This is a genomic window from Variovorax sp. Soil_C_33, assembly GCF_057656935.1.
This window is the reverse complement of sequence record NZ_JBDGJK010000003.1, coordinates 1-54,619: the sequence shown is the minus strand read 5'-3', so window position 1 is coordinate 54,619 and position 54,619 is coordinate 1. Positions and strand designations below refer to the sequence as shown.

At 68.5% G+C, this 54,619-nt stretch carries 53 protein-coding genes and 2 pseudogenes (1 of these 55 cut by a window edge); 40 read left to right on the top strand and 15 right to left on the bottom strand.

Annotation, left to right across the window (positions count from 1 at the left end; translation table 11 throughout):
• Positions 1-237: the 3' portion of a hypothetical protein gene (locus tag AC3A6B_RS05600; protein WP_487835773.1), read on the top strand. 3,576 nt of this gene lie to the left of the window's left edge; 237 of the gene's 3,813 nt are visible here — the last part of the coding sequence; the start codon falls outside the window, past its left edge; its stop codon occupies positions 235-237.
• A gap of 1 nt (position 238) precedes the next feature.
• Here AC3A6B_RS05600 and AC3A6B_RS05595 read toward each other — a convergent pair whose 3' ends face one another.
• Positions 239-1,138, bottom strand: a complete 900-nt coding sequence (locus tag AC3A6B_RS05595) for a helix-turn-helix domain-containing protein (RefSeq protein ID WP_487835772.1) — start codon at positions 1,136-1,138, stop codon at positions 239-241.
• A gap of 224 nt (positions 1,139-1,362) precedes the next feature.
• Between AC3A6B_RS05595 and AC3A6B_RS05590 the strand changes: the two genes are divergently transcribed.
• Positions 1,363-2,310 carry a helix-turn-helix transcriptional regulator gene (locus AC3A6B_RS05590; protein ID WP_487835771.1) on the top strand — a complete coding sequence of 316 codons (948 nt, stop codon included), beginning with the start codon at positions 1,363-1,365 and terminating at the stop codon, positions 2,308-2,310.
• Between the two features lie 16 nt (positions 2,311-2,326).
• Here the strand turns inward: AC3A6B_RS05590 and AC3A6B_RS05585 are convergent, their stop codons facing one another.
• Together AC3A6B_RS05585 and AC3A6B_RS05580 are read right to left on the bottom strand one after the other, a co-directional pair.
• Positions 2,327-3,358 (bottom strand): aldo/keto reductase, encoded by a 1,032-nt coding sequence (locus tag AC3A6B_RS05585; RefSeq protein ID WP_487835770.1) that lies wholly within the window; start codon positions 3,356-3,358, stop codon positions 2,327-2,329.
• Between the two features lie 29 nt (positions 3,359-3,387).
• Positions 3,388-4,575: an MFS transporter gene (locus AC3A6B_RS05580; protein ID WP_487835769.1), complete on the bottom strand. Its 1,188-nt coding sequence runs from the start codon at positions 4,573-4,575 to the stop codon at positions 3,388-3,390.
• Between the two features lie 79 nt (positions 4,576-4,654).
• On the opposite strand from AC3A6B_RS05580, the gene AC3A6B_RS05575 reads away from it, so the two are divergent.
• The 10 genes from AC3A6B_RS05575 to AC3A6B_RS05530 all read left to right on the top strand — a co-directional run bounded on the left by AC3A6B_RS05575 (position 4,655) and on the right by AC3A6B_RS05530 (position 14,578).
• Positions 4,655-5,575 (top strand): LysR family transcriptional regulator, encoded by a 921-nt coding sequence (locus AC3A6B_RS05575; RefSeq protein WP_487835768.1) that lies wholly within the window; start codon positions 4,655-4,657, stop codon positions 5,573-5,575.
• Positions 5,572-6,195, top strand: coding sequence for a paraquat-inducible protein A (locus AC3A6B_RS05570; RefSeq protein ID WP_487835767.1), 624 nt, complete (start codon positions 5,572-5,574; stop codon positions 6,193-6,195). The genes AC3A6B_RS05575 and AC3A6B_RS05570 overlap by 4 nt, the downstream gene beginning before the upstream one ends.
• Complete coding sequence (locus tag AC3A6B_RS05565; protein WP_487835766.1) at positions 6,192-6,869, top strand: paraquat-inducible protein A; 678 nt, start codon at positions 6,192-6,194, stop codon at positions 6,867-6,869. Before AC3A6B_RS05570 ends, AC3A6B_RS05565 begins: the two co-directional genes overlap by 4 nt.
• The gene (locus AC3A6B_RS05560) at positions 6,866-8,491 is read left to right on the top strand and encodes a PqiB family protein (RefSeq protein ID WP_487835765.1); all 1,626 of its coding nucleotides are present in this window, start codon (positions 6,866-6,868) and stop codon (positions 8,489-8,491) included. The genes AC3A6B_RS05565 and AC3A6B_RS05560 overlap by 4 nt, the downstream gene beginning before the upstream one ends.
• Positions 8,488-9,090: a PqiC family protein gene (locus AC3A6B_RS05555; protein WP_487835764.1), complete on the top strand. Its 603-nt coding sequence runs from the start codon at positions 8,488-8,490 to the stop codon at positions 9,088-9,090. Before AC3A6B_RS05560 ends, AC3A6B_RS05555 begins: the two co-directional genes overlap by 4 nt.
• A gap of 1 nt (position 9,091) precedes the next feature.
• The gene (locus tag AC3A6B_RS05550) at positions 9,092-9,634 is read left to right on the top strand and encodes a methylated-DNA--[protein]-cysteine S-methyltransferase (protein WP_487835763.1); all 543 of its coding nucleotides are present in this window, start codon (positions 9,092-9,094) and stop codon (positions 9,632-9,634) included.
• 141 nt (positions 9,635-9,775) lie between these two features.
• Positions 9,776-10,942 (top strand): DegT/DnrJ/EryC1/StrS family aminotransferase, encoded by a 1,167-nt coding sequence (locus tag AC3A6B_RS05545; RefSeq protein WP_487835762.1) that lies wholly within the window; start codon positions 9,776-9,778, stop codon positions 10,940-10,942.
• Entirely contained in the window at positions 10,936-11,886 is a 951-nt protein-coding gene (locus AC3A6B_RS05540) for a glycosyltransferase family 2 protein (protein ID WP_487835761.1), read from the top strand. Before AC3A6B_RS05545 ends, AC3A6B_RS05540 begins: the two co-directional genes overlap by 7 nt.
• A 66-nt stretch (positions 11,887-11,952) precedes the next feature.
• Positions 11,953-13,158 (top strand): multidrug effflux MFS transporter, encoded by a 1,206-nt coding sequence (locus AC3A6B_RS05535; RefSeq protein ID WP_487835760.1) that lies wholly within the window; start codon positions 11,953-11,955, stop codon positions 13,156-13,158.
• A 4-nt stretch (positions 13,159-13,162) separates the two neighbouring features.
• Positions 13,163-14,578 carry an MFS transporter gene (locus AC3A6B_RS05530; protein ID WP_487835759.1) on the top strand — a complete coding sequence of 472 codons (1,416 nt, stop codon included), beginning with the start codon at positions 13,163-13,165 and terminating at the stop codon, positions 14,576-14,578.
• A gap of 178 nt (positions 14,579-14,756) precedes the next feature.
• On the opposite strand, the pseudogene AC3A6B_RS05525 reads toward AC3A6B_RS05530, so the two are convergent.
• A pseudogene (locus AC3A6B_RS05525) lies at positions 14,757-15,161 on the bottom strand (aminotransferase class I/II-fold pyridoxal phosphate-dependent enzyme); the annotation flags it as partial.
• A 71-nt stretch (positions 15,162-15,232) separates the two neighbouring features.
• On the opposite strand from AC3A6B_RS05525, the gene AC3A6B_RS05520 reads away from it, so the two are divergent.
• The 8 genes from AC3A6B_RS05520 (at position 15,233) to AC3A6B_RS05485 (ending at position 27,252) form a co-directional block, all read left to right on the top strand.
• Positions 15,233-16,621 (top strand): FAD-containing oxidoreductase, encoded by a 1,389-nt coding sequence (locus tag AC3A6B_RS05520; RefSeq protein ID WP_487835758.1) that lies wholly within the window; start codon positions 15,233-15,235, stop codon positions 16,619-16,621.
• Positions 16,618-18,222 carry an MFS transporter gene (locus tag AC3A6B_RS05515; RefSeq protein WP_487835757.1) on the top strand — a complete coding sequence of 535 codons (1,605 nt, stop codon included), beginning with the start codon at positions 16,618-16,620 and terminating at the stop codon, positions 18,220-18,222. Before AC3A6B_RS05520 ends, AC3A6B_RS05515 begins: the two co-directional genes overlap by 4 nt.
• 147 nt (positions 18,223-18,369) lie before the next feature.
• The gene (locus tag AC3A6B_RS05510) at positions 18,370-20,895 is read left to right on the top strand and encodes a hypothetical protein (protein ID WP_487835756.1); all 2,526 of its coding nucleotides are present in this window, start codon (positions 18,370-18,372) and stop codon (positions 20,893-20,895) included.
• Between the two features lie 20 nt (positions 20,896-20,915).
• A complete protein-coding gene (locus AC3A6B_RS05505; RefSeq protein ID WP_487835755.1) occupies positions 20,916-22,787 on the top strand; it encodes a GMC family oxidoreductase in 1,872 nt (623 codons plus the stop codon).
• 62 nt (positions 22,788-22,849) lie between these two features.
• Positions 22,850-23,281 (top strand): hypothetical protein, encoded by a 432-nt coding sequence (locus AC3A6B_RS05500; protein WP_487835754.1) that lies wholly within the window; start codon positions 22,850-22,852, stop codon positions 23,279-23,281.
• 103 nt (positions 23,282-23,384) lie between these two features.
• Positions 23,385-24,602: a hypothetical protein gene (locus AC3A6B_RS05495; protein WP_487835753.1), complete on the top strand. Its 1,218-nt coding sequence runs from the start codon at positions 23,385-23,387 to the stop codon at positions 24,600-24,602.
• Positions 24,584-26,029 carry a Dyp-type peroxidase gene (locus AC3A6B_RS05490; protein WP_487835752.1) on the top strand — a complete coding sequence of 482 codons (1,446 nt, stop codon included), beginning with the start codon at positions 24,584-24,586 and terminating at the stop codon, positions 26,027-26,029. Before AC3A6B_RS05495 ends, AC3A6B_RS05490 begins: the two co-directional genes overlap by 19 nt.
• Positions 26,026-27,252 (top strand): catalase family protein, encoded by a 1,227-nt coding sequence (locus AC3A6B_RS05485; protein WP_487835751.1) that lies wholly within the window; start codon positions 26,026-26,028, stop codon positions 27,250-27,252. The genes AC3A6B_RS05490 and AC3A6B_RS05485 overlap by 4 nt, the downstream gene beginning before the upstream one ends.
• Here AC3A6B_RS05485 and AC3A6B_RS05480 read toward each other — a convergent pair.
• From AC3A6B_RS05480 to AC3A6B_RS05465, 4 genes are all read right to left on the bottom strand, one after another.
• Entirely contained in the window at positions 27,219-27,938 is a 720-nt protein-coding gene (locus AC3A6B_RS05480; RefSeq protein WP_487835750.1) for a glutathione S-transferase, read from the bottom strand. The genes AC3A6B_RS05485 and AC3A6B_RS05480 overlap by 34 nt on opposite strands.
• A complete protein-coding gene (locus AC3A6B_RS05475; protein ID WP_487836129.1) occupies positions 27,905-29,251 on the bottom strand; it encodes an MATE family efflux transporter in 1,347 nt (448 codons plus the stop codon). The genes AC3A6B_RS05480 and AC3A6B_RS05475 overlap by 34 nt, the downstream gene beginning before the upstream one ends.
• Before the next feature lie 74 nt (positions 29,252-29,325).
• Positions 29,326-29,886, bottom strand: a complete 561-nt coding sequence (locus AC3A6B_RS05470; protein ID WP_487835749.1) for a DUF2239 family protein — start codon at positions 29,884-29,886, stop codon at positions 29,326-29,328.
• Positions 29,887-29,918: 32 nt separating this feature from the next.
• Positions 29,919-30,440 carry a hypothetical protein gene (locus AC3A6B_RS05465; protein WP_487835748.1) on the bottom strand — a complete coding sequence of 174 codons (522 nt, stop codon included), beginning with the start codon at positions 30,438-30,440 and terminating at the stop codon, positions 29,919-29,921.
• A gap of 109 nt (positions 30,441-30,549) precedes the next feature.
• Between AC3A6B_RS05465 and AC3A6B_RS05460 the strand changes: the two genes are divergently transcribed.
• From AC3A6B_RS05460 to AC3A6B_RS05445, 4 genes are read left to right on the top strand one after another with little or no spacing between them, the layout of a single operon-like run.
• The gene (locus tag AC3A6B_RS05460; RefSeq protein WP_487835747.1) at positions 30,550-32,907 is read left to right on the top strand and encodes a Tex family protein; all 2,358 of its coding nucleotides are present in this window, start codon (positions 30,550-30,552) and stop codon (positions 32,905-32,907) included.
• Between the two features lie 26 nt (positions 32,908-32,933).
• Positions 32,934-33,944, top strand: coding sequence for an acyltransferase (locus AC3A6B_RS05455; RefSeq protein ID WP_487835746.1), 1,011 nt, complete (start codon positions 32,934-32,936; stop codon positions 33,942-33,944).
• Complete coding sequence (locus AC3A6B_RS05450) at positions 33,941-35,011, top strand: patatin-like phospholipase domain-containing protein (RefSeq protein WP_487835745.1); 1,071 nt, start codon at positions 33,941-33,943, stop codon at positions 35,009-35,011. Before AC3A6B_RS05455 ends, AC3A6B_RS05450 begins: the two co-directional genes overlap by 4 nt.
• Positions 35,012-35,052: 41 nt before the next feature.
• Positions 35,053-35,274 (top strand): hypothetical protein, encoded by a 222-nt coding sequence (locus AC3A6B_RS05445; RefSeq protein WP_126835295.1) that lies wholly within the window; start codon positions 35,053-35,055, stop codon positions 35,272-35,274.
• A 4-nt stretch (positions 35,275-35,278) separates the two neighbouring features.
• On the opposite strand, the gene AC3A6B_RS05440 is transcribed toward AC3A6B_RS05445, so the two are convergent.
• The 3 genes from AC3A6B_RS05440 to nthA are packed head-to-tail and all read right to left on the bottom strand — an operon-like array spanning position 35,279 to position 36,917.
• Entirely contained in the window at positions 35,279-35,611 is a 333-nt protein-coding gene (locus tag AC3A6B_RS05440; protein WP_487836128.1) for a nitrile hydratase accessory protein, read from the bottom strand.
• 29 nt (positions 35,612-35,640) lie between these two features.
• Positions 35,641-36,303, bottom strand: a complete 663-nt coding sequence (gene nthB, locus AC3A6B_RS05435) for a nitrile hydratase subunit beta (RefSeq protein ID WP_487835744.1) — start codon at positions 36,301-36,303, stop codon at positions 35,641-35,643.
• Positions 36,300-36,917, bottom strand: coding sequence for a nitrile hydratase subunit alpha (nthA, locus tag AC3A6B_RS05430; RefSeq protein ID WP_487835743.1), 618 nt, complete (start codon positions 36,915-36,917; stop codon positions 36,300-36,302). Before nthA ends, nthB begins: the two co-directional genes overlap by 4 nt.
• Positions 36,918-37,002: 85 nt before the next feature.
• Here nthA and AC3A6B_RS05425 point away from each other — a divergent pair, with 85 nt between their 5' ends.
• Complete coding sequence (locus AC3A6B_RS05425) at positions 37,003-37,989, top strand: tripartite tricarboxylate transporter substrate binding protein (protein WP_487835742.1); 987 nt, start codon at positions 37,003-37,005, stop codon at positions 37,987-37,989.
• On the opposite strand, the gene bla is transcribed toward AC3A6B_RS05425, so the two are convergent.
• Positions 37,990-38,859 carry a class A beta-lactamase gene (gene bla / locus AC3A6B_RS05420; RefSeq protein ID WP_487835741.1) on the bottom strand — a complete coding sequence of 290 codons (870 nt, stop codon included), beginning with the start codon at positions 38,857-38,859 and terminating at the stop codon, positions 37,990-37,992.
• 86 nt (positions 38,860-38,945) lie between these two features.
• Here bla and AC3A6B_RS05415 point away from each other — a divergent pair, with 86 nt between their 5' ends.
• Complete coding sequence (locus AC3A6B_RS05415) at positions 38,946-39,839, top strand: LysR family transcriptional regulator (protein WP_487835740.1); 894 nt, start codon at positions 38,946-38,948, stop codon at positions 39,837-39,839.
• On the opposite strand, the gene AC3A6B_RS05410 is transcribed toward AC3A6B_RS05415, so the two are convergent.
• On the bottom strand, positions 39,809-40,945 hold the full coding sequence (locus AC3A6B_RS05410; protein WP_487835739.1) for an iron-containing alcohol dehydrogenase: 1,137 nt from the start codon (positions 40,943-40,945) through the stop codon (positions 39,809-39,811). The two genes, AC3A6B_RS05415 and AC3A6B_RS05410, sit on opposite strands and share 31 nt — an antisense overlap.
• 58 nt (positions 40,946-41,003) lie before the next feature.
• Here AC3A6B_RS05410 and AC3A6B_RS05405 point away from each other — a divergent pair, with 58 nt between their 5' ends.
• The 6 genes from AC3A6B_RS05405 to AC3A6B_RS05380 all read left to right on the top strand — a co-directional run bounded on the left by AC3A6B_RS05405 (position 41,004) and on the right by AC3A6B_RS05380 (position 47,246).
• Positions 41,004-41,954, top strand: a complete 951-nt coding sequence (locus tag AC3A6B_RS05405; protein ID WP_487835738.1) for an alpha/beta hydrolase — start codon at positions 41,004-41,006, stop codon at positions 41,952-41,954.
• Positions 41,951-42,826: a YbgC/FadM family acyl-CoA thioesterase gene (locus AC3A6B_RS05400; RefSeq protein ID WP_487835737.1), complete on the top strand. Its 876-nt coding sequence runs from the start codon at positions 41,951-41,953 to the stop codon at positions 42,824-42,826. Before AC3A6B_RS05405 ends, AC3A6B_RS05400 begins: the two co-directional genes overlap by 4 nt.
• Positions 42,827-42,838: 12 nt before the next feature.
• Positions 42,839-44,200: a cache domain-containing protein gene (locus tag AC3A6B_RS05395; RefSeq protein ID WP_487835736.1), complete on the top strand. Its 1,362-nt coding sequence runs from the start codon at positions 42,839-42,841 to the stop codon at positions 44,198-44,200.
• Complete coding sequence (locus tag AC3A6B_RS05390) at positions 44,197-44,844, top strand: response regulator transcription factor (RefSeq protein WP_487835735.1); 648 nt, start codon at positions 44,197-44,199, stop codon at positions 44,842-44,844. Before AC3A6B_RS05395 ends, AC3A6B_RS05390 begins: the two co-directional genes overlap by 4 nt.
• Positions 44,845-44,967: 123 nt before the next feature.
• Complete coding sequence (locus tag AC3A6B_RS05385; protein ID WP_487835734.1) at positions 44,968-47,034, top strand: carbon starvation CstA family protein; 2,067 nt, start codon at positions 44,968-44,970, stop codon at positions 47,032-47,034.
• Positions 47,031-47,246 (top strand): YbdD/YjiX family protein, encoded by a 216-nt coding sequence (locus tag AC3A6B_RS05380; protein ID WP_214694015.1) that lies wholly within the window; start codon positions 47,031-47,033, stop codon positions 47,244-47,246. Before AC3A6B_RS05385 ends, AC3A6B_RS05380 begins: the two co-directional genes overlap by 4 nt.
• Before the next feature lie 13 nt (positions 47,247-47,259).
• Here the strand turns inward: AC3A6B_RS05380 and ygfZ are convergent, their stop codons facing one another.
• Positions 47,260-48,183 (bottom strand): CAF17-like 4Fe-4S cluster assembly/insertion protein YgfZ, encoded by a 924-nt coding sequence (gene ygfZ / locus AC3A6B_RS05375; RefSeq protein ID WP_487835733.1) that lies wholly within the window; start codon positions 48,181-48,183, stop codon positions 47,260-47,262.
• An 84-nt stretch (positions 48,184-48,267) separates the two neighbouring features.
• Between ygfZ and mltG the strand changes: the two genes are divergently transcribed.
• The 8 genes from mltG to AC3A6B_RS05335 all read left to right on the top strand — a co-directional run bounded on the left by mltG (position 48,268) and on the right by AC3A6B_RS05335 (position 54,224).
• Positions 48,268-49,266: an endolytic transglycosylase MltG gene (gene mltG / locus AC3A6B_RS05370; protein ID WP_487836127.1), complete on the top strand. Its 999-nt coding sequence runs from the start codon at positions 48,268-48,270 to the stop codon at positions 49,264-49,266.
• Complete coding sequence (tmk, locus tag AC3A6B_RS05365) at positions 49,263-49,904, top strand: dTMP kinase (protein ID WP_487835732.1); 642 nt, start codon at positions 49,263-49,265, stop codon at positions 49,902-49,904. The genes mltG and tmk overlap by 4 nt, the downstream gene beginning before the upstream one ends.
• Positions 49,901-50,920, top strand: a complete 1,020-nt coding sequence (locus AC3A6B_RS05360) for a DNA polymerase III subunit delta' (RefSeq protein WP_487835731.1) — start codon at positions 49,901-49,903, stop codon at positions 50,918-50,920. The genes tmk and AC3A6B_RS05360 overlap by 4 nt, the downstream gene beginning before the upstream one ends.
• Positions 50,917-51,291 carry a PilZ domain-containing protein gene (locus AC3A6B_RS05355; protein WP_487835730.1) on the top strand — a complete coding sequence of 125 codons (375 nt, stop codon included), beginning with the start codon at positions 50,917-50,919 and terminating at the stop codon, positions 51,289-51,291. Before AC3A6B_RS05360 ends, AC3A6B_RS05355 begins: the two co-directional genes overlap by 4 nt.
• Positions 51,292-51,355: 64 nt before the next feature.
• Positions 51,356-52,162: a TatD family hydrolase gene (locus AC3A6B_RS05350; RefSeq protein WP_487835729.1), complete on the top strand. Its 807-nt coding sequence runs from the start codon at positions 51,356-51,358 to the stop codon at positions 52,160-52,162.
• Positions 52,159-52,821: an ankyrin repeat domain-containing protein gene (locus AC3A6B_RS05345; RefSeq protein ID WP_487835728.1), complete on the top strand. Its 663-nt coding sequence runs from the start codon at positions 52,159-52,161 to the stop codon at positions 52,819-52,821. Before AC3A6B_RS05350 ends, AC3A6B_RS05345 begins: the two co-directional genes overlap by 4 nt.
• A 135-nt stretch (positions 52,822-52,956) precedes the next feature.
• Positions 52,957-53,643, top strand: a complete 687-nt coding sequence (locus AC3A6B_RS05340) for a retropepsin-like aspartic protease family protein (protein WP_487835727.1) — start codon at positions 52,957-52,959, stop codon at positions 53,641-53,643.
• Between the two features lie 110 nt (positions 53,644-53,753).
• Entirely contained in the window at positions 53,754-54,224 is a 471-nt protein-coding gene (locus AC3A6B_RS05335) for a DM13 domain-containing protein (RefSeq protein WP_487835726.1), read from the top strand.
• A 59-nt stretch (positions 54,225-54,283) separates the two neighbouring features.
• Here the strand turns inward: AC3A6B_RS05335 and AC3A6B_RS05330 are convergent.
• Positions 54,284-54,619: pseudogene (locus tag AC3A6B_RS05330) on the bottom strand (methyl-accepting chemotaxis protein); the annotation flags it as partial.

The window sequence follows — 54,619 nt, the reverse complement described above, 5'->3', positions numbered from 1 at the left end:
GTGGCCGGCTTCGTGATCTACGAGCTGTCCAAGCCCTCGGAGATCGAACAGAACACCAAGTCGCTGCAGGACTACTTCCGCAATCTCGAGGACGCCGGCCCAGGCGTTCTCGAAGGCGACTGGGAGAAGCAGGTCAAGGAATGGTCCGACGCCAACCAGACCGGCAGCCCGCGCATCCTCGCTCCCGGGCCGCTGGACGGCCGCCAGCGAGAACCTGCCAACACCGGCGTGGCCTGATTCATTCGACGATGCCGTTGCGCGCCGACGGCGGCTGCAGCGCATCGAACACCGAGAGCCTGCGGTATTCGCCGGGCAGCACCGCGTAGGTGCTGAGGAAGGTCTTGTGCAGATGGCTCTGATCGGTGAAGCCGGCGGCATGCGCAGCGTAGGTCACGCGTGCGCCGCCGGCGATGAGGTCGCGCGCATATTCGACGCGGTGGCCCACGAGCAGCTCGTGCGGCGTGAATCCCAAGGCGCTTTTGAAGCGGCGCTGGAGATGCACTGGGTGCCAGCCCACCGCATCGGCCAGCGCAGCCAGCGTGAGCCGCTGGCGAAAGCCCTTGGCGATCAGCTCATAGAGGCGATTCACGCGATCGTCGCCGCTGTCGATCGTGGTCGCGTAATCGCGCGTTTGCGTCCGAACCGCGACGGCCTGCGGCGGAATCCATTGCGCCAGCCGCTGGCGCAGCAGGGAACGGCCGGCCGCACCGATTTCCTCGTTGCCGGAGCGTGCCGCTTCGTACAGCAGTCGATGGCATTCGATGAACTCGCGCGCGGAGGTGGGGTCCGTGAAGATCGATACCGCTGCATCGTCTTCCTCCCGCTGCGTTCGCACGATGTCGTCCGAGGGGTTCACGCAGCGCGCAACCGCGAAGCTGCAGTACAGCGCATCCTCGCGCCAGGGTGCGGTGCGAGCCTGCACCGAATGCCACACATGCGGCGCGATGCGCAGCAGCGCGCCCGGCTGCACGACCACGATGCCGGCGATGGTCCGCACGCGCAACTCCGTGTCGGACACCGAGAGCGAGAAGCCGCCGTGCCTGTGCGGCCGGATCTCGCGCTGCAGGAATCGGTTGGCGGTGAATTGAAGACCTGCCAGGTCGACGTCTCGCCAATAGGAGGAAGCAAGGAGGTCCATCGAAGGCCATGAATTTACCGCATGGGTCGATGCGCACGTTAAGAATCTACAAGGCGATGCAGGTGCCCTTTGGTAACTTGGCACTCGAACGCGGCGCTGCCGAACCACCGACGTGAGCTGCACGACGGCAAAGAGAACTGTTTTCTTATTGCCGGGCGCCCCGAGGTGTCGACTGATGCTTATGGCGTATCAATCCGGCCTCTCAAATTCATTGGATTCCCAGCATGATGCTGTCTTCATTGTTGCAACGAGCCGCGGCCACGTCGCTGTCGGACGCGCAGGTCTTCGCATCGGCGCCGACGTTGAATGACGGCGACCTGAACGGCGGCCCGCCGCCGCAGCTCTATTCGGAGGCCCAGCTGTCCATGCCGGAAACGACGGGTCGCCGTGGCGAAGCGTCGGGCATCGTCGGCGATCTGCTCGGCGCCGGCAGCATCGAGGCGCGCGGCCGCCTGGTGCGCGGCATGCTGCATGCCATCGGCTTCGAGTGGCTGAGCTACGGCACGGTCTCCTACCTGCGCGGGCAGTCGTGGCCCTTGAGTTTCTTCACGAGCTATGCGCATCAGGAGTGGGTGCAGCGTTATTTTTCGCAGCGCCACTACGAAGTGGACACGCGGCACCAGGACGCGCCGGCTTCGAGCCTGCCGCTGCTGTGGGACGTGAGCCGGCTGGAAGCTTCGGCTGCGGGCCCGGACCCGACAGGACGGCGTCGCCGCTTTCTCGACGATTTCCGCGCCAGCGGGATCCGAAGCGGTCTCTTCTTCCGCCTGGCTTCACCCACGCATGTGAACGAGCACACGGTGATCAGCCTCCAATCCAGCGCGCCGAGCTGCGGCTGGATCACCGACAGCGTGGTCGGCCAGTCGCTGATGCTGAGCCTCAGCGTGCATGAGTACCTGTCGCGCCATGCGCGCGTGCCGGCCGCGCCGGCGGCAGCGCGCGCCGAGATGTCGGGCATGTCGGCCACGCAGCAGTACATCCTCGAGCACCTGCTGCAGGGCCGCAGCGACAAGGAGATTGCCTACCGCCTGCATTTGTCGGCCCACACCGTGGACTACCACATGCGGCAGCTGCGGCGCCGCTTCGCCGCGCGCAACCGGGTGCAGCTGGTGAACGCGGCAACGCAGTCGCAGTTCGGCGAGAGCAACTTCGGCGTCGTCGATCAGACCTAGGGCCTGTTAACAGGCCCTAGACCGGCGCCGGGCTGCGCTCCGCGAACTGCCCGTTCCAGTACGGGTAGTAGGGGTAGGGCGGCGTCACCGCGCTGGCGGCATCGAGCTTCGCGACCTGCTCGCGCGTGAGCTGCCAGCCGAGCGCGCCGAGGTTCTGCTTCAACTGCTCCTCGTCGCGTGCGCCGATCAGCACGCTCGCGACGGTAGGGCGCTGCAGAAGCCAGTTGAGCGCGATCTGCGGCAGGGTCCTGCCGGTCTCTTCCGCCACCTGGTCCATCGCATCGATCACGCGGTACAGGCGCTCCTCGTCCACCGGCGGCGCGAAGCCGGCCGTGTCGCGCAGCCGGCTGCCCGCGGGCAGCGGCCGGCCGCGCCGGATCTTGCCGGTCAGGCGGCCCCAACCCAGCGGGCTCCAGACGATCGCGCCCACGCCCTGGTCGATGGCGAGCGGCATCAGCTCCCATTCGTAGTCGCGTCCTGCCAGCGAGTAGTAGGTCTGGTTCGCGACGTAGCGCGAGAGGCCCAAGCGGTCCGATGCGGCCAGCGACTTCATCAGCTGCCAGCCCGAGAAATTGGAGACGCCGATGTAGCGCACCTTGCCGGCGCGCACCAGGTCGTCGAGCGTGCGCAGCACCTGCTCGACCGGCGTCATGGCATCGAAGGCATGCAGCTGCAGCAGGTCGATGTAGTCGGTGCCCAGCCGCTCGAGCGCCGCGTCGGTGCCGGCGATCAGGTGATGGCGCGAGGAGCCGACGTCGTTCGGCCCGTCGCCCGCGCGCAGCGAGAGCTTGGTCGAGAGGATCACCTTGTCGCGCCGGCCCTTGACCGCGGCGCCGAGAATCGATTCGGAGGCGCCGCTCGAATACACGTCGGCGCTGTCGAAGAGGTTGACGCCGGCCTCGAGGCAGATGTCGACGATGCGGCGCGCGCCGGCGACGTCGGTGTTGCCCCAGGCGCTGAAGAGCGGGCCCTGGCCGCCGAAGGTGCCGGCGCCGAAGCCGAGGGCCGGCACCTTGAAGCCGGAGCTGCCGAGATAGCGATGTTCCATGACGAGTCCTTGGAGTTGGAATGAATGATTCAGCTGCGCGCGGGCGCGCAGGCCAGCGGCAGCTCGCGCCGGTCGAGCGCACGGCTCCAGAGCGCGATCGCGAGGCCAGCCAGCGTGAGCAGCGCGGCGACCCAGCCGAGCGCGCCGAGGCCCGGGCCGCGGTCGATCACCACGCCGCCGACCCAGGCGCCGAGCGCATTGCCCAGATTGAAGGCCGCGATGTTGAGGCTGGATGCCAGGTTCTGCCCGGCGCCGGATGCTTTGTCGAGCACGCGCAGCTGCAGCGGCGCGACGGTCGCGAAGGCCGCGATGCCGAGCAGGCCGACGAACAGCGCCGCCGTCACGCCCGAGTGGAGCGCCGGCTCCATCACGGCCAGCACCACGGCGAGCGCCGCCAGGGTGCCCAGGACGGCCGGCATCAGCGCGCGGTCGGCCAGCTTGCCGCCCAGGATGTTGCCCACCGCGAGGCCGCCGCCGAAGAGCAGCAGGATCGGCGACACCGCGGCTTCGGACAAGCCGGTGATGCGGGTCAGGAGCGGCTGGATGTAGGTGAACACCGCGAACACGCCGGCAAAGCCGAGCACCGTCATCGCGAGCCCGAGCAGCACCTGCGGCCGGGCCAGAACCGCGAGCTCATCGGCGAGCGAGGCCGGGGCCTGCTTGTCGGCGGCCCGATCGCGCGGCACGAAGACCGCGAGCACCGCGAGGGCGAAGACGCCGATCAGCGCCACGGCCCAGAAAGTCGAGCGCCAGCCGAACTGCAGGCCCAGCCAGGCGCCGGCCGGCACGCCGAGCATGGTGGCGGCCGTGAGGCCGGTGAACATGACCGCGATCGCCGAGGCGCGCTTCTCCGGTGCCACCAGGCCCGTGGCCACCACCGAGCCGACGCCGAAGAAGGTGCCGTGTGCGAGCGAGGTGATGACGCGCGCGGCCATCAGCATCTCGTAGTTGGGCGCCAGCGCACAGGCGATGTTGCCGAGCGTGAAGATCGCCATCAGCGCGAGCAGCACGGTCTTGCGCGGCACGCGCCGCGTGGCGATGGTGAGCAGCGGCGCGCCGACCGCGACCCCGAGGGCGTAGCCCGAGGTCAAGAGGCCGGCGGCCGCGATGGAGACATGAAGATCCGCCGAGACCTGCAGCAGCAGGCCCATGATGACGAATTCGGTGGTGCCTATACCGAAGGCACCGGCGGTGAGGGCGAGGAGGGCGATGGGCATGATGCCTCGTACTGTGCGGGCGATGGGCTTGCGTGACTAGAATGCCGCTCGGACACACAACTGTGAGTTCAATTCACATATGGCGCGCATCGAAGTAAACCGCTCCGGCGAGATGGAAGCCTTCGTCCAAGTGGTCGACCGCGGCAGCTTCTCGGCAGGCGCGCGGGTGCTAGGCATGACGCCTTCGGCCGTCAGCAAGCTGGTCGCGCGGCTGGAGGCGCGGCTGGCCACGCAACTGGTGCACCGCTCGACGCGCAAGCTGCAGCTCACGCCCGAGGGCCAGAACTTCTACGAGCGCAGCGTGCGCGTGCTGGCCGACATGGACGAGGCTGAGCGCTGCGCCGCGGCCGGCGCCGCGCCGCGCGGGCGCGTGCGCATCAACGCCAGCATCTCCTTCGGCCATCGCCTGTTGATGCCGCTGGTGCCGCGCTTTCTCGAACTGCATCCGCAGGTGACGCTGGACATCGTGCTGACCGACCGCGTGGTCGACCTGATGGACGAGCGCACCGACATCGCGATCCGCTGGGGTCCGCTGCCGCCCTCCGACCTGGTGGCGCGCCATCTCTTCGATACGGGCCAGGCCATCGTCGCTTCGCCCGCCTACCTGGAACGCTACGGCACGCCGCGCACGCCGCAGGAACTGGAGGCGCACAACCGCATCGGCTCCAGCTACCACCGCAGCGCGCCCGACTGGCCGCTCCTGGTCGACGGGCGCTCGATCGACATGCCGGTGGTGGGCTCGGTGCGTGCCGGCGACGGGGAAACACTGCGCCGGCTGGTGATGGAAGGCGTCGGGCTGGGACGGCTGTCGCTCTATCACATCCAGCCCGACATCGAGGCCGGCCGGCTGGTGCCGGTGCTGGAGGAATTCAATCCGCGCGACATGACGCCCGTGCATGCCGTCTACCTGGGCAAGCCCGGCCGCCTGCCGGCGCGGGTGCGCGCCGTGCTCGACCACCTGTCGGCGCAGCTCGCCGACAATAGCTGGTCACGACCATGAAGGAAGTTCCCGACGCCATCGTCTGCGAGGGCTGCGACGCTGTCTATCGCCGCACGCCGCTGCGCCCGCGCGAGGTCTCGCACTGCGCCCGCTGCGGCACCGAGCTCGACCGGCATGCCGGCGACCAGGGTGCGCGCGTGCTGCCGCTCACGGTGGCGAGCCTGATCCTGTTCGCGATCGCCAACCTGTTTCCGATCGTCGAGATCGAATTGCGCGGCCTCGGCAGCGAGACGACGCTGGCCGGCGCTGTGATCGTGCTCAGCGCCGAGGGCATGTCGGTGGTGGCGCTGCTGGTGCTGGCCACCACCATCCTCTTTCCCTTGCTGCAGCTGTGCATCCTGTTCTACCTGCTGGTGCCGATGGCGCGCGAGCGGCGGCCGGCCGGCTTCGGCGTGCTGGTGCGGATCCTGCAGTCTCTCAGGCCGTGGGGAATGATCGAGGTCTTTCTGCTCGGCGTGCTGGTGGCCATCGTCAAGCTCTCGAGCCTGGCGCAGGTGGTGGCCGGGCCCGCGCTGTGGGCCTTCATGGGCCTCACGGTGCTGCTGACGGCGGTGCTGTCCTTCAACCCCCGCACCTTCTGGGAAATGGCCTTCGAGCCGCGGCCGGGACAGAAGGCATGACGGCAGCGGCGCCGATCAGGACGGCGGCGCAGCTCGGGCTCCTGAGTTGCCACCACTGCGGCACCGTCTGGCAGCGCGCCGCGGAGGGTGAGGCCTGCGGGCGCTGCGGCACGCACCTGCATCGCCGCAAGCCTCACAGCATCCAGCGCACCTGGGCCTTGCTGATCGCGGCCTGCATCATGTACGTGCCGGCCAACCTGCTGCCGGTGATGGTCACCAAGAGCCTGCTGGGCACGCAGTACGACACCATCCTCTCCGGCGTGATCTACTTCTGGGTCTCGGGCGCCTACGGGCTGGCGGCGATCATCTTCATCGCCAGCTTCCTGGTGCCGCTGTTCAAGCTGACGGCGCTGATGCTGCTGGCTTACATGGCCCAGCGGCACAGCCCCGCCGGGCAACTCGAACGCGCGCGGCTCTATCGCATCCTCGAGGTGATCGGCCGCTGGTCGATGCTCGATGTCTTCGTGGTGTCGCTCTTGGCCGGCCTGGTGCGCATCCAGGGCTTCGCCGAGATCACGGCCGGCGTCGGCATCGCCGCCTTCGGCGCGGTGGTGGTGCTGACGATGCTGGCCTCGCTGAGCTTCGATCCGCGCCTGACCTGGGACAGCAAGGACGTCATGGACGAAACGGAATCCGCGCACGACATGCACGGAAGAAAAGAAGGGATTGCATGAGCGAGGAAGACAAGACGCCGCCGCTGGCCGAACCGGTTGTCGCCAGGCGCCGCAACTGGCTGCCCTCGCTGATCTGGTTGATACCCATCGTGGCAGCGCTGGTCGGCATTGCGCTGGTGGCGCGGATCCTGATCGACCGCGGGCCCGAAGTGGTGCTCACCTTCAAGACCGCCGAAGGGCTGGAGGCCGGCAAGACCGCGGTCAAGTACAAGGACGTGCAGATCGGCACGGTGCAGACCATTCGGCTCGCCAACGACCGCTCGCATGTGCGCGTGCTGGTGCAGCTCACGAAGGAGGCCAAGGGCTTCACCGCCGAGGACACGCGCTTCTGGGTGGTGCGGCCGCGGCTCGACACCTCGGGCATCTCGGGCCTCGGCACCTTGCTGTCCGGCGCCTACATCGGCGCCGACGCCGGCAGCTCGGAAGAGACGGCCGGCGAGTTCACCGGGCTCGAGGTGCCGCCGATCGTCACGCGCGACGCCTCGGGGCGGCAGTACCTGCTGCGTGCCCGCGACGTGGGCTCGCTCGACATCGGCTCGCCTGTGTACTTCAGGCGCATCAAGGTGGGCCAGCTCGCGGCCTACGAACTCGACGGCGACGGCCGCGGCGTCACGCTGCGCGTGTTCGTGAATGCGCCCTACGACAAGTTCGTCGGCGTCAACACGCGCTTCTGGCATGCGAGCGGCCTCGACGTGGAGCTGAGCGCGAGCGGCGTCAAGCTGCGCACCCAGTCGCTGGCCACGGTGCTGCTCGGCGGCATCGCCTTTCAGGCGCCCGACGACGCGATGGGCCCGGCGGCGCAGGAGAACGCCGCCTTCACGCTGGCCGCCGACGAAAGCACGGCGATGAAGGCACCGGACGGGCCCTCGCAGACGCTGCTCTTGTACTTCAACCAGTCGCTGCGCGGCCTGTCGCCCGGCGCGGTGGTCGATTTCCGCGGCGTGGAGATCGGCGAGGTCAAGTCCATCGGCGTCGAGTTCGACCGCCAGGAGAACCAGTTCAAGATGCCGGTGCTGATCCAGGTCTACCCCGATCGCCTGCGTCGCGGCGCGGGCAACGAACCGGACGAGTCGCGCTACGCACAGACCGAGCGCCTGCGCTTCCTGGTCGCCAAGGGGCTGCGGGCGCAGCTTCGCACGGGCAACCTGCTCACGGGCCAGGTGTACGTGGCGCTCGACTTCTTCCCGAAGGCGCCGCAGGCGAGGATCGACGTCAACAAGAACCCGATCGAGATGCCGACGGTGCCCAACAGCCTGGACGAGATCCAGGCGCAGATCGGCGAGATCGCGAGCAAGCTCAACAAGGTGCCGTTCGAGGAGATCGGCGCCGACCTGCGCAAGACGCTGGTCACGCTCGACAAGACGCTCGCCAGCGCCGAGCAGCTTGCAGGCCGGCTGAACAACGATGTCGCACCAGAGATGACGGCCGCGATGAAGGATGTGCGCAAGACGCTCAACGCCGCCGACAAGACGCTGGCCGACGATTCGCCGCTGCAGCAGGACATGCGCCAGACGCTGCAGGAGGTGACACGCGCGGCGGGGTCGCTGCGCATCCTGACCGACTACCTGGAACGCCATCCCGAATCGCTGATCCGCGGCAAGCCGGAGGACAAGAAGAAATGAGAACGACAAACACCCGGTCGGCGGCCTTGCTCGCTGCGATGCTGTTGGCGGGCTGCGCCAGCAACGCGCCGCAGTACTACAGCCTGGCCGATGCGACGCCGGGCGCGATACCCGGGTCGGGCACGGCGCCTGCTTTCGTCGAACTCGCGCCGGTGGCCATGCCCGAGCGCTTCGCGCGCCCGCAGCTGGTGGTACGGCAGAAGGCCGCCGTCGACGGGCCGCAGGTCGATATCCTCGAAGAGCACCGCTGGTCCTCCTCGTTCGAGAACGAACTGCGCGACGCCTTGAGCAGCGGCATCGCGGGCCGCCTCGGCGCTGTTGATGCAACGAAGAGCGGATCGCCGCGCGGCCAGGCCGTGACGCGCATCGCGGTGCAGTTGCGGCAATTCGATGCGGTGCAAGGCAGCCGCGTCGATGCCGGCTTCAGCTGGACCGTGCGCCGCGGCGATCAAGGAGCGTCGCTCGCTTGCCAGCTCTCGCTGTCGGAGCCGGTCGAGGGCGCCGGCATCGATGCGCTGGCCCGCGGCGCCCAGCGCACTACGGCGAAGCTGGCCGACGCGATTGCACGCAGCGTGACGGCCAACGCCTGCGCGAGCTGAGATGAACGACGGCGGCTTCGCACTGTTCGACACCGCCATCGGCGCCTGCGGCGTCGCCTGGGGTCCGCGCGGCATCGTCGGCGTGCGGTTGCCCGAAGCCGGGGAGGGCGCCACGCGCGCGCGCATGCAGCGGCGCTTTGCGCAGTTGAACGAGACCGAGCCGCCGCCCGAAGTGCAGAAGGCGACGGCCTCGATTCGCGCCCTGATGGCGGGCGAGCCGCTGGACCTGTCGGAGATCGTGCTCGACTACGAGGGCGTCTCCGACTTCCATCGCCGCGTCTACGAGATCGCACGCCGCATCGTGCCGGGGCGCACGCGCAGCTACGGCGAAATCGCCGCCGAGCTCGGCGACAAGGGCCTGGCGCGCGCTGTCGGCCAGGCGCTGGGCCACAACCCTTTCGCGCCGGTGGTGCCCTGCCATCGCGTGCTCGCCGCCGGCGGCAAGCCCGGCGGCTTCTCGGCGCACGGCGGCGCGACGGCGAAGCTCAAGATGCTGATGATCGAAGGCGCAAGGCCAGACAGCGATACCGCACCCTTGTTCTGAGATGTCACGCGCCTGCCATGTGGCAAGGCGAGCAGTTGTCCGACACATCACATACTGTTAAAAGTGCGACATTGAGTACTACAAAAGCATTTGCGCGTGCAGCTGGGGGACTCGATGCCGATACGAAGCAAAGACAATTTCTTGGTCTTCGGTTCTCCGAAGATCGAGGAAGACGAGATTCAGGAGATCGAGGCCGTCATGCGCTCGGGCTGGCTCGGCACAGGTCCGCGGGTCGCGCAGTTCGAGCATGATTTCGGCGTCTACCGCGGTGCGGCGCATGCCGTGGCGCTGAACTCCTGCTCCGCTGCACTTCATCTTTCCTTGCTGGCCTCCGGCGTCGGGCCGGGCGACGAAGTCATCACCACGCCGCTGACCTTTTGCGCAACGGTCAACGCCATCATTCACACCGGGGCGACGCCGGTGCTGGCCGACATCGACCCCGGCACGCTGAACATCGATCCGGTTCAGGTGCGAGCCAAGTTGAGCAAGCGCACGCGTGCCGTCGTGCCGGTTCACTTCGCGGGGCGGCCCTGCGAAATGGACGAGTTGATGGCGCTGGCGCGGCAGTACGAGCTCAAGGTCATCGAGGACTGCGCGCACGCCATCGAGACGCAGTACCACGGCCAGAACGTCGGCACGATCGGCGACTTCGGCTGCTTCTCGTTCTACGTGACCAAGAACGTCGTTACCGGCGAAGGCGGCATGGTCCTGGCGCGCAAGGAGGAGGACGCGGCCCGCATCAAGGTGCTCGGCCTGCACGGGATGAGCAAGGACGCGTGGAAGCGCTTCGGCGACGAAGGCTACAAGCACTACTACGTCGTCGAGGCCGGGTTCAAGTACAACATGATGGACCTGCAGGCGGCGATCGGACTCAAGCAACTGGCGCGCGTCGAGACGTACTGGCAGCGGCGCAAGGCCATCTGGCAGCGCTACCTCGACGAGCTGGCGGACCTTCCGCTGACGCTGCCCCCGAAGCCGGCGCCGGACACGCGCCACGCACACCATCTTTTCAGCGTGCAGATCGAAGCGGCGCGCTGCGGCATCTCGCGCGATGCCTTCCTCGACGCCATGACGGCGCAGGGCATCGGCGTCGGCGTGCACTACCTGGCACTGACCGAGCATCCCTACTATCAGCAGAGCCTCGGCTGGCGGCCCGAGCACACGCCGCATGCCACGCGCGCGGGCAGGCGGACCGTTTCGCTGCCGATCTCCGCCAAGCTGAGCGACCAGGACGTCGGCGACGTGATCTCTGCGGTGCGGCTGATCCTGGAGCGGCATGCAGCGCTGGCATCGACCGCACCGTGCTGATTTCGATCCTCATCCCGGCTTACGCACGGCCGGAACAATTGGGTGAAGCGCTGGCAAGCATCGCGCTGCAGGACCGCTCGCTGATCGGCGAGATCATCATCGGCGACGACAGCCCGCGCTCGTACTGGGCAAGCAACCAGGCGGTCATCGCGGCGAGCGGCCTGGCGGAGCTGGTCGAATATCTGCCGAGCGAACCGCCGAAGGGGACCTACCCCAACCAGTGGTTCCTGGCTTCGCGGGCGAAGCACGATCATCTGCTTTTCCTGCACAACGACGACCAGCTCTGCCCCGGCGCGCTGGGCCTGCTGGCGAACGCCTGCGCCAACGAGACCGATCCGCGCGTGAAGCTGTGGTTCGGCACGCACCTGATCATGGACGAGGCGGGCGTGGTCGATCCCGAGCGAACCACCGCCAGCGACCACTGGTTCGGCAGGCAGGGCGCGGGCGCCACACGCCCGGTGTGGGAGTGGTGCCTGACGGAGTCCATCCCCTCCAATGCCTTCCTGGTGGAGAAGGCAAGCTACCTGCAATACATGCGCGGTGAGCACGACGGCAACGTGGGGGATTGGGCCTTTTCGGTACGTCTGGCCAACAGCGGCGCCTGGGCGCACTTCATCGGGCGGGTCGTATCGCGCTACAGGGTGCAGGCCGGATCCGTCACCAGCGCCGGGCGCGGCGTCGACGCCCACCGGGCCTACGAGCTGGCGTGCGAATTGCGCGTGCCTCCCGAAATGGAAGCCGCGAAGCGCAAGCGCTTCAACCGGTACATGCTGGTCGTGGCCGTGCGCTATGCGCGGGATGGCGAACGCATGAACGCATGGCGCGCCTTCCTTTCGCCCGACGTTCCCTGGCGGGAGCGATTCTCCCTTCGTTCGGGCTTGGTGCTCTCGATGCTGCTGACGCCGCGGCCGTTGTGGCTCTGGGCGCTGCACTACAAGACCTGAGCCGCTAGCACAGCGCGCGGCATCATGCTGCGCAACGCCCATTGCCGCCTTGGCGACAATGGGCGCATGACTTCTTCGCGCTTCTTCAGGATCGCGCTCGTGCTGGGCCTCCTGTCGGCCATCGGTCCGTTCGCGATCGACATGTACCTGCCCGCGCTGCCGGAGATCGGCGCGAGCCTCGGCGCCGGCATCGGCCCGGTGCAGATGAGCCTGACGGCTTTCTTCATCTCGCTCGGCGTCGGGCAGTTGCTGTACGGGCCGGTGTCGGACATGGTGGGACGCAAGCCGCCGCTGTACTTCGGGCTCGGGCTGTTCGCGCTGGCCAGCATCGGCTGCGCGCTCGCGACCGACATCCAGACCCTGATCGCGCTGCGCTTCGTGCAGGGGCTCGGCGCCGCGGCCGGCATGGCGATTCCGCGCGCCGTGGTGCGCGACCTGCACACCGGCAACGATGCAGCGCGGCTGATGTCCTTGCTGATGCTGGTGTTCAGCGTGTCGCCGATCCTGGCGCCCTTGGCCGGCAGCGGCGTGATCGCCTTCGCCGGCTGGCGCGGCGTGTTCTGGGCCGTGACGCTGGCCGCCGTCGCCGGCCTCGCGCTGATGGGCGCGACGCTGAAGGAAACCCGGCCTGCCGAAGAGCGGGTGGAGAGCAGCCTGGCGAGCGCGCTTCGCGCCTACCGCGTGCTGCTGCGCGATACGCACTATCTCGGCCTGGTCTTCATCGGCGCTTTCGCGATGGCTGGCTTCTTCGTCTACCTGGCCAACTCGTCCTTCGTGATGATCGACCACTACGGGCTCTCGCCGACGCTCTACAGCCTGGCCTTCGGCATCAATGCGGCCGCCTTCTTCGGCGCCGCGCAGCTCAACGGCGCGCTGTGCGAGCGCTTCGGCATCGTGCGCGTGGTCAGGGCCAGCGTGAGTGCCTGCGGGCTCGTCATGGCGGCGATGTTCGCCTACTACCTGGCCGGCGGCGACCGCCTGGCGGTGCTGATCGTGCTGTACTTCGTCGCCAGCGGCTTCATGGGCCTGGTCATTCCCACCACCTCGGTGCTGGCGCTCGAGAAACACGGCGCGATCGCCGGCACGGCATCGGCCCTGCTGGGCACCCTGCAGATGCTGACCGGCGCGGTGGTGATGGCGGTGATCGGCCTGTTCACCGACGGCCGGCCCTTGCCGATGGTGACGGGCATGGCCGCTGGTGCGCTGATCGCGGTGGTGCTGACATGGTTCACGCTCGGCGGCCGGCAGCCGGCGGCTTATGCGGCGCGCTGAGCCAATGACCGGCGCGCAATCATCGCTGTTCGACGGCCTGCCGCTGCCGCAGCGCCGGCACGCGATGCTGGTGATCATTCTCGGCATCGCGGTCGCGGTGCTCGACGGCACCATCGTCAACCTCGCGCTGCCCGGGATCGCGCGCGAGCTCCATGCCGATCCGGCGCATGCGATCTGGGTGGTCAACGCCTACCAGATCGCCACGCTGGTGATGCTGCTGCCGCTGGCCTCGCTCGGCGACCTGGTGGGCTACCGGCGCGTCTACCTGGTGGGCATGGCGCTGTTCGCCTTCGCCTCGCTCGGCGCCGTGCTGGCGGATTCGCTCGCGACGCTAATCGCCGCGCGCGCGGTGCAGGGGCTGGGCGCCGCCGGCATCATGAGCGTCAACGCGGCGCTGGTGCGGCTGATCTACCCCAGGGCGCAGCTCGGCCGCGGCATGGCGATCAACTCGATGGTGGTGGCGACCGCGTCGGTGGCAGGGCCCTCGGTGGCGGCGGCGATCCTGTCGGTGGCCTCGTGGCCCTGGCTGTTCGTGCTCAATGTGCCGCTGGGCGCGCTGGTGCTGGCGCTGGGCTTCTACGCACTGCCGGCCAACCGCGTGGCGGCCGCGGCCGGCGCGCGCTTCTCGTTCGTCGACGTGGCGCTCAACGTGCTGATGTTTTCGCTCATCTTCATCGGCGCCGACCGGCTCGGTGTGCGCAGCAGCGATGCAGGGCAGGGCGCGCAACCCGTGGCCTGGGCGCTGCTGCTGGCCGGCGTGGCGGTCGGCTTCGTCTACCTGCGGCGCCAGCGCGCGCTGGCCGTGCCCCTCTTTCCGGTCGACCTGCTGCGCATCCCGGTGTTCGCGTTGTCGATGGGCACCTCGGTGGCGGCCTTCTGCGCGCAGATGCTGTCCTTCATCGCGCTGCCTTTTCTGCTGCTCGACACCTACGGGCGCTCGCACGTGGAGGCCGGCCTCCTGATCACCGCCTGGCCGCTGGCGATCGTGGTGATGGCGCCGATCGCGGGCCGGCTGATCGGTCGCTATCCCGACGGCCTGCTGGGCGGCATCGGCCTCGGGCTGCTCGCCGTCGGCCTGACATTGCTCGCCGCGCTGCCCGCGCAGCCGGGTAATGCCGACATCGTGTGGCGCATGGCGCTGTGCGGACTGGGCTTCGGCCTGTTCCAGTCGCCCAACAACCACACCATCGTGACCTCGCCGCCCGCGCACCGCAGCGGCGCCGCCAGCGGCATGCTGGGCACGGCGCGGCTCACCGGCCAGACGCTGGGCGCCGTGCTGCTGGCCGCCATCTTCAGCGTCTGGAGCCCGCACGACGGCAAGGGCCAGGTGATCGCGCTCGGGCTGGCCGCCTGCTGCGCGGCCGTGGCGGCGGTGTGCAGCGCGTTGCGCACGCGCGAGCCCAGCACCCGCCACGCCTGAGCGGCGCGTCCCTTGCTTCAGCGCCGCGCAGCGGCCGTGACGATGCGTCCCAGTGTCGCCACCGCCTGCTCGCTGCGCGCATCCCATGGATGCCCGTCGTTGGGCCGCAGGCAGTTCGCGAAAGCGCGCTGGGCCGAGAAGATCGGCCCTGGCGCGATGCTGATGCCTTGCGCGAGCGCCTCGCGGTGGCGTCCGGAATCAGGCTGCCCAGCGGATTCTGGAAGCCGGTCATCAGCCAGCAGGCCTTGGGCCGGTGGCGCAGGATCGCACGCGCCAGCGCGTCGAGTTCGATGCCTTCGCTCGGATGGGTCGGCACCTCGATCGCTTCCAGTCCGTTGCGTTCCAGCGCCTGCAGCGCGGCATAGAAGGTCGGCGATTCGATCAGCACCGCGTCGCCCGGGCGCGTCGCCGCCGTGCGCGCCCGAGCCCCTGGGCCTCCAGCAGGGGCCTGGAACACGGTGGAGGAGCTCACGCCACGGCTGGCGCGGGCTTGGCGCACCGAAGGCAGGCGGTCGCCGGGACGCAGCACGCCGGCGCGGATGCAGTCCGCAATGCCGGCGGCCAATGACTCGTAACGCTTCATGTCGCTTCTGTTATCCGCATTTCGCATCTATCCTGCATGTCCTCTGTTCGCCTGATTGGAGCAGCATCCAAATGACCGAGAGATACGATTCCATCGTCATCGGAACCGGCCAGTCCGGGCCTTCATTGGCCGTGCGCCTGGCGCAGGCCGGCCGCAAGACCGCTGTCGTCGAGCGCAAGCTGTTCGGCGGCACCTGCGTCAACACCGGCTGCATCCCCACCAAGACCTTGATCGCGAGCGCGCGGGTCGCCTACCTGGCACGCCGCGCCGCCGACTTCGGCGTGATGGTCGATAACGTGCGCGTCGACATGGCGCGCATCAAGGCACGCAAGGATGCCGTGGTGCGGGCATCCAACCAGGGCGTCGAGCAATGGCTCAAGGGCACGCCGAATCTCACGGTGTACGAGGGGCACGCGCGCTTCGAGGGCCCGCGCATGATCCGGGTCGGCGACGCGCAGCTCGAGGCCGGCGAGATCTTCATCGACGTCGGCACGCGCGCGCATGTGCCGGACCTCCCCGGCCTGGGCGAGGTCGACCATCTCACGAATGGCGGCATGCTCGAGCTCGACACCCTGCCCGAGCACCTGGTGGTGGTCGGCGGGAGCTACATCGGCCTGGAGTTCGCCCAGATGTACCGGCGTTTCGGCGCCCGCGTCACCGTCGTCGAGATGGGCCCGCGGCTGATCTCGCGCGAGGACGAGGAGGTGTCGGCGGCGATCCGCGAGATCCTCGAAGGCGAGGGCATCGAGGTCCGGCTCAACGCCAAGTGCATCACGCTGGCGCGGCGCTCCCGCGGCATCGGCGTCGGTCTCGACTGCGAGGACGACCCGCGCGAGATCGAGGGCTCGCACCTGCTGCTCGCCGTCGGGCGCCGGCCGAACACCGACGACCTCGGGCTGGACAAGGCGGGCGTGAAGACCGATGCGCGCGGCTACATCACGGTGGACGAAGGGCTGCGTACCAGCGTGCCGGGCATCTGGGCACTCGGCGACGTCAACGGCCGCGGTGCCTTCACCCACACCTCCTATAACGATTACGAGATCGTGGCGGCCAACCTGCTCGACAACGATCGCCGCCGCGTCTCCGATCGGGTGCCCGCCTATGCGCTGTACATCGATCCGCCGCTGGGCCGGGCCGGCATGACCGAGCGCGAGCTCAGGCAGGACGGCCGCCGCGCGCTCGTCGCGAAACTGCCGATGAGCCGCGTCGGCCGCGCGAAGGAGCGCAGCGAGACGCAGGGCTTCATGAAGATCCTGGTCGACGCGTCGAGCCAGAAGATCCTTGGCGCCGCGATCCTCGGCATCGAGGGTGACGAAGTCATCCACTCGATCCTCGACGTGATGACCGCCGGCGCGCCGTACACGGTGCTCCAACGGGCGATGCACATCCATCCGACCGTCTCGGAATTCATTCCCACGCTGCTGGGCAAGCTGGAGCCCCTGGGAGCGCCCGGCCAATGACACAAATCGGCAAGCCGCCGGGCGACGACACGCTGATCCGGCACGGTTGCGAAGCGGTGCCGTGCCCCAAGGCTTCCAAGCCCTGGGTGCTGGCCGCCGCGATCGTCGGATCGAGCATGGCCTTCATTGACGGCACGGTGGTGAACGTGGCGCTGCCCGCGATCCAGAACGATCTGCGCGCGACGGCCTTCCAGGCGCAGTGGGTGGTGGAGTCCTATGCGCTCTTCCTCGCCGCGCTGCTGCTGGCGGGCGGTGCGCTCGGCGACCGCTTCGGGCGGCGGCGCATCTTTGCCCTCGGCATCGTGATCTTCGCGCTGGCCTCGGTGGGCTGCGCGCTCGCGGGCAGCGTGCAGCAGCTCATCCTCGCGCGTGCCGTGCAGGGCATCGGCGGCGCCTTGCTGGTGCCGGGCAGCCTGGCGCTGATCAGCGCCTCCTTTCCCGAGAAGGAGCGCGGGCGGGCGATCGGCACCTGGTCGGGTTTCAGCGGCATCACGGCCGCCATCGGGCCGGTGGTCGGCGGCTTCCTGGTCGACCACTACTCGTGGATCTGGGCCTTCCTCGTCAATGTGCCGATGGCCATTGCGGTGTTGCTGATCGTCTGGCGCCACGTCCCGGAAAGCCGCGGCAGCACTGCAAACGGCGGGCTGGATCTCTGGGGCGCGGCGCTCGCCACCGTCGCGCTCGGCGGCATCGTCTATGCGTTCATCGAGGCGCCCACGCAGGGCTGGAACTCGCCGGCCGTGCTGGCCGCGCTGGCCTCGGGCCTCGCGGCCAGCGCCGCCTTCGTGGTGGTCGAAGGCCGTGTCCGATCGCCGATGCTGCCGCTTTCGCTCATGCGCATCGGCAACTTCGGCGGCGCCAACCTGCTGACGCTGCTGCTCTATGCGGCGCTGGGCGGCGGGCTCTACTTCTTTCCGCTCAACCTGATCCAGGTGCAGGGCTACTCGGCCACGGTGGCCGGCGCGGCGCTCTTGCCCTTCATCCTGATCATGTTCGCGCTGTCGGGCTGGGCCGGGCAGCTGGTGGACCGCTTCGGCCCGCGGCTGCCGCTGGTGGTGGGTCCGGCCATCGCAGCGGCGGGCTTCGCGCTGTTCGCAGTGCCGGGCGTCGACGCCAACTACTGGACCGCCTTCCTCCCGGCCGTGGTGGTGCTCGGCTTCGGCATGACGATCACGGTCGCGCCGCTCACGACCACGGTGATGAACGCGGTCGGACCGGATTCGGCAGGCATCGCATCGGGCGTTAACAACGCGGTATCGCGCGCAGCCTCGGTGCTCGCGATCGCGGTCTTCGGCGTGGTGATGGCCTGGGTCTTCGACGCGATGCTGGCCCATGGCCTGCGCGAGGCGGGCGCATCGGCCGAAACCACCGCCTTCTTCGAAAACCAGCGCAGCAAGCTCGCGGGCGCGGAGATGCCGCCGGGCATCGATACGGCCGCGGCCGCCGCGCTCAAGAGAGCGGTCGCCGAATCCTTCGTGGCCGGTTTCCGCTGGGTCATGCTGCTCTGCGCCGGCCTGGCGCTGCTGAGTGCGCTGAGCGCGTGGATCATGATCGGCCGCGGTCCCGATCGCGCGGCCGTTCCCGCGTCCGCGCGCCGATAGTCCCCGCGCCGCGCCTGGCTCTTGCTCGGCCTTGCTTACGTCCTTTGCGTTAGCGCGCATGGCCGATAGGCAAAGCACTACCCCGCATCGACACTGCGCCTCGTGTTTGCCCATTCACCGACGTTGTCGGACGCAGGAGGAATGGCAATGATCCAAAGTTGCTGGGACGCCGTGAAGTTGTTGCCGCTTGTTGCCTGCATGCTTCTCGCGGCATGTTCCGATGCGCCGCGGCCCGGCGAGGTGTTCGACGAGGCGAAGCAGGCCGGCCGCGATGCGGCCTCGTTCCCGCATGCCTCGGAGCCCTACTTCCGCGACATGGACGGCGGCATCGCGCTCTCGCCCGAGGAGGAGAAGGGCCGCAACATGTGGCTGGTCTGGAGCGGCGGCAACGACCGCTTCTGGACTCAGATGACCGACTACACCTTCGGTGCCTTCGACCTGCTGAAGGTGGTCAGCACCCATCCGAGCCTCGGCTACTCGCGCGCCAGCCGCTGGGAATATTTCGGCTTGGTCAACGAGCCCTGTTTCGTGCCTGCGACCGGCCCCGACAAGGCCCGCCGCGGCCTGTGGCTCGACATGCGCAGCAAGGACTGCGCGCCCGACCCCTTCGAGAACGAGAGCAAGTACCCGGGCGTGAAAATCGGTTCGCGCGGCAAGCCGCTCGGCGACGGCAGCACCCAGCCGGTGGGCTCCTTCTACGGCTGGGGCACCGGCATCGCCGGCCTGCGCCTCTTCCCCAATCCGGCCTTCGACGAGAAGGCGGCGAAGGAATGGGACGCCGAGAAGTACTACACCGACCCGAACTACTACAACCGCAAGGATCTGGTGCGGCCCTACCGCGTGGGCATGTCCTGCGGCTTCTGCCACATCGGGCCCAGCCCCGTGAAGCCGCCGGCCGATCCGAACAACCCGAAGTTCGAGAACCTCAGTTCGTCCGTCGGCGCGCAATACATGTGGGTAGACCGGCTCTTCATCTACAACGCCAACAAGCCGGAGGGCCGCAAGAACTACATGTACCAGCTCGCCCACACCTACCGGCAAGGGACGATGGACACCTCGCTGGTTTCCACCGACAGCATCAACAACCCGCGCAGCATGAACGCGGTCTACGACTTCGTCGCCCGTCTGGAGATGGCCAAGCGCATCGGGCAGGAAAAGCTCGACGGCGGCGAGCTCGACAACAAGCAGTTCAACGACTATGTGGCGAGCGGCCCGCTGACCGAATTCTTCATCAAGTCCGAGGCCACGGTTCGCACCCCCCATGTGCTGAAGGACGGCGCCGATTCGGTGGGCCTGCTCGGCGCGCTCAACCGCGTCTATCTCAACATCGGCCTGTTCAGCGAAGAGTGGCTGCTGCACTTCAATCCGGTGGTCGGCGGCAAGACGATCAGCCCGATCCCGATCGCGACGGCGCAGAAGAATTCGAGCTACTGGCAGGCCACCGAGGCGGGCACGCCCAACACGGCGCTGTTCTTCCTGAAGGCGGCCCAGCCCGACCGGTTGAAGGACGCACCCGGCGGCAACACCCATCTGGCGGCGGACACGGCCACGCTGGAACGCGGAAAGATCGCCTTCGCCGACACCTGCGCGCGCTGCCACTCGAGCAAGGCGCCGCCGCCGCCGGCAGCGCTCGAACTCACGGCCGGGAAATGCGCCGGCCCCGGCTACGTGGACTGCTTCAAGCGCTATTGGACCTGGACCCAGACGGACGATTACAAGGCGCAGATGCGCAAGATCGTGCAGGCGCCCGATTTTCTGCAGGGCAACTACCTGTCGACCGAAGCGCGCATTCCGGCGACCCTGCTGCGCACCAACGTCTGCAGCCCGCTCGCGACCAATGCGATCAAGGGCAACATCTGGGACAACTTCTCCTCCCGGACCTACAAGAGCCTGCCCTCGGTCGGCACCGTCACGCTGCACGATCCCTTCACCGGCGAGCCCAGGCCCTACGCCATGCCGGGCGGCGGGCGCGGCTACACGCGCGTGCCCTCGCTGATCAGCATCTGGTCGACCGCGCCGTTCCTTCTCAACAACACGGTCGGCCCCTTCGAATCCAGTCCTTCGGTCGAGGCGCGCCTGAAGTCCTTCGACAGCTCCATCGAGCAGATGCTGTGGCCCGAGAAGCGCGACCGCGATCCGATGGTCGGCGACAAGGTCGGCGGCTTCATCGACCGCACCACCGAGCGCAGCACGGTGACCGTGCCGATCGGCTTCGTGCCCGAGGCGATGCAGCCGCTGCAGGGTCGGCTGCATCGCTGGTTCCCATGGCTGGTCGAACAGGACGGCGACATCGTGCTCGGTCCGATCCCGAAGGGCGTGCCGGTGGCGCTGCTGGCCAACCTCAAGCTGCGTGCCGAGGGCGACGGCCTCGGCGAGAAGGCCTCGCACGTGCGCGACGTGGGCGAGCTGCTGATCAAGCTCAAGCACGCCCTCAGGAGCACGCCGGAGGGCGCCTCCGACGAGCAGCTGCGCGAACACTTCGCCAGCCTGCGCGGCCCGATGATGGAACTGAGCAAGTGCCCGGACTTCGTGGTCAACCGCGGCCACTATTTCGGCACCGCGCAGTTCAACCGGCAAGAGGGCTTGAGCGAAGACGAGAAAGCCTTCGGCCGCGAGCCGGAGCTCGGCGACGACGACAAGCGCGCGCTGATCGCCTTCCTAAAGACTTTCTGACCATCACCTGCGCCGAGGCCATGTCCGATGCCGAATCAGCTGCCTGGGACTACGTGATCGTCGGCTCGGGCGCCGGCGGCGGCACGCTCGCGGCTCGCCTGGTCGAAGCCGGCATGCGCGTCTTTCTGCTCGAAGCCGGAGGCGATCCGCGCGTCGCTGGCGAACGCCTGCCCGAGGACTACGACGTGCCGGCCTTCCATGCCTTCGCCTGCGAGAACACGGCGATGAGCTGGAACTTTCGCGTGCGCCACTACGCCGACGAAGACCGGCAGGCGAAGGACTGGAAGTACGAAGCGGGGCAGGGCGTGCTGTACCCGCGCGCAGCGGCGCTGGGCGGATGCACCTCGCACAACGCGATGATCTTCATGCTGCCGCACGATGAGGACTGGAACCATGTCGCGCAGCTCACCGGCGACCGCTCCTGGCGCGCCTCGCGCATGCGCCGCTACGCGCGGCGCGTGGAAGACTGCCGTCACCGGCCGGTTTGGCGAACCCTGCGCCACGTGGGGCTCGATCCGACGGGGCACGGCTGGGGCGGCTGGCTGCGCATCGAAAAGTCGATCCCGCTGTCGGTGCTGGGCGACGAAGGCCTGGTGCACGTGCTGCGCGACACCGCCGGCGTCTTCACGAGCGGCCTGCCGACGCCTTTGCTCAGCACCCTGCGCTGGCTGCGCAGCGGACTGGGCGACCCGAATTCGCGCCGCTTGCGGCGCGGCAGTTTCGAGGGCATCTGCTACACGCCGCTCTCGACTTCGGAGCACCGCCGGGTCGGCGTGCGCGAACGGCTGCTCGATGTGGCGGGCAGGCATCCGGGCCGCTTGCAGCTGGAGCTCGACGCGCTGGCCACGCGTGTCCTGTTCGATGCCGAAGGTGCGGCCTGCGGCATCGAGTACCTCAAAGGAAAACGGCTCTACCGGGCTCATGCGGCGCCGAGCAGCGTGGAGGGCGTGCGCCGCGAAGTGCGCGTGCGGCGTGAGGTGATCCTGTGCGGCGGCGCATTCAACACGCCGCAGCTGCTGATGCTGTCCGGCATCGGTCCGGCCGCCGAACTCGAGGCGCACGGCATTGCGCTGCAGAAGAACCTGCCCGGCGTCGGCCGCAACCTGCAGGACCGCTACGAGATCGCCGTCACGCACCGCATGCGCGAACCCTGGGAGGTGCTGGAAGGCGCGCGCTTCGATCGCGACGACACGCTGTGGCGCCACTGGCACGAGGAACGCTCGGGCATGTATGCCTCCAACGGCGCCGCGCTCGGGGTGGTGAGCCGCTCGACCGCCGCCGAGCGGCCGGGGCAGGAGCCCGACCTCTTCTGCATGGCGCTGCTGGCACGCTTCGAAGGCTACTTCCCCGGCTTCTCGAAGCAGGTTCGCGAGCAGCAGGACCAGCTGACCTGGGCCGTGCTGAAGGCGCATACGCAAAACCGCGCCGGCACCGTGCGCCTGCGTTCGGCCGATCCGCGCGACACGCCGCTGGTGAACTTCCACTATTTCGAGGAAGGCGACGACCAGGCCGGCGAGGACCTGCGTGCCGTGGTGCAGGCGATCCGCTCAGTGCGCCGGATGACGGCGCCGCTGCTCGCCAAGGGATGGATCGCCGAGGAACTGGCGCCGGGCCCGGCCGTGCAGAGCGACGAGGCCTTGGCCGACTATGTGCGCAACACGGCCTGGGGCCACCACGCCTCTTGCTCCTGCGCCATCGGCCCGGTCGAGGAGGGCGGCGTGCTCGACAGCGCCTTCGCCGTGCACGGCGTGCCGCGGCTGCGTGTGGTCGATGCCTCGGCCTTCCCGCGCATACCCGGTTTCTTCGTGGCAGCCGCGGTCTACATGATCGCGGAGAAAGCGGCCGATGCAGTGCTGAGCGCAGCGATGCGCACACCACTTTCGGCAAATTGACGGCCCCCTGACCCAAGGCCGACACTTTGTGAACGACGGGTCTTCACACGAGGGGAATGCCCATGGCCTATGACGTACAGCAACTGCTCGACATGTCGCAAGAGCAGCTCGACGAGCTCTTTCGCGCCAGCCCGCCGGGCGACATCCCTTCGGGCGAAGCCGAGGGCACCGCGATCATCGCGCCCGGGACCCGCTACACCGAATCCATCGCCAGGATGATCAACTTCTTCGGCTGGCAGGGGAAGGTGTTCGATGCCGAGAAGGGCGTGCTGAAGAACAAGGTCAGCCCCTTCGGCGTGCAGGCCATCGTGGCCAAGGTCTACAAGGGCGACAGCTGGCTGGACCAGAAGGAGTGCATCGTGCTCGACTACTCCGAGACCTCGCTGGTGGCCCACTGGATTCGCGACGAGATTCGCCTGATCTCGCCGGGTTTCTATCTCGGCAAGGTGTACTGGGGCAAAGAGCGGCTGATCGATTTCTGCCTCAGATTCTAGGGACCCACAGACCCCCGATGCGGTGACTCCTCAATCGCACTTCATGGTGGTCGCAGCCATCTCTCCCGGTCGCGAAGCGGGCCTGCGGAAACTGCTGGACACCATGAACGTGAGGCCCGGCGTGGTCGACCCTGCCAATGCAGTGCTGCCTTTTGCCGCCTTCCCGCGATTGCATTTCGCGCGCTTCGCGGTGCTCGGCGACGCGACCATGGCCGACCTCGAAGTCTTCGGCCTGCCGCGGCCGAAGCTGCCGACCTACCTGGTATTCATGGGCGACTGCGACGGGCCCGGAGATGAGCAGCTGGCCGAGCTGGTGCAGCGCGCCGGCGAGGGCCTGCGCCGCATCTTCTCGCACTGCAGGGCCCTCGATCCGCGCGACGATCTGCTCGACTGGCTCATCGAGCACGACCGGCCGGTGGCTGCGCCCTACGTCAACTGGATCGGGCGCACCGTGCAGCAGATCCGCGAAGAGAGCGCCTTGCAGCGCCTCCTGTCGGCGCGGGCACCGCGCGGCCTGAGCGAGGCAGCCGTCGATCCGCGAACCATGCGGCGCCAACTGCTGGCCTTCGCGCGTGCCGAGCAGGCCGCCGGACGCCTGGTGCTGACGCCGCCCGCGCCGACGCCGCTCGGCTGGCAGATCCGCAATCTGCTCCATGCGATCGGCCTGCCGCTCGCCGGACTGGTGCTGCTGCCGCTGGTGATCCTGCTGCTGCCGGTCTTCCTCGTGCTGCTGCGCCGCCAGGAGAAGCGCGACCCCGAATACTGTCCGCGACCGCGCGCAGCGGCTGTGCGCGAGATGCAGGAGCTCGAAGACCATGATCCGAGCAACAGCTTCACCGCGCTCGGCGCGGTCAAGCCGGGCTGGTTCCGGCGCGGCCTCGTGCAACTGCTGCTGGTGCTGATCGCCTACGCCTGCCGCCACGTGTTCGGCCGCGGCCACCTGGGGCGCGTGCGCACCATCCATTTCGCGCACTGGGTCTTCCTCGACGACAAGACACGCGTGCTGTTCGCGAGCAACTACGACGGCAGCCACGAAAGCTACATGGACGACTTCATCAACAAGGTCGCCTGGGGCCTCAACCTGATCTTCAGCAACGGCTTCGGCTGGCCGCGCACCGACTGGCTCATCAAGGGCGGTGCGCGCCACGAGCTGCGCTTCAAGTACTACCAGCGCGGGCACCAGTTGCCGACCCAGGTCTGGTACAAGGCCTACCCCGGCCTCACGCTGGCCGACCTGGACCGCAACCGGCGTATCCGCGAAGGCTACGAGCGCGTGGAGATGAGCGATGCGCAGGTGCTCGCATGGCTGAGGCTGCTATGAGCATCGAGTACGAAGACATCCAGGGCCTGGTGCGCTTCGGCTACAAGCACCTGACGCAGGCCTGCTTTCTTCTGCTGCGCATCCGCAATGTCGAAGCCGCCCGTGCCTGGCTCGCGAACGCGCCGGTCACCAATGCCATTCTGCGCAAGCCGCCGCCGAGCACGGCCTTGCAGATTGCCTTGACCAGCGCCGGCCTGCACGCGCTGGACGTGGCCCCTGACATCGTCGACGGCTTTTCCGCCGAGTTCCTTGCCGGCATGAGCAGCGACTCGAGCCGCGCCCGGCGCCTGGGCGATCTCGGTGCCAACGATCCCGCCTGCTGGCGGTGGGGCGGCCGGCAGGAGGACGTGCCGCACCTGCTGGTCATGCTCTACGCCGAGCACGGCGCTCTGGACGCCTGGCTGCAGACCGTTCTTGCGCAATGCGCGGCGGGCTTCGAGCAGATGGCTCGCCTCTCGACCTCGGACATGGACGGCTTCGAGCCCTTCGGGTTCCGCGACGGCATCTCGCAGCCGCGCATCGACTGGGAATGCGAACGCGCGGCGCACGACCAGGAGCAGTTCGAATACACCAACCTCTCTTGCCTCGGCGAGTACCTGCTCGGCTATCCGAACGAATACGGCGCCTACACCGACCGGCCCCTGCTGGACCGCGCGCGCGATCCCGCGGCGCTGCTGCCGCGCGCCGAAGACGCCGCGGACAAGGCCGATCTGGGGCGCAACGGCAGCTACCTGGTCATCCGCCAGCTGCAACAGGACGTCGAAGGCTTCTGGCGTTTCATCGACAGCCAGGCGCAGGGCGACGCCGCCCTGCGCAAGAGCCTGGCCGAGGCGATGGTCGGCCGCACCGCGGAGGGCGAGCCGCTGGTGGCGCCGGCGGGCGACGACCGGCTCAATGGCTTCACCTACGACGGCGATGCGGACGGCCTGCGCTGCCCCTTCGGTGCGCACATCCGCCGCAGCAATCCGCGCAATGCCGATCTGCCGCCCGGCTGGCCGGATCCCATCTCGCGCCTCGTGCGCAGGCTCGGCTTCGGATCGAACGCATTGCGCCGCGACCTGATCGCCTCGACGCGTTTCCACCGGCTGCTGCGCCGGGGCCGCGAATACGGCGGCGCGCCGGGTGAAGACGTCGGACTGCACTTCATCTGCCTGGGCGCCAACATCGCGCGCCAGTTCGAGTTCGTGCAAGGCGCCTGGCTGACCGGCACCCAGTTCGACGCCCTGGCCGGCGAGGGCGATCCGCTGCTCGGCCATCGCCTTCCCGGCGCCGACGGCACGCCGACCGATGGCTTCTCGATGCCCGCGGCATCGGGGCCCGACCGGCGCCTGACGGGCCTGCCGCAATTCGTGACCGTGCAGGGCGGCGCCTACTTCTTCCTGCCCGGCATCCGTGCCTTGCGCTTTCTGTCAAAGGTGCAACCATGACCTCCAATGTCAGCCGTCCCGCCCCCAGGGCCAACACGGGCTCCTTGCTGAAGAACGTCATCAGCGATTCGGGCATGGCCCTGCTGCGGCTGGAACGCAGGTTCGACCCCTTCCTTCGCCCGGCCTTCGACGCGGTGCTGCGCGATCCGCTGGCGCGCCTGACCACGGCGCTGATCAACAGCCGGCGGCCCGACGAAGGTCTCGCGATCGCGGAGGAAAAGCTCATGGTCGACGAAGAGAGCTTCACCGATTCGATCGTCCGCAGCTTCACCCGGCAGATGGGCGACCTCTGGAAGCCCGGCGGCTTCGAGCGCGGCGGCAACACCAAGACACAGGGCATCGTGCGCGGCGAGTTCAGCGTGCACGAGGACATCCCGGAACGCATGAAGCGCGGCATCTACGCCAGGCCGCAGCCCTTCAGGGCCTGGGTGCGCTTCTCGGGGCCCGGCCCCTACATCACGCCCGACATCGACGACGTCGGCTTCATGAGCATCAGCATCAAGCTCCTGGGCGTGCCGGGACCGAAGCTGATGGAGGAGGAGAAGCACACGCTGGACATGTTCGGCGTTTCCACGCCCACCTTCGTGACGCCGGACGCCAAGGCCAACGCGGCGCTGCAGATCGAAAGCGTGAAGAACGCGCAGATCTTCTACTTCGTCAACTTCCACGACTCGCATGTGCTGGACCTGATCATGCAGTCACTCTTCATCAAGACGCAGTCGAGTCCCTTCGAGGCGCCGTACTTCAGCTGCGTGCCCTACCTGATGGGCGAGGGGCAGGCGATGCAATACTCGGTGTGGCCGAAGACGAAGAAGCGCACGCCGATCCCGCGCCTGCCGCTGCGCCCGCCGGACGACTACCTGCGCCAGGCCATGGTGGCCTCGCTGGCCGAGGGCGACGTGGAGTTCGACATCCGGCTGCAGATGCAGACCGACCCGCATCGGATGCCGATCGAGAACGCCGGCGTGCTGTGGCCGGAGAAACTGTCGCCGCGCATCACCGTGGCCACGCTGCGCCTGCCGCGCCAGACCTTCGACTCGCCGGCGCAGATGGAATTCGCGAAGAGGCTTTCCTACAACCCCTGGCACACCATCGCCGAGCATCGGCCGCTGGGCAACCAGAGCCGGGCGCGCAAGAGGATGTACTGGGAGCTCTCGCAGTTGCGGCATCGGATGAATGCGGTGCCGCACTACGAGCCGACGGGGGACGAGGTGTTCGAGTAGGGCGGAAAGTCGATGCCGTGTTGGCCGCTTCGCCAGGCCGGGTGCTTGTCCATCACGCGCGCGAACAGCGGTGCCTGAAGACGCGCCGCGAGCCAGGCTTTCAAGCGCGGCCATGGCTGTTGGTCGAACCAGGCCGCATCGACCTGCGCGAACTGGCGCACGAACGGGGCTATCGCGATATCGGCGAGTGCGACATGGTCGCCGTGCAGGCATCGCGCGGCCGCCAACCTGTCTTCGAGCCGCATCAAGAAGAGGGCGCCGCGCGCGCGATGCGCTGCCGTGTCGGCGCCCGGATGCCGCTCGGGATACTTGTAGCCGTCGAGATCCCGCTTGAACTCGCCGTCGCATTCGGCGACGAGCGCGAGCATCTCGTCCAGCGTCGCGCGTTCGGGTTGCAGCCAGCCTTCGGGATCGTTGCGCCGCAAGGCCCACAGCATGATGTCCAGGCTCTGGTCGATCACCGTGCCGTCCACGTCGACCAGCACCGGCACCGTGCCCTTGGGCGAGGCGGCCAGCAGCTCGGCCGGCTTGTCGCGCAGCACGACTTCGCGCAGCTCGCAGCGCCGGCCGCTCGCGGCGATCGCCATGCGCGCGCGCATCGCATAGGGGCAGCGGCGGAAGGAGTACAGGACGGGCCGCGCGCCGCCTGCGCTCAGATCAGCCTGCGGATCGTCTTCTTGCGCCATGCGAAGCGGTAGTAGCTGGCTTGCAGCGTCAGCATCGCGGTGAAGGCCACGGGGTAGGCGATCCAGATCCCGTTGAGCCCCATGCGATGGCTCAGCCACCACGCCACCGGCACCTCGATCAGCGCGATGCAGAAGATCGAGATCGCGGTCGGCACCAAGACCGAGCCGCTGGCGCGCATGATCCCCGACAGCGCCGCGCCCATGCCGAAGATCACGGTGCTCCACAGCATGATGTGCAAGAGCGTCTGCGCCACCTCGATCACCGGCTCGCTGGTGATGAAGAAGCCCATCAGCGGGCGCGAGAACAGGTAGCCCAGCAGCACCAGGCCGCCAGTCAGCACCAGGTTCATCTGCAGGGCGGTGCGCGTGATGGCGCCCAGGCGCTGCGCCTGGCCGGCGCCGATGGCCTGCGCGCCGAGGATCGAGGCGGTGATCGCGATCGAGATCGCCGGGAACTGCACATAGGCCACCACCTGGTTCACCGCGCCGTAGGCCGCGGTGGCGCTGGAACCGTAGGCGTTGACGAAAGACAGCAGCGCGAGCTCGGCCAGCGAGACAACGATCATCTGCACGCCGGTGGGCACGCCGACCTTGAGCACCGCCTTCAGCAGCGCCGGCCGCACGCGCAAATGGCGCACGAAGTCGGCATCCGGCGCGAGCGGACTCTTCTTGCGCCGCAGGTGAATGGCCAGCCAGGCGGTCGCGACCACGAAGGAGACCACTGTGGCCCAGGCGCCGCTCGCCACGCCGAGCATCGGCAGGCCGAACCAGCCGCGGATGAGGGCCGGCGTGATCGCGAGGCCAAGCACCGTCGAGATCATCAGCGTGTAGAGCGGCGCCACCGTGTCGCCGACGCCGCGCAGCATGGCGGTGGAGAGCAGAAACACGAACAGGCCCGGCATCGCGATCAGGATGATGCGTGCGTAGGCCGTGGCATCGGCCAGGATGTCGGGCGGCGTGCCCAGCGCCGCCAGCATCGGCTGCGTGAAGGTGCCGCCGAACCCCGCGACCGCGAGCGCGAACAGCACGCCCACCGTGAGCGTGGTGCCGGCCACGGCGCGCGCCTTCTCGGGCTCGTGCGCGCCCCAGGCCTGGCCGATCAGCACCGAGGCGCCGGCGCCGAGGCCGATGGTGAAGGCGATGAAGAAGAACATCACCGGAAAGAAGCTCGACACCGCGGCCAGCGCGCCGACGCCGATCATCTGCCCCAGGTAGACGTTGTTGAGCGTGCCCGAGAGCGACTGCAGGATGTTGCTGAGCAGCATCGGCGCGAGGAAGAACAGGAAGGTCTTCCACAGCGGGCGCGAGGCCATCGCCGCGGCGCGCGGATTGAGGTGTGGAGCCGGCGGCACCGGTTCGACGACGGTCGTCGCCGGCGTGTCGCCGTTCATTCGGTGCTCCAGGCGTTCGCCGCCAGCTTGTGCAGATGCAGGCGCACGTCTTCGGGCCAGGGCGCGACGAGTTCCTCGAAGCGCGCGCGATCGCCGGCGAACAAGGCACGTGCCGCTTCCTCGAAGCCGGGCAGGTCGCCCGCGATCGCGGTCATGAAGCGGTAGGTGGCTTCGCGCGCCGCGCGTTCGGCGTCGCGGTCCGCATGCACGCGCCGCGCCTCGTCGATCAGCCGGCGCAGCGCCACCGAGGCACCGCCGGGCTGACGGCTGAGCCAGTCCCAGTGGCGTGGGAGCAGGGTGACTTCGCGCGCGACCACGCCCAGCTTGGGGCGGCCGACGCTGCGCGCCGTGTGTTCATCGTGCTTGGTGTTATCGGACACGATGTTGGCGGATTCGCGCAAATCGAGATCGAGCTGCTCGCCCGTGCTGTCGTCGAATACGAAAGCCGGCGGCTCATCGGCGCGGGCGCGCAGCAGGGCGATCACCTCGGCCCGCGGGCCGGCAGCGATGCGCCTGAAACCGGCGAAGGCGGTGAGGGGGGATTCGGAGGAAGACATGGCGCGAATAATACCCGGACAAAACAAATCCTTCAATCTACCCGGGTGAAATATTCTCGAGCCGCTCGGCGCAGGCTGCGCCACCAGCGGCGGGTGCCGGTCTTCAGGCGCCGGGCGGTGCGCCAGGGCGCGCTCTGGCGCACGAAGCCGAGCACGCGATCCTTCCATTGCTTCCAGCGCGGATACCAGCGCGCGAACAATGGAATGCGCATCAGCGCCGGCTCGACCAGCTGGAACAGCCGGGCCACGACCGCGGTGCCGGCCAGCTTGGCGCCCACCAGCAGCAGCAAGGCGCTCGTGGCATGGCCGCGGCCCAGCAGGAACAGCGCGAGCAGCTTGAGCGGCAGCAGCATCAGCACCGGCACCAGGAACACCAGCAGCGCGCCCCAGGGCGGCAGGGCCTGCACCGCGCGTTCGAGCCGCGCCCAAAGCGGCAGGCGGGCCAGCCGCGCTGCCAGCGCGGCGAGCGGCTCCCAGCCCCATTCCTCGAACAGCAGCAAGGGAACGAGCAGAGCGGCGGCCAAGGCGCGCAGCAGTTTCTTCAGGATACGCATGGGTGGGCCATTGTGCGAGACACCCTATGGCAAACTTCCGCGCTTCGTTTTCTCTTCTCTTGACCCGACAGGCGCCAAGCGCGCCGCGGACCAGGGACCTTCCCCAGACATGCAGAAAATCATTCGCCAGCTCGCGGCCGAGATCAAGGTCGGCGAGCACCAGGTGAAGGCCGCCGTCGATCTGCTCGACGGGGGCGCCACCGTGCCCTTCATCGCGCGCTACCGCAAGGAGGCCACCGACGGCCTGGACGACATCCAGCTGCGCGAGCTCGAGGCGCGCCTTTCGTACCTGCGCGAGCTCGAAGACCGCCGTGCGGCGGTGCTGAAGAGCATCGAGGAGCAGGGCAAGCTCACGCCCGAGCTGCGCGCCGCCATCGACGCCGCGCCCACCAAGCAGGAGCTGGAAGACCTCTACCTGCCCTACAAGCCCAAGCGCCGCACCAAGGGCCAGATGGCGCGCGAGGCGGGCATCGAGCCGCTGGCCGACAAGCTCTTCGCCGACCCGGCGCTGAACCCCGCCGAGGAGGCCGCGGCCTTCGTCAAGCCGGCCGCCGACGGGCTCGATTTCTCGACTGTGCAGCTCGTGCTCGACGGCGTGCGCGACATCCTCTCCGAGCGCTGGGCCGAAGACGCGGCGCTGGTGCAGCGGCTGCGCGAATGGCTGTGGGCCGAAGGCCTGTTCAAGTCCAGCCTGATGGCCGGCAAGGACGAGAACAACGCCGACATCGCCAAGTTCCGCGACTACTTCGACTACGACGAGCCGATCGGCCGCGTGCCCTCGCACCGCGCGCTGGCCGTGTTCCGCGGCCGCGCGCAGGACATCCTCGATGCCAAGCTGGTGCTGCCCGTCGAGCCCGAACCCGGCAAACCGTCTATCGCCGAAGGCAAGATCGCGTTGCACCTGGGCTGGAGCCATGCTGCTCGTCCGGCCGACGACCTGATCCGCAAGTGCGTGGCCTGGACCTGGCGCGTGAAGCTGTCGCTCTCGACCGAGCGCGACCTGTTCACGCGCTTGCGCGAAGAGGCCGAGAAGGTCGCGATCAAGGTCTTCGCCGACAACCTGCGCGACCTGCTGCTGGCCGCGCCCGCCGGCCCGCGCGTGGTGATGGGCCTGGACCCGGGCATCCGCACCGGCGTCAAGGTCGCGGTGGTCGACGCCACCGGCAAGCTGGTCGACACCGCCACCGTGTTCCCGCACGAACCGCGGAAGGACTGGGAGGGCTCGCTGCACACCCTCGGCAAGCTGTGCGCCAAGCACGGCGTGAACCTGATCGCGATCGGCAACGGCACCGCCAGCCGCGAGACCGACAAGCTGGCGGCCGACCTGATCAAGCTGCTGGCGAAGATGGCGGCCCAGGCGGGTGCGCCGGAGATGAAGGTCGACAAGGTGGTGGTCAGCGAGGCCGGTGCCTCGGTGTACTCGGCGAGCGAGTTCGCGTCGCAGGAAATGCCGGACGTCGACGTCAGCCTGCGCGGCGCGGCGAGCATCGCGCGCCGCCTGCAGGATCCGCTGGCCGAGCTGGTGAAGATCGACCCCAAGTCGATCGGCGTCGGCCAATACCAGCACGACGTGAACCAGAGCGAGCTCGCGCGCACCCTGAGCGCGGTGGTGGAGGACTGCGTGAACTCGGTCGGCGTCGACCTCAACACGGCGAGCGTGCCGCTCCTGTCGCGCGTCTCGGGCCTGTCGGCCGGCGTGGCCAAGGCGGTGGTGCGCTGGCGCGAGGCCAACGGCGCATTTTCCACGCGCAAGCAATTGCTCGAAGTCAGCGGCTTCGGCGGCAAGACCTTCGAGCAGAGCGCGGGTTTCCTGCGCATCCGCGGCGGCGCCAACCCGCTCGACCTCACCGGCGTGCATCCCGAGACCTATCCGGTGGTCGAGCAGATGATCGAGAAGACCGGCAAGCCCATCGCCGAGCTGATGGGCCGCGCCGAGATGCTGAAGACGCTCAAGCCCGAGCTGTTCGCGAACGAGAAGTTCGGCGTCATCACGGTGAAGGACATCCTCGGCGAGCTCGAGAAGCCGGGCCGCGACCCGCGTCCCGACTTCAAGGTGGCGCGCTTCAACGACGGCGTCGAGGACATCAAGGACCTGGTCGAGGGCATGGTGCTCGAGGGCACCGTGAGCAACGTGGCCCAGTTCGGCGCCTTCGTCGACCTCGGCGTGCATCAGGACGGCCTGGTGCATGTGAGCCAGCTTTCGCACAAGTTCGTCAACGATGCGCGCGAGGTCGTGAAGACCGGCGACATCGTCAAGGTCAAGGTGATGGAGGTCGACGTGGCACGCAAGCGCATCGGCCTGTCGATGAAGCTCGACGCGGCGCCGGCGCGGCGCGACGGCCCGCGCGAGAACCGCTTCGAAGGGGCAGGGCGCGGCCAGCAGGGCCCGCGCCGCGACAACGCGCCGCAGCCGGCAGGGCAGATGGCCAGCGCCTTTGCCAAGCTGCAGGGTCTGCGCAAGTCCTGAGGGCCGCTGGACGATGAAGGGCCCGCATGGCTGAGTTTCGCAACACCGCCGATCGCAGCGCCGATGCGCAGGCCGCCGTCGGCACGCGCGACCTGCATGCCGACTACCTGAAGGCGGCCGCCATCGTCGGCGTGGTCTGCATCCATGCAGGCCTGCCTTTCGAGGACGTGTACCGCTTCGGCGTGCCGGTATTCATCGGCCTGTGGGCCTACTACCTCGAGAAAGCGCTCGCGCGACGGAGTTCCGAGACGCACTTCGCCTACCTCGGGCAACGGCTGGTCGAGCTGGGCGTCGCCTACATCGCCTGGACCTTGCTCTACATCGAGAAGTTCTACCAAGGCCGGTGGGACGCCACGCCGCTGCATACCATCGTCGGCGGCTGGTTCGGCGGCTACGGGTGGTCGGGGCAGTACTACTTCGTGATCCTGTTCCAGCTCACGCTGCTCTTCCCGCTGTTGCGTCGCTGGGTGGCGGAGGCACCGACGCTGCCGGTCATCGCCGCCGGCGTCGCGCTGAATGTCGCCGCGTGCTATTGGCTTTTCGAGCACCGGTGGATCTCGGCCGTCGGCGACCGGCTCTTCATCTACTGGATTCCCTACGTGGCCATGGGGATCGCGCTGGCGCGCGGCGAGTTCGGCCGCAAGCCGGGCCTGGGCCTCGTCGCCGTGCTGCTGCTTTTGGCCGCGCCGCTCGAGAGCAGGCTCTTCACCGAGCACTCGGCCTACCTGTCCGTCACGGTGACGATCGCGTCCTTGCTTCTGTTGATGAGCGCGGTCGCTGCCGATCGCGCGGAACCGCGGCGACCGGCGATCCTGGGCCGAACGATCGCATTCGTGGGCCGCAACACCTTCGCCATCTACGTGGCCAATGTCGCGATGCTGGAGGTGTGCAGGAGCACGGGCTTCACGGCCTTCGCGGTGTCGCATGCCGGCCCGTGGGGGCTGATCGCCGTGGTCGGCGCGACGCTGGCCGGCGGGCTGGGCATCGGCTGGCTGCTGCAGGCGCTGGGCCTCGGCGTGCTGGTCGGCAAGCGATGAAGGCGCTGCGTATCTACGCAGGCCCCGCGGCGCGCGAGCACATCGCCGCGCACGGGCTCGCGCCCTCGCACGTGCGCACGGTGCCGGGCGCGGCCGGCGGCCCCAAGGGCCTGATCCTCGGGCCCATCGACCGCTTCCTTTTCGGCGAATGGCTGCCGCAGTCGACGCAGCCCATCGACCTGGTCGGAGCCTCGATCGGCGCCTGGCGGCTCGCCAATGCTTGCCTCGACGATCCGAAGACTGCCTTCGAGCAGTTCGAACACGGCTACATCCATCAGCACTTCGACGTGCCGCCGGGCCAGAAGCGCATGACGGCGAAGCAGGTCAGTGCGCAGTTCGGCGAAGGGCTGCGCGACTTCTACGGCGGCCGCGCGTCCGAGGTGCTGCGCCATTCGCGCTACCGGCTGCATGTGATCACCTCGCGCGGGCGCCACATCCTCGGGCGCGAGGGCAGGGCACGCACGCCGGTCGGCTACCTGGGGGCCTTCATCACCAACAGCGTGCACCGCAAGAGCCTGGGCGCCTGGCTCGAGCGCGTGGTGTTCTCCAGCGCCGGTGCGGCGCTGCCTTTCGGCACGCTGGACTTCCGCACGCGGCAGGTCGAGCTCACCGAAGCCAACTTCGAGCTCGCGCTGCAGGCCTCGTGCTCGATCCCCTTCATGCTGGAGGCGGTGCACGACATTCCCGGCGCGCCGCCCGGCGCTTACTGGGACGGCGGCATCACCGACTACCACCTGCACCTGGACTACGCCAACACCGACGGCGTCGTGCTGTATCCGCACTTCCAGAAGGCGGTGGTGCCGGGCTGGCTCGACAAGGGACTCAGGTGGCGCCACAAGCCCACGCATTTTCTGGACCGCACGGTGGTGCTGGCGCCGGACCCGGCATGGGTGCGCGGCCTGCCGAACGGCAAGCTGCCGGATCGCAACGACTTCGTGCGCTACGGCAAGGATGCGCCGGCGCGCATGAAGGCCTGGAGCACCGCGGCGCAGGAGGCGCGCCGGCTGGCGGACGAACTGGCCGAGTGGCTGGAACGCGGCGACGCTGGAGCGGTTCTGCCGCTTTGAGGCCGGCTACAGTCGGGCTTGAATCAATTTCGGAGGACCCCATGAACGCAACCCGCATCGTCGGCATCATCCTGATCGTTGCCGGCATCGCCGCTCTCGGTCTGGGCGGTTTCAGCTTCACCAAGGAAACCCATCAGGCCAAGATCGGGCCGATCGAGCTGTCGGTGAAGGAGAAGCAGGACGTCAACTTCCCGGCCTGGGCCGGCGTGGCCGCGATCGTGGTGGGCGGGGCCTTGCTCGTGTTCGGCGGCAAGAAGGGCTGAGCCCTCAGCCGAAATCCTCCTCGTGCAGCTCGATCGCCCGCCCATGCGGCGTGCGGTCGGCCGCGCGGTCCCAGGCCTGCCGGTAGCGCGTCAATTCATCGACGGAGCTTGCGCCTTTGCGCGCCACCAGCGTCTCCAACGCGGCGAGCCAATGACGGTAGTAGGTGTCGCCGAGGTCGGCATCCCCGGCCGCCTGCGCGGCGCCGATCTGCGCTGCCAGTGTCTCGGCCCATTCGGGCCAGCTGAAGAGCCCGCGTTGGTGCAGCGAGACGGCCAGCGCAAAGGCGTGCGCCTCCCACGGTTCGCGAAACACCGGCTCCGCGCCGTCGGCGGGCATGCCGGGCAACAGCGGTGCGTCCGACGTCGTCACGCCGCCTCCGTCAGGTAGCTTTCCCAGGCATCCACCGACACGCGCAGCCCGGGTTCGGCCCCGGCGCCCCACAACTCGGCACCGTCGAAGACCACCGTATAGAGCCACTGCGGCTGCTCGCCCAGGCCCTGCGCGTGCGCATCGGCGAACACGTGCATGCCGTGCAGGTGTTCGATGGTGCCGAGCTTGCCTTGCACGTAGCCGGGCAGCCGCGTGTGGTGCTCGACATGTCCCGCGCGCGTGCGCACCCGCTGCCCGACGGCGAAGCGCGCGGGTGCAGTCGTCGCGCGCTCGGTGGCGGAACCCTTCGCGAGCGCGGCTGGCACGTCTGCGGCGTGCAGCACGCGACGGATCGGCACAGGCGCATGCAGCATGCGGCCGGCAGCGATTTCATCGGGCAGGACCTGCGAGCGCTCGGCCATGAGTTTCTCGAGCGCAGCCAGCCAGATCTGGTAGTAGCTCAGCCGCGCATAGGTTGGTAGGGTTTCGCGCGCACTGCGGCTGGCATCGATGTTCCAGGAGCCGGTGGCGCCCATCGCGAGCGTCAGGGCCAGCGCGCGCGGCTCCCAGCCGGCATGGAACAGTTCGTCCTCGGGCTCGGGCACGATCGCTCCCGGCATCTCGCGGCCACCGAGATCGGCATGCGTGGTGTAGCTCATGGCGCGGTCTCCGGGCTGCGGGCCAGGCCAGTGCCGATCATCGAATCGCGCGTCACCAGATCGGCCAATGCCTCTTCGCTCCAGCCTTCTGTGCCGGCCGGCCGTTGCGGAATCACGAGGTAGCGCACCTCGGCCGTCGAGTCCCACACGCGGATCGCGGTCGAAGCGGGCAGCTTCACGCCGAACTCGGCCAGCACGCCGCGCGGATCTTTCACCGCGCGCGAGCGGTAGGGGGCGCTCTTGTACCAGGTGGGCGGCAGGCCCAGCACCGGCCAGGGGTAGCAGCTGCACAGCGTGCAGACCACCATGTGGTGCTGCGCATCGGTGTTGGCCACAGCCACCATGTGCTCGCCCTGGCGGCCGGTGTAGCCCAGCGAGGCGATGGCCGCGGTGGCGTCCTTCAGCAGCCAGTCGCGAAAGGCGGGATCGGTCCAGGCTTTCGCGACGACGCGGGCGCCATTGCGGGGGCCGACCTTCGTCTGGTAGGTGTCGATGAGCACGTCGAGCGCGGCCGGGTCGATGTAGCCCTTCTGCGTCAACACGGTTTCGAGCGCGCGCACGCGCAGGTCCATTTCACCGAGCTCGCTGTGGTCGTGATGGTGGTCGTGTGCCATGCGTGCATGCTAGCGCGAAGGGCAAACCCTGAGGGGTCTTGTCCTGGCGGCCTTCCAGAATCGTCGCTCCACCGGAGATCCCTCTATGCCGCAAGCCTCTTTGTCCCGCCGCGCCTTCAACCTGTGGTCCGCTGCGGCCGCGGCCTCGGTCGCGGCGCCTTCTTTCGCGCAGGCCGCCTGGCCGAACAAGCCGATTCGCATCATCGTGCCCTACACGCCCGGCGGTTTCACCGACCAGATGGCGCGGCTGGTGCAGGCAGGTCTTTCGGCACGGCTGGGCCAGCCGGTGCTGATCGAGAACAAGCCGGGCGCCAACAGCCTGATCGGCGTCGATGCGATCGCGAAAGCGCCGCCCGACGGCAGTACCTTCGGCGTCGTCATCGCGGCCTATGCGGCCAACACCACGCTCTATCCGAAGCTGCCCTATGACCCCAAAAAGGACCTCACCGGCGTCTCGCTGATGGGCATCTCGCCGCTGCTCGCGGCAGTCAACAACGACGCGCCCTTCAAGACCGCGAAGGAGCTGATCGACTATGCGCGTGCGAACCCGGGCAAGGTGAGCTTCGGCTCCTCGGGCAACGGCTCGGCCGCGCACCTGACCAGCGAGCTGTGGAAGTCGCTGACCAAGACCTACATGATCCACATCCCGTACCGCGGCGCGGTGCCGGCGCTGACCGACCTGATGGGCGGCCAGATCCAGCTTTTCTTCGATGCGCCGACCGGGCTCATCAACCAGGGCAAGGCCGGCAAGGTGCGGCTGATCGGCGTGGCCAGCGAGCGCCGGCTGCCCGCGGTACCCGATGTGCCGACCTTCATCGAACAGGGCTTCGCGGGCTTCACCGGCAGCACCTGGGCCGGCATGCTGGCGCCCGCGGGCACGCCGCGCGAGATCGTCAAGCGCATGTCGGACGAGGTGGCGCGGATCATCAAGAGCGAGGAGACCCGCGCCAGGCTCGACGCGATGGGCACCTTCCCGGCCGGCAGCACGCCCGAGGAGTTCGATGCCTTCATCGACGCGGAGACGGCCAAGTGGGCCCGCGTGATCAAGACGGCGGGCGTGAAGGCCGACTGATCACGCCCAGCCGGCGACGGCCGTGGCTACCGAGGCCAGCGTCGCATTGCGCGCGGCCGGCGCCGCCGTCGTCTCCGTGAGATAGACCGACAGCAGGATGGGCGCTCGCCCCGGCGGCCTCAGGATGGCGATGTCGTTGGTCGTGCCGTTCTGGCCCGAGCCCGTCCTGTCGCCCACCTTCCAGTCCGCCGGAAGCCCGGCGCGGATGCGCTCGTCCCCGGTCTTGTTGCCGTCCAGCCATTGCAGCAACTGCGCACGCGAAGGCTGCCTGAGGATGTCGCCCAAGAGAATCTTTTGCATGCTGCGGCTCATCGCGGCCGGCGTGGTGGTGTCGCGCAGATCGCCCGGCCGGGCCTCGTTGAGCGCCGTTTCGAAGCGGTCGAGCCGCGTCTTCGTGTCGCCGATCGAACGCATGAAGGCGGTCAGGCCCTTCGGCCCGCCGAAGCTGTGGAGCAGCAGGTTGGCGGCCGTGTTGTCGCTCAGGGTGAGCGTCGCTTCGCACAGTTGCGCGACCGTCATGCCGGTGCCGTCGGCGTGTTTTTCCGTCACCGGCGAATGGGTGACCAGGTCGCGCCGGCCGTAGACGACGCGGCGCTCCAGCTGCTCCTTGCGCTGGTCCACGCGCGCCAGCACCAAGGCAGCGGCCAGGAACTTGAAGGTGCTGCACAGCGGGAAGCGCTCGTCCTCGCGGTGCCCGGCGCGCCGGCCGTTGCCCGTGTCGAGCACGCCGACGCCGAGCCGGCCGCCGCTGGCTTTTTCGATCTCTGCCAGCTGCTTCGAAAGGTCGCCGGCCCCTTCGGCCCGGATGCCGAAGGATGCGGCGGCCAGCGAGACGAAAAGGGTGCTTGTGAATTGCCGTCGATGAATCATGAGTTGCTCCTGAAAGCGAGCGACTTTCGGCCATACGCGGCGCCGGCACAAACGATAGTATTTGCTGTCTCGCACAAGAAAATCTTATGGCGCGTACCCATCTCCCCCTTAACGCGCTGCGCGCCTTCGAATCCTCCGCCCGCCACCTGAGCTTTACGCTCGCCGCCGCCGAGCTGAACGTGACGCAGGCGGCGGTCAGCCAGCAGGTGCGCGGCCTCGAGGCGCGGCTCGGCGCGCCGCTGTTCCGGCGCCTGCCGCGCGGGCTCGCGCTCAGCGATGAAGGCCATGCGCTGCTGCCGGTGCTGGCCGATGCCTTCGGGCGGATGGAGGCGGTGGTCCAGCAGTTCGACAACGGCCATTTCTTCGAGGTGCTGACGGTGGGCGTGGTGGGCACCTTCGCGGTGGGATGGCTGCTGCCGCGGCTGCGCCTGTTCCAGCAGAGCTGCCCCTTCATCGACCTGCGCCTGATGACGCACAACAACGTGGTCGACCTGGCTGGCGAGGGGCTCGATTTCGCGATCCGCTTCGGCGATGGCACGTGGCAGGGCCTGCAGTCCGAGCATCTGCTGGCGGCGCCGCTCGCGGTGCTGTGCATGCCGGCGATCGCGGCGCGCATCGCGCGGCCGCAGGATCTGGCGCACGAAACGCTGCTGCGCTCCTACCGGCCCGACGACTGGCCCGGCTGGTTCGCGGCGGCCGGCGTGGCCTGCCCGGCGATCCGCGGGCCGGTGTTCGACTCGTCGCGACTCATGGTCGAGGCCGCGATGCAGGGCGCTGGCGTCGCGCTGGCGCCGACCTCGATGTTCGAGCGCGAGCTGGGCGAGGGCCGGCTGGTGCGTCCGCTGGCGACCGAGGTGATGACGGGGAGCTACTGGCTCACACGGCTCAGGTCGCGCGCCGCGAGCCCGGCGATGGAAGCCTTTCGCACCTGGCTTCTCGCGCAGACGGGCTACATCGACCCTTCGAGCATCTCGCGGTAGTCCTCGCGCGTCGCGAGCCGCGGATTGGTCTTGTGGCAGTGGTCGGCCAGCGCGCCGTCGATCACCTGCTCGAAGATGGCGGGCGTGACGCCGACCTCGGCCAGCCCCTTGGGCAGTCCGAGGCGCGCGTTCATGTCGCGAATCGCGACGCCGAGATCGCCGGCCGAATCGAGGTTCATGGCCTGCGCCATGCGCTGCAGGCGCTGGTCCTTCTGCACCGACTCCGCGCCCGCGTTGAAGCGGATCACGGCCGGCAGGAAGAGGGCGTTGAGCGTGCCGTGGTGCAGGCGCGGATCGATGCCGCCCAGGCTGTGGCTCAGCGAATGCACGCAGCCCAGCCCCTTCTGAAAGGCCAGCGCGCCCTGCATCGATGCGCTCATCATGTTGAGGCGCGCCTCGCGGTCGCTCCCGTTCTTGGTGGCGCGCTCGATGTAGCCCCAGGCGCGCTGCAGCCCGTCGAGGCCGATGCCGTCGGCCGGCGGATTGAAGGCGGCCGACATGAAGGTCTCCATGCAGTGCGCGATGGCGTCCATGCCGGTGGCGGCGGTGAGCTTCGGCGGCAGGCCCAGCGTGAGCTCGGGATCGCAGATCGCGGCCTTGGGCATCAGCGACCAGCTGTGGAAGCCGAGCTTGCGGTGATCGTCGACGATCACGATCGCGCCGCGCGCCACCTCGCTGCCGGTGCCGCTGGTGGTGGGCACGGCGATGATCGGTGCCACGCGCTCGGTGATCTTCGGCGAGCCGCCTTCGATGGTGGCGTAGGTCTTGAGCGGGCCCTCGTGCGTGGCCGCGATCGCGACGCCCTTGGCGCAGTCGATGGCCGAGCCGCCGCCGACGGCGATCAGGCCGTCGCAGCGTCCCTCGCGGTACATCGCGGCGGCGGCGCGCACGGCGGCCTCGGTGGGGTTGGACGGGGTCTGGTCGAACACAGCGACCGGCAACTCGCCGAGCGCATCGAGCGCCTTCTGCAGCACGCCGGCCGCGCGCACGCCGGCGTCGGTGACGACCAGCGGACGCGTGATGCCGATGCGCGCGCACTCGCTGCCCAGCAGCTTGACGGCGCCGAATTCGAATTGGATCTGGGTGAGGTACTGGATGAGGGCCATGGGGTGTGGACGGTACGATGCGGACCTTCCAATTTAACAACTGCCGCCTCGCTTGCCCATGAGCCAAACCCTTGCGCCAGCGCTGACTCCCAAGATGGCCGGCGTGGTCGAACGGATGGCGCGCGCCCATCAGGCGCCGTTCCACACCTTGACGCCCGCGGAGGCCCGGGCCGCCTACGAGAAGGGCGCCGGCGTGCTCGAAGTGCCCAAGCCGCAACTCGAACGCATCGAGGACTTCCAGCTTCCCGCGCGCGACGGCCATGCGCTGCCGGCGCGGCTCTATGCGCCCTCGCGCGCCGTGCTGCCGCTGCTGCTGTTCTTTCACGGCGGCGGCTTCACGGTCGGCAGCGTTGCGACCCACGACACGCTGTGCCGCGTGCTGAGCCAGAAGAGCGGCTGCGCCGTGATCTCGCTCGACTACCGGCTGGCGCCCGCGCACAAGTTCCCGACGGCGTCGAACGACGCCTGGGACGCGCTGCAGTTCGTCGCGAAGCAGGCTGGCGAACTGGGCCTCGACGGCACGCGCATCGCGGTCGGCGGCGACAGCGCCGGCGGCACGCTGGCTGCGGTATGCGCCATCCTCGCGCGCGATGCCGGATTGCCGCTCGCCTTGCAGATGCTTTTCTACCCGGGCACGACTTCGCACCAAGACACGGCGTCGCACCAGCGCTTCGCGGCCGGCCCGCTGCTCGACGAGCCGCTCATCCGCTGGTTCTTCGCCCAGTATCTCAACACGCAGGCCGAGCGTGAGGACTGGCGCTTCGCACCGCTCAACGCCGAAGACGTCGACGGCGTCGCACCGGCCTGGATCGGCCTGGCCGAAAGCGACCCCGTCGTCGACGAAGGTATCGCCTATGCCGACAAGCTGCGCGCCGCGGGCGTGGCGGTCGAGCTGGAGATCTACCGCGGCGTGATCCACGAGTTCGTCAAAATGGGCCGCGCCATCCCAGAGGCGCTGCAGGCGCACGCCGACGCGGCCCGCGCATTGAAGGAAGCATTGCAGCCATGACCACAGAGACACAGCACAAGAAGACCGACTTCCGCTTTTTCCACCGCCTGCGCGTGCGCTGGGCCGAAGTTGACATGCAGAAGATCGTCTTCAACGCGCACTACCTGATGTACTTCGACACCGCCATCGCCGACTACTGGCGCGCGCTGGCCTTGCCTTACGAGGAGGCGATGCACGCGCTCGGCGGCGATCTCTACGTGCGCAAGGCCACGATCGAGTTCAACGCCTCGGCGCGCGTGGACGACCTGCTCGACGTCGCGATGAAGTGCGTGCGCGTGGGCAATTCGTCGATCGTGTTCCACGGCGGGCTGTTCCGCGGCGAGGAGCTGCTGGTGAGCTGCGAGCTGGTCTACGTGTTCGCCGATCCGGCCACGCAGACCTCCAAGCCGGTACCGCCGCTGCTGCGCGAAATTTTCACCGCCTACGAGGCCGGCGAAACCGTGCGCGAGGTCGCGACCGGCAGCTGGGCACAGCTGGGCGAGGGCGCCGGCGCCGTGCGCCGCAGCGTCTTCATCGAGGAGCAGCGCATCCCCAAGGAGCTCGAGTGGGACGAGCACGACGAGACCGCCGTGCATGCCGTGGCGCGCAACCGCCTCGGACAGGTGATCGCGACCGGACGGCTGATCGCGGACGCCGATGGGCTGAGCCGCATCGGCCGCATGGCCGTGCACCGCACGTTGCGCAGCGGCGGCCATGGCGCCGCCGTGCTGCGCGCGCTCGAAGCCGCAGCCAAGGCGCGCGGCGACCGCGAGGTCGCACTGCATGCGCAGCGCAGCGCCGAAGCCTTCTACACGCGCCTCGGCTACCTGCCGCACGGCGAGCCCTTCGAGGAGGCGGGCATCGCGCACATCGAGATGCGTCGCACGCTGTAGCTTGCCCTGTCCATGAACCTGCGCACCAAGATCGTCGCGCTGGCCGTCGCGCCGCTCCTGGTCGCGCTGGTGCTGGTGGCGCTCGCCGTGCGCCACCAGGAGCGCGACCTGGCACAGCGTGAGCGCGCCCTGATCGAGCAGACCTACATGGCACAGCGGCGCAGCGAATTGCGCAGCTATGTCGAACTGGCTGTCAGCACCGTGCGGCCGCTATACGACGCCGGGCTGGACGACGAGGCGACCCGCACCGAGGCCCTGCGCCGGCTTGCCGCGCTCGACTACGGCGACGACGGCTATTTCTTCGTCTACGACCTGCAGGGCCGCTCGCTCATGCACTCGCGCCAGCCCGACCTGGTCGGCCGGAACCTGTGGGAGCTGCGCGATTCGCAGGGGCGCTTCACGATCCAGGACCTGCTCGCGCGGGCCCGCGAAGGCGGCGGCTACGTCGAGTACCAGTGGCGCAAGCCCTCGAGCGCCCAGACCGCGCCCAAGCTCGGCTACGTGACCGCGCTGCCGCGCTGGGACTGGATGGTCGGCACCGGCCTCTACCTCGACGACATCCAGGCGACGATGCAGACGCTGGACCGGCAGGTGAGCCTCAACGTGACCACCACCATGCTGTGGATTGCCGGCATCGCCGCGCTGTGCCTAGGCGTGGTGAGCGCCACCGGCCTGCTGCTGAACCTGAGCGAGCACCGCGTTGCCGAAGCCAAGCTGCGGCTCCTGGCGCGCCAGGTCGTGCAATCGCAGGAAGAAGAGCGCGGCCATCTCGCGCGCGAGCTGCACGACGGCACCAGCCAGACGCTGGTGTCGGCCAAGCTCCTGATCGAGTCGGCCGTCGACGCGCTGGAGCGCGCGCGGCAGGATGCGCCGCCGGCGCTCGGCAAGGCCTTGCAGCGGCTCAACGAGTCGCTCTCGGAAGTTCGGCGCATCTCGCATCGGCTGCGGCCGGCCTTGCTCGATACGCTGGGCCTGCCGGCCGCGCTCGAGCGGCTTGCGGCCGAGTTCGGCGAGGAGGGCGCAGTCGATGCCGCAGTCGCCGTCGAGGGCTCGCCTCGAGAGCTGCCGGAGGAAGTGAAAACCGCGCTGTTCCGCGTGACGCAGGAAGCCTTGACCAACGTGCGCAAGCATGCGCAGGCGCGGCAGGTGCGCATCGCGCTCGATTTCGCGGACGATCGCGTGCGGCTCGACGTGGCCGACGACGGCGTCGGCTTCGACGTCGAGGCCATGCAGCTGGACCCGAAGCGCGGCATCGGGCTGCGCAACATGCGCGAGCGCGTGGCCTCGGTCGGCGGACGGCTCGAAATGCGATCCGGCAACGGCGGAACGACCATCGTGGCCGATGTGCCGGTGCACAGCCTGGAGGCCGCATGACGACGACCAAGCCATCCGCGGTTCGGCTGTTCCTCGTCGACGACCATCCGCTGGTGCGCGACGGCCTGCGCGCGCGCCTCGATCCGCTTCCGGGCCTCGAGATCGTCGGCGAATCCGGCAGCGCCGCCGAAGCCTTGACGCTGATCGAGCGCCTGCAGCCGGATCTGGTGCTGGCCGATGTCGGCATGAAGGACATGAACGGCATCGAACTCGCAGCCTTGCTGCAGCAGAGGCAGCCCGCGGTGCGCGTGGTGATGCTCAGCATGTACGACAACCCCGAGTACGTGCAGCAGGCGCTGCAGGCCGGCGCACGCGGCTACGTGCTGAAGGACGCGCCGGCGGCCGAGATCGTCGCCGCCATCGATGCGGTGTCGGCCGGCGGCACCTTCCTGAGCCCGGCGGTTTCGCAGCGGCTGTTCCGCAACCAGGCGCCCAAGCCGCTGCTCACGCCGCGCGAGAGCGAGATCCTCTCGGCGCTGGGCCGCGGCGAGTCGAGCAAGCAGATCGCGCGCGACCTGGGCTTGAGCGTGCGCACGGTCGAGGCGCATCGGCAGAGCATCAAGCGCCGGCTCGGCATCGAGGGGCAGGCCGAGCTGATCAAGTACGCCGTGGAGCACGCCCGCCAGTTCGGCAGCGGCGGCTGAGCGCGCAGCGCGTCTAGGGTTTTCCATTAAGCAACACCACGCGGCCTGATCGCGCGGTGTGACGGATGCCGGCGCGGCCAAGGCTCGCCAAACTCCCGGGGTTCAAATCAAGGAGACATCCGCATGCACAGCATCCGCCGCCACCTGGTGTGGCTCGTCGTGGCCGTGATCGGCGCATTCGCGCTGGGCACGGTGGCACTGGCCCGCGGCGAGGCGATCAGCGCCTTGTGGGTCGTGATCGCCGCCATCTGCACCTACCTGATCGCGTACCGCTACTACAGCCTCTTCATCGCCGACCGCGTGCTCCGTCTGGACGGCAATCGCAAGACGCCGGCACATCGCCACAACGACGGGCTCGACTACGTGCCGACCGACAAGAACGTGCTGTTCGGCCATCACTTCGCGGCCATCGCGGGGGCCGGCCCGCTGGTCGGGCCGGTGCTGGCGGCGCAGATGGGCTACCTGCCGGGGCTGCTGTGGATCCTTGCCGGCGTGGTGTTCGCCGGCGCGGTGCAGGACTTCATCGTGCTCTTCATCTCGACGCGGCGCGACGGCCGCTCGCTCGGCGACCTGATCAAGCAGGAGATGGGCACGGTGCCGGGCCTGATCGCCTTGTTCGGCACCTTCATGATCATGATCATCATCCTCGCGGTGCTGGCGCTGATCGTGGTCAAGGCGCTGGCCGAGTCGCCCTGGGGCACCTTCACGGTGGCGGCCACGATTCCGGTCGCGGTGTTCATGGGCGTGTACCTGCGCTACATCCGGCCGGGGCGCATCGGCGAGATCTCGGTGATCGGCTTCGTGCTCCTGATGCTGGCGATCTTCGGCGGCCAGGCGGTGGCGCAGAGCCCGACCTGGGCGCCGATGTTCACCTTCGACGGCAAGGCGCTGACCTGGATGCTGATCGGCTACGGCTTCATCGCCGCCAGCCTGCCGGTGTGGCTGCTGCTGGCGCCGCGCGACTACCTCTCGACCTTCCTGAAGATCGGCACCATCGTCGCGCTGGCGATCGGCATCGTGTTCGTCGCGCCGACGCTGCAGATGCCTGCCATCACGCAGTTCGCGCAGGGCAACGGCCCGGTCTGGTCGGGCAGCCTGTTCCCCTTCCTCTTCATCACCATCGCGTGCGGCGCGGTGTCGGGCTTCCATGCGCTGATCTCCTCGGGCACCACGCCGAAGATGCTGGACAACGAGCGCCATGCGCGCTTCATCGGCTACGGCGGCATGCTGGCCGAGTCCTTCGTCGCGGTGATGGCGCTGGTGGCCGCCGCCTGCATCGAGCCGGGCATCTACTTCGCGATGAACAGCCCGGCCGCGCTGGTCGGCAGCACGCCGGCGGCGGTGGCCCAAACCATCTCGAGCTGGGGCTTCGTGATCACGCCCGAGATGCTGATGCAGACCGCGAAGGACGTGGGCGAGAGCACCATCCTCGGCCGCGCCGGCGGCGCGCCGACGCTTGCCGTGGGCATGGCTCACATCCTGCACCAGGCCATCGGCGGGCCGACCATGATGGCCTTCTGGTATCACTTCGCGATCCTGTTCGAGGCGCTGTTCATCCTGACCGCGGTGGACGCGGGCACGCGCGCCGGCCGCTTCATGCTGCAGGACCTGCTGGGCAGCTTCGTGCCGGCGTTGAAGCGCACCGACTCGATGGTCGCCAACCTGATCGCGACCTTCCTCTGCGTCGGCGCCTGGGGCTACTTCCTCTACCAAGGCGTGGTCGATCCGCTGGGCGGCATCAACACGCTGTGGCCGCTGTTCGGCATCTCCAACCAGATGCTGGCCGCGGTGGCGCTGATGCTGGGCGTGGTCGTGCTGTTCCGCATGAAGCGCGAGCGCTACGCCTGGGTCGCGATCGCGCCGGCGGCCTGGCTTCTGGTGTGCACGCTGACCGCGGGCTGGCAGAAGATCTTCTCGTCGGACCCCAAGGTCGGCTTCCTGTCCCATGCCGCGAAGTACGCAGACGGCCTGGCGCAGGGCGTGCTGATCGCGCCGGCGAAATCGCCCGAGGCCATGGCGCGCATCGTCTTCAACGACCGCCTCGACGCCGGCTTGTGCGCGCTCTTCATCTTCGTCGTGCTGAGCGTGCTGTTCTACAGCGTGCGCGCCTGTCTTGCGGCGCGCGCGGCCAACAAGCCGACCGCGCGCGAGACGCCCTTCGAGCCGCTGGCGCCGGCGGCGGCTTCATGAGAACGGCGGGCGCCACCTTGCCGGAAGCGGGACGCTATCTCGCCCGCTCGCTCGGCGCCACGCTGCGCCTGATGGTGGGCCTGCCGGACTACGACGCCTACCTGAGCCACATGGAACGCACGCATCCTGAGCAGGCCCCGATGAGCTACGAGGCCTTCTTCCGCGAGCGGCAGCAGGCCCGCTACGGCAGCGGCAAGGGGCGCTGCTGCTGACGCGGCCTCGGTCTCAGATGTCTTCGAGCAACGGGTAGGGCAGGGGCTCGACCGTGAGCGCCGGGCCGTCGGGTGCACCCGCGCGCAGACCGCCCGCGTCGAGCGCCGCGATCTGGATCGAGATCAGCGCGGCCGACCCGCCGCCGGGCGCCGGCGCGGCCTGCGCCACGGTGCCGACCGGCTGCTCCGGATCGTTGACGGCAAAGACTTCCTGGCCCGCGGCGATCGGCGCATCGGCCTGCACGAGGTAGGTGCGCCGCTTCAGCGTGCCGCGGAACTGGCTGCGCGCCACCACCTCCTGGCCCGGGTAGCAGCCCTTCTTGAAGTTCACGCCGCCGACCGATTCGTAGTTGAGCATCTGCGGCACGAAGGCTTCGACGATCGGCGTGCTCAGGGTCACGATGCCGCTGCGGACTTCGCTCCATTGCCACAGCGCGGGGTCGAGGGCAGGGCCCTCGGGCGCGGCGCTGCCGGCCGGCGCGATCCAGAACGCGCGCGGAATGCCGTCGGACGGGTAGAGCGAAACCACATGGGCGTCGCCGATCCGGCTGCAACGGCCCGGCACCGCGCCGGCATCGGCGCCATTGGCGGTCAGCGCAGTCCCGGCCAAGCCGTAGAGCGCGAACTCCTCGCTGGCATCGCTGAGCTTGACCTTGGCGCGCAGCACGAACATCGAGAGCCGCTTCAGGGTGGCTGCAAGGATGTCGCGGCTCACGGCCAGCAGCACGCGCTCGGGCTCGGGCCGGATGCCGATGAAGCTCGCGATCATTCGGCCCTTGGCCGTGCAAAGCGCTGCCAGGCGCGCTTCGGAAGCGCCGAGCAGCGCGAAATCCTGGGTCAGCTGGCCATTGAGGAAGTTGGCGGCTTCGGGGCCCTCGGCGCGAATCACGCCGAGGTGGGAGAGGGCTGTTACGCCATTCAGAACGACTGAGGTCATCGCTGAATTATCATGGTCGGCCCCGTCCCGTTCAGTCCGCAGGGCTACCCGCGTCTCTTCCCTTCCGTCTTCTCCATCGGACCCGTGCGCCGCTTCTTCCTCACCATTTTTCTTCTCTCCGCCTTCGTCGTGCTCGGCGCCGGCGCGGCGGGGCTGTGGTGGGTGCAGCAGCCGCTCAAGCTGCCGGCACCTACCGTCGATCTTTCGGTTGAGCCCGGCACCACGCCGCGCGGCATTGCGCAGGCGGTGGCCGATACCGGCACGGACGTATCGCCGCAACTTCTTTATTGGTGGTTCCGCTTCTCGGGCCAGGACCGCCAGATCCGCGCCGGCAGCTACGAGCTGGAACGCGGCATCACGCCGCGCACGCTGCTCAACGTGCTGGTGCGCGGCGAAGAGGCCACGCGCAGCCTGGTCCTGGTCGAGGGGTGGAACTTCCGCCAGGTGCGCAGCGCGCTGGCCAAGGCCGAGCAGTTGAAGCCCGAGACCTTCGGCCTCTCGGACGAGGAGCTGATGGCCAGGCTCGGCAAACCGGGCCTGCATCCCGAGGGCCGCTTCTTCCCCGACACCTACACCTACTCCAAGGGCTCCACCGACATCGCGCTGCTGCAGCGGGCGATGCGGGCCATGGACAAGAAGCTCGATGCCGCCTGGGCCGCGCGGGCCTCCGATGTTCCGCTCAGGTCAGCCGATGAGGCGCTCATTCTGGCCAGCATTGTCGAAAAGGAGACGGGCAAAGCCCAGGACCGCTCCCAGATTGCGGCCGTGTTCGTCAACCGCCTGCGCGTCGGCATGCCGCTGCAGACCGATCCGACCGTGATCTACGGGATGGGCACGCGCTTCGACGGCAACCTGCGCAAGAAGGATCTGCAGGCCGACACGCCCTGGAACACCTACACCCGGCCCGGCCTCCCGCCCACCCCGATCGCGATGCCGGGCAAGGCGGCGCTGCTGGCGGCAGTGCAGCCGGCGCAAAGCAGGTCGCTGTACTTCGTTTCCAAGGGCGATGGCTCGAGCCATTTCAGCAGCTCGCTCGAAGAGCACAACCGTGCGGTGAACCGCTATCAACGGAGCGGGCAATGAAGGGTTTGTTCCTGACGCTCGAAGGCATCGACGGTGCCGGCAAATCGAGCCACATCGATGCGCTCGAAGCTTTGTTCAAGGCCCGGGGCCGGCAGGTCACGCGCACGCGCGAGCCCGGCGGTACGCCGATCGCCGAAACGCTGCGCACGATGATCCTCACGCAACCGATGGATCCGCTGACCGAGTCGCTGCTGGTCTTCGCGGCGCGGCGCGATCACATCGAGCGCGTGATCGCGCCTGCATTGGCGCACGGCGAGGTCGTCCTGTGCGACCGCTTCACCGACGCCACCTTCGCCTACCAGGGCGCAGGGCGCGGCTTCGATGCCGCGGTGCTGTCCACACTCGAACAGTGGGTGCAGGGCCGGCCTGACGATGGCGCGCTGCTGCAGCCCGACATCACGCTGTGGTTCGACCTCTCGCCCGAACTGGCGGCCGAGCGGCTGGCCGGCGCGCGCCTGCCGGACAAGTTCGAGTCGCAGCCGGCCGAGTTCTTTCGCCGCGTCGCCGCGGGCTATGCGCAGCGCGCAGCGGCCGCGGCGCCGCGCTTCGTGCGCATCGATGCCGGCCAGTCGCGCGACCAGGTCTGGCAGCAAATCGAGGCGGCCCTGGCCGCGCGCGGCCTGATGGGGTCTCGATGAGCGCGCCCGCGCTGTCGCCCTGGTTGCAGCGGCCGCTGGCCGAACTGCTGCGCCAGCGCGGCCATGCCTGGCTGCTGCAGGGACCCTCGGGCCTGGGCCAGTACGAGCTCGGTCTGGCGCTGGCAGCCGCCTGGCTCTGCGAGCAGCGTGACGCGGCGAAGGGCGAGGGCGCCTGCGGCCATTGCCCGAGCTGCCATTCGATTTCCGTGCGCACCCATGCCGATCTCTGCGTGCTGATGCCCGAGGTGGCGATGCAGGAACTCGGCTGGCCGCTCGACGAAAAAAGCCAGGCCGACATCGACGACAAGAAACGCAAGCCAAGCCGCGAGATCCGCGTCGAGGCGATGCGCGACGCGGTCGGCTTCGCCCAGCGCACCAGCGCGCGCGGGCGCGGCAAGGCGGTGCTGGTCTATCCGGCCGAGCGCATGAACACGATCACGGCCAACGCCTTGCTGAAGACCCTGGAAGAGCCGGTCGGCGACGTGCGCTTCGTGCTGGCGAGCGAAGCCGCCTGGCACCTGCTGCCCACCATCCGCAGCCGCTGCCTCGGCTTCACCTTGCCCTGGCCCGCAGACGACGAGGCGCGCAACTGGCTGGTGGAGCAGGGCGTGCCGGCCGGCGACGCGCCCGCCCTGTTGCGCGCAGCCGGCGGACGGCCGAGCGATGCATTGCGCCTGGCCGCTTCGGGCCAGTCGCCCAAGGCCTGGGGCTTGCTGCCCAAGGCCATGCTGCGCGGCGACGTCGCTGCGCTGGCCGACCACGCGCCGGCCCAGGCCATCAGCGCGCTGCAGAAGCTGTGCCATGACCTCATGGCCATGGGCAGCGGCGCCGCACCGCGCTTCTTCGAGGCTGCCGACCTGCCGGCCGTGCCGCCGAAAGTCGTGTTGGCCCGATGGTCGAAATCGCTCGCGAATGCTGCAAAAACCGCAGAACACCCCTTCAATGCGGGCCTGATGCTCGAGGCGCTTGTGAGCGAAGCGCGAAGCACCCTAAACTCGGCAGGCCGCCGCCCATGAACACACCTGCAACTCCCACCCCCTCCGCACCTGCCCGGCCCAGCGTCATTCAGCTGGCCATCAAGGAAAAAGGCGCGCTGTACGCGGCGTACATCCCGCTATTCGCCGAAGGCGGCATCTTCATTCCGACCTCGCGCGAGTACCGCCTGGGCGACGACGTCTACGTGCTGCTCACGCTGCCCGAAGATCCGCAGCGCTATCCGGTGGCCGGCAAGGTGGCCTGGATCACCCCGGCCCGCGCCGCCGGCAACCGGGCGCCGGGCGTCGGCATCCGCTTTCCGTCCGACGACAAGTCGCGCCAGCTCAAGGCGCGCATCGAAGAGGCGCTAGGCGGCACCATGGCCTCCGACCGGCCGACCCAGACCATTTGAGTCCCGTCCCCGTGACGCGGACCGCAGGCGCTGCGGTTGCACCGCCGTTTCTTGAAGCTCCGCGATGTTCACAGACTCCCACTGCCACCTGACATTCCCCGAGTTCGCCGGCCAGATGCCGCAGATCCGCGACGCCATGGCAGCCGCGGGTGTGGATCGTGCGCTCTGCATCTGCACCACACTGGAAGAATTCGCCCAGGTGCAGGCGCTGGCGGCGCGTTATGACAACTTTTGGGCCAGCGTAGGCGTGCATCCGGACAACGAGAACATTGCCGAGCCTTCGGTGGAAGACCTGGTGCAGCGTTCCGCACTGCCCAAGGTGGTGGCCATCGGCGAGACCGGCCTCGACTACTACCAGATGGAAGAGCGCAAGGGCGGGCGCAGCATCGCCGACATGGAATGGCAGCGCAACCGTTTCCGCGTACACATCCGCGCAGCGCAACAGGTGCGCAAACCACTGGTCATCCATACCCGAGACGCCTCGGCCGACACGCTGGCGATCCTGAAGGAGGAGGGCGAGGACGGCAGGCCCCAAGCCGCGGGCGGCGTGTTCCACTGCTTCACCGAGACCGCCGAGGTCGCGCGCGCCGCGCTCGACCTGGGTTTTTACATCTCCTTCTCTGGTATCTTGACCTTCAAGAAGGCGCAGGAACTGCGCGAAGTGGCAGCCTTCGTGCCGCTCGAGCGCATGCTGATCGAGACTGACAGCCCTTACCTCGCGCCCGTGCCGTATCGCGGGAAGACCAACAATCCCTCATACGTCCCCTTCGTGGCGCAGCAGATCGCCGAGCTGCGCGGGTTGCCGGTGGAAACCATCGCGCAGGCCACCAGTGACAACTTCGAAACCCTGTTTTCTGCCGTAAAAGCATGAGAAATTACATTAGAAAACTATTATATCTATCTGTTTTTGCTGCTTCTTTTTCTACTAGCGCTGGATCATTCGACGACTTCTTCCGGGCCGTTCGCACCGACAACGCCGGGACCATCAAGGAGCTGCTGAACCGCGGCTTCGACCCCAACACCCGCGACGAGCACGGCCAGACGGGTTTGCTGATCGCGCTGCGGGAGCCGTCGCCGAAGGTGATCCAGGTTCTGCTGGATTCGCCCCAGACCAATGTGGAGTTGCGCAACGCCAAAGACGAGAGCCCGTTGATGATGGCCGCGCTCAAAGGCCAGCAGGACCTGGTGACCCAGCTAATCGCGCGCGACGCCGACGTCAACAAGCCGGGCTGGGCGCCGCTGCATTACGCGGCGACCAACGGCCACGTGGCCATCATGAAGCAGCTGCTCGACAACCATGCCTTCATCGACGCGCAGTCGCCGAATGGCACCACGCCGCTGATGATGGCCGCGATGTACGGCTCGACCGCGGCCGTTCAGTTGCTGTTGGACGAAGGCGCCGATACGCAGATGAAGAACGAGCAAGGGCTGACGGCGATCGACTTCGCTCTGCGCGGCAATCGGTCGGAGGCGGCCCGGCTGTTGAGCACGGCCGTCCGAGCCAAGCGGTCCGGCGACGGCAAGTGGTGACGGGCTTGGGTCGGCCTGACTGAGGGCTTGAGGTATACAATGTATATTATGTTAAATCACTGAGGCAGCAGGCTCAGCGTAGGAGCCCTACCGTCGATCGCTTCCGGCGAACCGCCTGGCCGACATGGAATTTGGATGACGCTGCGCCGCTATCGGATGAAGCATCGTCTGAGCCCGTTGATCAGCAAACGAGGTCGGGCCATGTCCAAGCATTCGAAATCCAAACAGGCGCTGCGCTATCTCGGAGCACAGGCAGCGATCGCCCTCGCTGCCGTCGCCGCGTACCCGGTTGCGGCCACGGCCGCGGAGCCCGTCTTCAAATGCGGCAAGACCTACACGAACGTGCCGCCCGGCGCGCGCCCGGCGCAGCAACGGCCCGAGGGCTGCGTGCTGGTCGACACAGTCGCTCAACCCAGGACAAAGACGACGAGCATCGCCGTCGACGGTTCTCGGCAGATCACCGTGCCTGTGGGCCAGGACGGCCGCTTCTGGGTTCCCGGTACCGTCAACGGCTTTCCCGTGCGCTTCGTGATCGACAAGGCCGCCATAGTCAATGCCGGCGTCGCCGTCAGCGAGGACTTCGCCGCACGGGCGAACCTGATCGGCGGCTCGCCTGCGCACATGCAGACGGCCGGCGCCGTCATGGATGCGCGGCGCATCGAGCGCGTGCCCATGACCTTCGGGCCCTTCAGCGTGCCGCAGGCCACCGTGGTCGTGGGCTCGCTGGGACGCAAATCGACGGACGCCCTCCTCGGCCAGGAACTGCTCTCGCTTTTCGACGTCACTGCAAACGACCGTGAACTGACGATCGTCGGCAGATAGGGAGGACTCAAGTCTCCGCTGTTTTAGTGGGACGTGATGGCGACCCAGAGGTCAGCACCAAACAGGCGAGCGCGCTGTAGCCTTGCCCTCGCGCATTGTCTGCCTCCATCGTGAAGAAGATCCTCATCCTCATCGTCTCGCACGCTGTCGTGGCGGCCCTGGCCTTCGGCGCGGGCATCTATGTCTTGCCCATTCTCACGGCGCCGTCCGCGCCTGCGCAGGCCGAGGTCACGGCACTGGCGGCGCAAGCGCAGTTCACCGGGCGGTTCAGGCGCGACCTGACGGACAGCGATGCCCTGCACTGGGGTGAAGGAACGGTGGCAGTGAGCCGCAGCGCGGTATCGCTGCAAGGCAGGATCGCGCCCGGGCCCGACTACAAGCTCTACCTCGCGCCGGAGTTCGTGCAGACCGAGGCCGACTTCCTGCGCTTGAAGGCGAAGATGCTGCGCGTGGGCGACGTGAAGACCTTCGAGAATTTCATCGTGCCGATGCCGGCATCCGCAGATCCGACGGCCTACAACACAGTCGTTGTCTGGTGCGAATCATTCGGCCAGTTCATTACGGCAGCCCAGTACCAATGATGCGGGAGCCGCAGGTCTGGCCTGCCGATCGTGGCAGATAGCGCGAACACGCCGCGGGATTAGAAGGTCTCCCAGTCTCCACCGCCGGCTGGGCTGCCCGTGGCCGCCGCCAATTGCTTGCGTTGCGGCGCGGCAATGGCCCGCCGAGGTGGCTGGGTCGGCCGGATCGGGTGGGCGACAGGCCGCGCTTGCACTTGCGGCGCCTTGGGCTGGACCATGACGGGCCGTTCGTCGTCATCGAGCTTGAAGGTGCCGACGACCTGCGACAGGCTGCCGGCCTGCTCCTGCAGCGATTGGGCAGCAGCCGCCGCCTCTTCCACCAGCGCCGCGTTCTGCTGCGTCACCTGGTCCATCTGCGTGATCGCCTGGTTGATCTGCTCGATGCCCTGCGTCTG

What these genes read in the sequence shown, in the direction of transcription:
- AC3A6B_RS05395 (WP_487835736.1), top strand. Translation starts at nt 42,839, where the DNA reads ATGAACCTGCGCACCAAGATCGTCGCGCTGGCCGTCGCGCCGCTCCTG.
- AC3A6B_RS05505 (WP_487835755.1), top strand. Translation starts at nt 20,916, where the DNA reads ATGTCCGATGCCGAATCAGCTGCCTGGGACTACGTGATCGTCGGCTCG.
- AC3A6B_RS05585 (WP_487835770.1), bottom strand. Translation starts at nt 3,358, where the DNA reads ATGGAACATCGCTATCTCGGCAGCTCCGGCTTCAAGGTGCCGGCCCTC.
- ygfZ (WP_487835733.1), bottom strand. Translation starts at nt 48,183, where the DNA reads ATGACCTCAGTCGTTCTGAATGGCGTAACAGCCCTCTCCCACCTCGGC.
- AC3A6B_RS05575 (WP_487835768.1), top strand. Translation starts at nt 4,655, where the DNA reads ATGGCGCGCATCGAAGTAAACCGCTCCGGCGAGATGGAAGCCTTCGTC.
- AC3A6B_RS05510 (WP_487835756.1), top strand. Translation starts at nt 18,370, where the DNA reads ATGATCCAAAGTTGCTGGGACGCCGTGAAGTTGTTGCCGCTTGTTGCC.
- AC3A6B_RS05495 (WP_487835753.1), top strand. Translation starts at nt 23,385, where the DNA reads ATGAACGTGAGGCCCGGCGTGGTCGACCCTGCCAATGCAGTGCTGCCT.
- AC3A6B_RS05410 (WP_487835739.1), bottom strand. Translation starts at nt 40,945, where the DNA reads ATGGCCCTCATCCAGTACCTCACCCAGATCCAATTCGAATTCGGCGCC.
- AC3A6B_RS05535 (WP_487835760.1), top strand. Translation starts at nt 11,953, where the DNA reads ATGACTTCTTCGCGCTTCTTCAGGATCGCGCTCGTGCTGGGCCTCCTG.
- AC3A6B_RS05415 (WP_487835740.1), top strand. Translation starts at nt 38,946, where the DNA reads ATGGCGCGTACCCATCTCCCCCTTAACGCGCTGCGCGCCTTCGAATCC.
- tmk (WP_487835732.1), top strand. Translation starts at nt 49,263, where the DNA reads ATGAAGGGTTTGTTCCTGACGCTCGAAGGCATCGACGGTGCCGGCAAA.
- AC3A6B_RS05485 (WP_487835751.1), top strand. Translation starts at nt 26,026, where the DNA reads ATGACCTCCAATGTCAGCCGTCCCGCCCCCAGGGCCAACACGGGCTCC.
- AC3A6B_RS05490 (WP_487835752.1), top strand. Translation starts at nt 24,584, where the DNA reads ATGGCTGAGGCTGCTATGAGCATCGAGTACGAAGACATCCAGGGCCTG.
- AC3A6B_RS05570 (WP_487835767.1), top strand. Translation starts at nt 5,572, where the DNA reads ATGAAGGAAGTTCCCGACGCCATCGTCTGCGAGGGCTGCGACGCTGTC.
- AC3A6B_RS05440 (WP_487836128.1), bottom strand. Translation starts at nt 35,611, where the DNA reads ATGCCCGCCGACGGCGCGGAGCCGGTGTTTCGCGAACCGTGGGAGGCG.
- AC3A6B_RS05355 (WP_487835730.1), top strand. Translation starts at nt 50,917, where the DNA reads ATGAACACACCTGCAACTCCCACCCCCTCCGCACCTGCCCGGCCCAGC.
- AC3A6B_RS05515 (WP_487835757.1), top strand. Translation starts at nt 16,618, where the DNA reads ATGACACAAATCGGCAAGCCGCCGGGCGACGACACGCTGATCCGGCAC.
- AC3A6B_RS05425 (WP_487835742.1), top strand. Translation starts at nt 37,003, where the DNA reads ATGCCGCAAGCCTCTTTGTCCCGCCGCGCCTTCAACCTGTGGTCCGCT.
- AC3A6B_RS05595 (WP_487835772.1), bottom strand. Translation starts at nt 1,138, where the DNA reads ATGGACCTCCTTGCTTCCTCCTATTGGCGAGACGTCGACCTGGCAGGT.
- AC3A6B_RS05380 (WP_214694015.1), top strand. Translation starts at nt 47,031, where the DNA reads ATGAGAACGGCGGGCGCCACCTTGCCGGAAGCGGGACGCTATCTCGCC.
- nthB (WP_487835744.1), bottom strand. Translation starts at nt 36,303, where the DNA reads ATGAGCTACACCACGCATGCCGATCTCGGTGGCCGCGAGATGCCGGGA.
- AC3A6B_RS05550 (WP_487835763.1), top strand. Translation starts at nt 9,092, where the DNA reads ATGAACGACGGCGGCTTCGCACTGTTCGACACCGCCATCGGCGCCTGC.
- AC3A6B_RS05390 (WP_487835735.1), top strand. Translation starts at nt 44,197, where the DNA reads ATGACGACGACCAAGCCATCCGCGGTTCGGCTGTTCCTCGTCGACGAC.
- AC3A6B_RS05565 (WP_487835766.1), top strand. Translation starts at nt 6,192, where the DNA reads ATGACGGCAGCGGCGCCGATCAGGACGGCGGCGCAGCTCGGGCTCCTG.
- nthA (WP_487835743.1), bottom strand. Translation starts at nt 36,917, where the DNA reads ATGGCACACGACCACCATCACGACCACAGCGAGCTCGGTGAAATGGAC.
- AC3A6B_RS05465 (WP_487835748.1), bottom strand. Translation starts at nt 30,440, where the DNA reads ATGCGTATCCTGAAGAAACTGCTGCGCGCCTTGGCCGCCGCTCTGCTC.
- AC3A6B_RS05350 (WP_487835729.1), top strand. Translation starts at nt 51,356, where the DNA reads ATGTTCACAGACTCCCACTGCCACCTGACATTCCCCGAGTTCGCCGGC.
- AC3A6B_RS05480 (WP_487835750.1), bottom strand. Translation starts at nt 27,938, where the DNA reads ATGGCGCAAGAAGACGATCCGCAGGCTGATCTGAGCGCAGGCGGCGCG.
- AC3A6B_RS05555 (WP_487835764.1), top strand. Translation starts at nt 8,488, where the DNA reads ATGAGAACGACAAACACCCGGTCGGCGGCCTTGCTCGCTGCGATGCTG.
- AC3A6B_RS05580 (WP_487835769.1), bottom strand. Translation starts at nt 4,575, where the DNA reads ATGCCCATCGCCCTCCTCGCCCTCACCGCCGGTGCCTTCGGTATAGGC.
- AC3A6B_RS05405 (WP_487835738.1), top strand. Translation starts at nt 41,004, where the DNA reads ATGAGCCAAACCCTTGCGCCAGCGCTGACTCCCAAGATGGCCGGCGTG.
- AC3A6B_RS05450 (WP_487835745.1), top strand. Translation starts at nt 33,941, where the DNA reads ATGAAGGCGCTGCGTATCTACGCAGGCCCCGCGGCGCGCGAGCACATC.
- AC3A6B_RS05590 (WP_487835771.1), top strand. Translation starts at nt 1,363, where the DNA reads ATGATGCTGTCTTCATTGTTGCAACGAGCCGCGGCCACGTCGCTGTCG.
- AC3A6B_RS05475 (WP_487836129.1), bottom strand. Translation starts at nt 29,251, where the DNA reads ATGGCCTCGCGCCCGCTGTGGAAGACCTTCCTGTTCTTCCTCGCGCCG.
- AC3A6B_RS05530 (WP_487835759.1), top strand. Translation starts at nt 13,163, where the DNA reads ATGACCGGCGCGCAATCATCGCTGTTCGACGGCCTGCCGCTGCCGCAG.
- AC3A6B_RS05560 (WP_487835765.1), top strand. Translation starts at nt 6,866, where the DNA reads ATGAGCGAGGAAGACAAGACGCCGCCGCTGGCCGAACCGGTTGTCGCC.
- AC3A6B_RS05400 (WP_487835737.1), top strand. Translation starts at nt 41,951, where the DNA reads ATGACCACAGAGACACAGCACAAGAAGACCGACTTCCGCTTTTTCCAC.
- AC3A6B_RS05360 (WP_487835731.1), top strand. Translation starts at nt 49,901, where the DNA reads ATGAGCGCGCCCGCGCTGTCGCCCTGGTTGCAGCGGCCGCTGGCCGAA.
- AC3A6B_RS05470 (WP_487835749.1), bottom strand. Translation starts at nt 29,886, where the DNA reads ATGTCTTCCTCCGAATCCCCCCTCACCGCCTTCGCCGGTTTCAGGCGC.
- AC3A6B_RS05345 (WP_487835728.1), top strand. Translation starts at nt 52,159, where the DNA reads ATGAGAAATTACATTAGAAAACTATTATATCTATCTGTTTTTGCTGCT.
- AC3A6B_RS05340 (WP_487835727.1), top strand. Translation starts at nt 52,957, where the DNA reads ATGACGCTGCGCCGCTATCGGATGAAGCATCGTCTGAGCCCGTTGATC.
- AC3A6B_RS05455 (WP_487835746.1), top strand. Translation starts at nt 32,934, where the DNA reads ATGGCTGAGTTTCGCAACACCGCCGATCGCAGCGCCGATGCGCAGGCC.
- bla (WP_487835741.1), bottom strand. Translation starts at nt 38,859, where the DNA reads ATGATTCATCGACGGCAATTCACAAGCACCCTTTTCGTCTCGCTGGCC.
- AC3A6B_RS05385 (WP_487835734.1), top strand. Translation starts at nt 44,968, where the DNA reads ATGCACAGCATCCGCCGCCACCTGGTGTGGCTCGTCGTGGCCGTGATC.
- AC3A6B_RS05500 (WP_487835754.1), top strand. Translation starts at nt 22,850, where the DNA reads ATGGCCTATGACGTACAGCAACTGCTCGACATGTCGCAAGAGCAGCTC.
- AC3A6B_RS05520 (WP_487835758.1), top strand. Translation starts at nt 15,233, where the DNA reads ATGACCGAGAGATACGATTCCATCGTCATCGGAACCGGCCAGTCCGGG.
- AC3A6B_RS05460 (WP_487835747.1), top strand. Translation starts at nt 30,550, where the DNA reads ATGCAGAAAATCATTCGCCAGCTCGCGGCCGAGATCAAGGTCGGCGAG.
- AC3A6B_RS05445 (WP_126835295.1), top strand. Translation starts at nt 35,053, where the DNA reads ATGAACGCAACCCGCATCGTCGGCATCATCCTGATCGTTGCCGGCATC.